General features: G+C 68.5%; 58 protein-coding genes, 1 tRNA gene and 1 other RNA gene (2 of these 60 only partly in view). 19 read left to right on the forward strand and 41 right to left on the reverse strand.

Annotated elements, in window-relative coordinates; all coding sequences use genetic code 11:
- The 5 genes from DW306_RS16355 to DW306_RS16375 all read right to left on the reverse strand — a co-directional run.
- Positions 1–36, reverse strand: partial view of an acetolactate synthase large subunit gene (locus tag DW306_RS16355; protein ID WP_136056645.1) — the beginning only. 1,767 nt of this gene lie to the left of the window's left edge; the window shows 36 of its 1,803 coding nt (coding positions 1–36); its start codon is at positions 34–36; its stop codon lies off the left edge, out of view.
- Between the two features lie 48 nt (positions 37–84).
- Positions 85–1,803, reverse strand: coding sequence for a dihydroxy-acid dehydratase (ilvD, locus tag DW306_RS16360; protein WP_136056646.1), 1,719 nt, complete (start codon positions 1,801–1,803; stop codon positions 85–87).
- Positions 1,804–1,812: 9 nt separating this feature from the next.
- Positions 1,813–2,610, reverse strand: coding sequence for a trehalose-phosphatase (gene otsB / locus DW306_RS16365; protein ID WP_205814197.1), 798 nt, complete (start codon positions 2,608–2,610; stop codon positions 1,813–1,815).
- Positions 2,611–2,665: 55 nt separating this feature from the next.
- Positions 2,666–4,096, reverse strand: coding sequence for a trehalose-6-phosphate synthase (locus tag DW306_RS16370; RefSeq protein ID WP_136056648.1), 1,431 nt, complete (start codon positions 4,094–4,096; stop codon positions 2,666–2,668).
- Between the two features lie 71 nt (positions 4,097–4,167).
- Positions 4,168–5,433, reverse strand: coding sequence for an MFS transporter (locus DW306_RS16375; RefSeq protein ID WP_136056649.1), 1,266 nt, complete (start codon positions 5,431–5,433; stop codon positions 4,168–4,170).
- A 216-nt stretch (positions 5,434–5,649) separates the two neighbouring features.
- On the opposite strand from DW306_RS16375, the gene DW306_RS16380 reads away from it, so the two are divergent.
- Entirely contained in the window at positions 5,650–6,855 is a 1,206-nt protein-coding gene (locus tag DW306_RS16380; RefSeq protein ID WP_240747230.1) for a PLP-dependent aminotransferase family protein, read from the forward strand.
- Positions 6,856–6,864: 9 nt separating this feature from the next.
- Positions 6,865–7,164 (forward strand): hypothetical protein, encoded by a 300-nt coding sequence (locus DW306_RS16385; RefSeq protein ID WP_136056650.1) that lies wholly within the window; start codon positions 6,865–6,867, stop codon positions 7,162–7,164.
- Positions 7,165–7,185: 21 nt separating this feature from the next.
- Here DW306_RS16385 and DW306_RS16390 read toward each other — a convergent pair whose 3' ends face one another.
- The 3 genes from DW306_RS16390 to DW306_RS16400 are packed head-to-tail and all read right to left on the reverse strand — an operon-like array spanning position 7,186 to position 9,845.
- Positions 7,186–8,385, reverse strand: a complete 1,200-nt coding sequence (locus tag DW306_RS16390; protein ID WP_136056651.1) for an acetyl-CoA C-acetyltransferase — start codon at positions 8,383–8,385, stop codon at positions 7,186–7,188.
- Positions 8,378–9,058 (reverse strand): CoA transferase subunit B, encoded by a 681-nt coding sequence (locus DW306_RS16395; RefSeq protein WP_205814198.1) that lies wholly within the window; start codon positions 9,056–9,058, stop codon positions 8,378–8,380. Before DW306_RS16395 ends, DW306_RS16390 begins: the two co-directional genes overlap by 8 nt.
- A gap of 1 nt (position 9,059) precedes the next feature.
- Positions 9,060–9,845 (reverse strand): CoA transferase subunit A, encoded by a 786-nt coding sequence (locus DW306_RS16400; RefSeq protein ID WP_136056652.1) that lies wholly within the window; start codon positions 9,843–9,845, stop codon positions 9,060–9,062.
- 106 nt (positions 9,846–9,951) lie between these two features.
- Here DW306_RS16400 and DW306_RS16405 point away from each other — a divergent pair, with 106 nt between their 5' ends.
- Genes DW306_RS16405 through DW306_RS16420 form a run of 4 tightly spaced genes read left to right on the forward strand, consistent with a single transcriptional unit; the run spans position 9,952 to position 12,956 of the window.
- Positions 9,952–10,740, forward strand: coding sequence for an IclR family transcriptional regulator (locus DW306_RS16405; protein WP_136056653.1), 789 nt, complete (start codon positions 9,952–9,954; stop codon positions 10,738–10,740).
- 38 nt (positions 10,741–10,778) lie between these two features.
- The gene (locus tag DW306_RS16410) at positions 10,779–11,216 is read left to right on the forward strand and encodes a MarR family transcriptional regulator (RefSeq protein ID WP_136056654.1); all 438 of its coding nucleotides are present in this window, start codon (positions 10,779–10,781) and stop codon (positions 11,214–11,216) included.
- A complete protein-coding gene (locus DW306_RS16415) occupies positions 11,213–12,442 on the forward strand; it encodes an MFS transporter (protein WP_136056655.1) in 1,230 nt (409 codons plus the stop codon). The genes DW306_RS16410 and DW306_RS16415 overlap by 4 nt, the downstream gene beginning before the upstream one ends.
- Positions 12,443–12,473: 31 nt before the next feature.
- Positions 12,474–12,956 carry a YbaK/EbsC family protein gene (locus DW306_RS16420; protein ID WP_136056656.1) on the forward strand — a complete coding sequence of 161 codons (483 nt, stop codon included), beginning with the start codon at positions 12,474–12,476 and terminating at the stop codon, positions 12,954–12,956.
- Between the two features lies 1 nt (position 12,957).
- Here the strand turns inward: DW306_RS16420 and DW306_RS16425 are convergent, their stop codons facing one another.
- The 3 genes from DW306_RS16425 to DW306_RS16435 all read right to left on the reverse strand — a co-directional run bounded on the left by DW306_RS16425 (position 12,958) and on the right by DW306_RS16435 (position 13,929).
- The gene (locus tag DW306_RS16425; protein WP_136056657.1) at positions 12,958–13,353 is read right to left on the reverse strand and encodes a protease inhibitor I42 family protein; all 396 of its coding nucleotides are present in this window, start codon (positions 13,351–13,353) and stop codon (positions 12,958–12,960) included.
- Between the two features lie 57 nt (positions 13,354–13,410).
- Positions 13,411–13,779, reverse strand: coding sequence for a hypothetical protein (locus DW306_RS16430; RefSeq protein WP_136056658.1), 369 nt, complete (start codon positions 13,777–13,779; stop codon positions 13,411–13,413).
- Positions 13,780–13,856: 77 nt separating this feature from the next.
- Positions 13,857–13,929 (reverse strand) — tRNA-Lys (locus DW306_RS16435).
- 154 nt (positions 13,930–14,083) lie between these two features.
- Here DW306_RS16435 and hisN point away from each other — a divergent pair.
- Together hisN and DW306_RS16445 are read left to right on the forward strand one after the other, a co-directional pair.
- The gene (gene hisN / locus DW306_RS16440; RefSeq protein WP_240747231.1) at positions 14,084–14,881 is read left to right on the forward strand and encodes a histidinol-phosphatase; all 798 of its coding nucleotides are present in this window, start codon (positions 14,084–14,086) and stop codon (positions 14,879–14,881) included.
- A gap of 31 nt (positions 14,882–14,912) precedes the next feature.
- The gene (locus DW306_RS16445) at positions 14,913–15,482 is read left to right on the forward strand and encodes a hypothetical protein (protein WP_136056660.1); all 570 of its coding nucleotides are present in this window, start codon (positions 14,913–14,915) and stop codon (positions 15,480–15,482) included.
- Between the two features lie 18 nt (positions 15,483–15,500).
- Here DW306_RS16445 and DW306_RS16450 read toward each other — a convergent pair whose 3' ends face one another.
- The 3 genes from DW306_RS16450 to DW306_RS16460 are packed head-to-tail and all read right to left on the reverse strand — an operon-like array spanning position 15,501 to position 19,349.
- Entirely contained in the window at positions 15,501–16,304 is an 804-nt protein-coding gene (locus DW306_RS16450; protein ID WP_136056661.1) for a ferritin-like domain-containing protein, read from the reverse strand.
- 1 nt (position 16,305) lies between these two features.
- Positions 16,306–18,570 carry an SDR family oxidoreductase gene (locus DW306_RS16455; protein ID WP_136056662.1) on the reverse strand — a complete coding sequence of 755 codons (2,265 nt, stop codon included), beginning with the start codon at positions 18,568–18,570 and terminating at the stop codon, positions 16,306–16,308.
- Positions 18,567–19,349, reverse strand: coding sequence for a hypothetical protein (locus tag DW306_RS16460; protein ID WP_240747232.1), 783 nt, complete (start codon positions 19,347–19,349; stop codon positions 18,567–18,569). Before DW306_RS16460 ends, DW306_RS16455 begins: the two co-directional genes overlap by 4 nt.
- 105 nt (positions 19,350–19,454) lie before the next feature.
- On the opposite strand from DW306_RS16460, the gene DW306_RS16465 reads away from it, so the two are divergent.
- The 3 genes from DW306_RS16465 to DW306_RS16475 are packed head-to-tail and all read left to right on the forward strand — an operon-like array spanning position 19,455 to position 22,635.
- The gene (locus DW306_RS16465; RefSeq protein ID WP_136056664.1) at positions 19,455–20,276 is read left to right on the forward strand and encodes an SDR family NAD(P)-dependent oxidoreductase; all 822 of its coding nucleotides are present in this window, start codon (positions 19,455–19,457) and stop codon (positions 20,274–20,276) included.
- Entirely contained in the window at positions 20,276–20,965 is a 690-nt protein-coding gene (locus tag DW306_RS16470; RefSeq protein ID WP_136056665.1) for a lysophospholipid acyltransferase family protein, read from the forward strand. Before DW306_RS16465 ends, DW306_RS16470 begins: the two co-directional genes overlap by 1 nt.
- On the forward strand, positions 20,962–22,635 hold the full coding sequence (locus DW306_RS16475) for an FAD-binding oxidoreductase (protein ID WP_136056666.1): 1,674 nt from the start codon (positions 20,962–20,964) through the stop codon (positions 22,633–22,635). The genes DW306_RS16470 and DW306_RS16475 overlap by 4 nt, the downstream gene beginning before the upstream one ends.
- A gap of 12 nt (positions 22,636–22,647) precedes the next feature.
- On the opposite strand, the gene DW306_RS16480 is transcribed toward DW306_RS16475, so the two are convergent.
- Positions 22,648–23,193 (reverse strand): TetR/AcrR family transcriptional regulator, encoded by a 546-nt coding sequence (locus DW306_RS16480; protein ID WP_136056667.1) that lies wholly within the window; start codon positions 23,191–23,193, stop codon positions 22,648–22,650.
- A gap of 77 nt (positions 23,194–23,270) precedes the next feature.
- Between DW306_RS16480 and DW306_RS16485 the strand changes: the two genes are divergently transcribed.
- Together DW306_RS16485 and DW306_RS16490 are read left to right on the forward strand one after the other, a co-directional pair.
- The gene (locus DW306_RS16485; RefSeq protein WP_240747233.1) at positions 23,271–24,257 is read left to right on the forward strand and encodes a diacylglycerol kinase family protein; all 987 of its coding nucleotides are present in this window, start codon (positions 23,271–23,273) and stop codon (positions 24,255–24,257) included.
- 40 nt (positions 24,258–24,297) lie between these two features.
- Positions 24,298–24,807, forward strand: a complete 510-nt coding sequence (locus DW306_RS16490; protein WP_136056668.1) for a GNAT family N-acetyltransferase — start codon at positions 24,298–24,300, stop codon at positions 24,805–24,807.
- Positions 24,808–24,878: 71 nt separating this feature from the next.
- Here the strand turns inward: DW306_RS16490 and ssrA are convergent.
- Positions 24,879–25,248, reverse strand: a transfer-messenger RNA (tmRNA) gene (ssrA, locus tag DW306_RS16495).
- Between the two features lie 140 nt (positions 25,249–25,388).
- Between ssrA and DW306_RS16500 the strand changes: the two genes are divergently transcribed.
- Positions 25,389–26,051 (forward strand): SIMPL domain-containing protein, encoded by a 663-nt coding sequence (locus DW306_RS16500; protein ID WP_136056669.1) that lies wholly within the window; start codon positions 25,389–25,391, stop codon positions 26,049–26,051.
- A gap of 6 nt (positions 26,052–26,057) precedes the next feature.
- Here the strand turns inward: DW306_RS16500 and hflX are convergent, their stop codons facing one another.
- A complete protein-coding gene (gene hflX / locus DW306_RS16505) occupies positions 26,058–27,569 on the reverse strand; it encodes a GTPase HflX (RefSeq protein WP_136056670.1) in 1,512 nt (503 codons plus the stop codon).
- A 67-nt stretch (positions 27,570–27,636) separates the two neighbouring features.
- Between hflX and DW306_RS16510 the strand changes: the two genes are divergently transcribed.
- Positions 27,637–28,278, forward strand: a complete 642-nt coding sequence (locus tag DW306_RS16510) for a methyltransferase (RefSeq protein WP_136056671.1) — start codon at positions 27,637–27,639, stop codon at positions 28,276–28,278.
- Positions 28,279–28,296: 18 nt separating this feature from the next.
- On the opposite strand, the gene dapF is transcribed toward DW306_RS16510, so the two are convergent.
- From dapF to DW306_RS16600, 18 genes are all read right to left on the reverse strand, one after another.
- Complete coding sequence (dapF, locus tag DW306_RS16515; RefSeq protein ID WP_136056672.1) at positions 28,297–29,169, reverse strand: diaminopimelate epimerase; 873 nt, start codon at positions 29,167–29,169, stop codon at positions 28,297–28,299.
- A 44-nt stretch (positions 29,170–29,213) separates the two neighbouring features.
- Entirely contained in the window at positions 29,214–29,741 is a 528-nt protein-coding gene (locus DW306_RS16520) for a dihydrofolate reductase family protein (protein ID WP_136056673.1), read from the reverse strand.
- 38 nt (positions 29,742–29,779) lie between these two features.
- The gene (miaA, locus tag DW306_RS16525) at positions 29,780–30,694 is read right to left on the reverse strand and encodes a tRNA (adenosine(37)-N6)-dimethylallyltransferase MiaA (RefSeq protein WP_136056674.1); all 915 of its coding nucleotides are present in this window, start codon (positions 30,692–30,694) and stop codon (positions 29,780–29,782) included.
- The gene (gene miaB / locus DW306_RS16530) at positions 30,691–32,238 is read right to left on the reverse strand and encodes a tRNA (N6-isopentenyl adenosine(37)-C2)-methylthiotransferase MiaB (RefSeq protein WP_136056675.1); all 1,548 of its coding nucleotides are present in this window, start codon (positions 32,236–32,238) and stop codon (positions 30,691–30,693) included. Before miaB ends, miaA begins: the two co-directional genes overlap by 4 nt.
- Before the next feature lie 47 nt (positions 32,239–32,285).
- The gene (locus tag DW306_RS21665) at positions 32,286–33,185 is read right to left on the reverse strand and encodes a regulatory protein RecX (protein WP_240747234.1); all 900 of its coding nucleotides are present in this window, start codon (positions 33,183–33,185) and stop codon (positions 32,286–32,288) included.
- Positions 33,185–34,243, reverse strand: coding sequence for a recombinase RecA (gene recA, locus DW306_RS16540; protein WP_136056676.1), 1,059 nt, complete (start codon positions 34,241–34,243; stop codon positions 33,185–33,187). Before recA ends, DW306_RS21665 begins: the two co-directional genes overlap by 1 nt.
- Before the next feature lie 267 nt (positions 34,244–34,510).
- Positions 34,511–34,735: a DUF3046 domain-containing protein gene (locus DW306_RS16545; RefSeq protein WP_136056677.1), complete on the reverse strand. Its 225-nt coding sequence runs from the start codon at positions 34,733–34,735 to the stop codon at positions 34,511–34,513.
- Positions 34,736–34,757: 22 nt separating this feature from the next.
- Positions 34,758–35,066: a helix-turn-helix transcriptional regulator gene (locus DW306_RS16550; protein WP_060925763.1), complete on the reverse strand. Its 309-nt coding sequence runs from the start codon at positions 35,064–35,066 to the stop codon at positions 34,758–34,760.
- A 141-nt stretch (positions 35,067–35,207) separates the two neighbouring features.
- Positions 35,208–35,696: a CinA family protein gene (locus DW306_RS16555; RefSeq protein WP_136056678.1), complete on the reverse strand. Its 489-nt coding sequence runs from the start codon at positions 35,694–35,696 to the stop codon at positions 35,208–35,210.
- Positions 35,693–36,268 carry a CDP-diacylglycerol--glycerol-3-phosphate 3-phosphatidyltransferase gene (pgsA, locus tag DW306_RS16560; protein ID WP_136056679.1) on the reverse strand — a complete coding sequence of 192 codons (576 nt, stop codon included), beginning with the start codon at positions 36,266–36,268 and terminating at the stop codon, positions 35,693–35,695. Before pgsA ends, DW306_RS16555 begins: the two co-directional genes overlap by 4 nt.
- Positions 36,268–38,979: a DNA translocase FtsK gene (locus DW306_RS16565; protein WP_136056680.1), complete on the reverse strand. Its 2,712-nt coding sequence runs from the start codon at positions 38,977–38,979 to the stop codon at positions 36,268–36,270. The genes pgsA and DW306_RS16565 overlap by 1 nt, the downstream gene beginning before the upstream one ends.
- A 73-nt stretch (positions 38,980–39,052) precedes the next feature.
- On the reverse strand, positions 39,053–39,547 hold the full coding sequence (locus DW306_RS16570) for a GNAT family N-acetyltransferase (RefSeq protein WP_136056681.1): 495 nt from the start codon (positions 39,545–39,547) through the stop codon (positions 39,053–39,055).
- Between the two features lie 76 nt (positions 39,548–39,623).
- Complete coding sequence (locus DW306_RS16575; RefSeq protein WP_136056682.1) at positions 39,624–41,300, reverse strand: ribonuclease J; 1,677 nt, start codon at positions 41,298–41,300, stop codon at positions 39,624–39,626.
- A gap of 53 nt (positions 41,301–41,353) precedes the next feature.
- On the reverse strand, positions 41,354–42,331 hold the full coding sequence (dapA, locus tag DW306_RS16580) for a 4-hydroxy-tetrahydrodipicolinate synthase (RefSeq protein ID WP_136056683.1): 978 nt from the start codon (positions 42,329–42,331) through the stop codon (positions 41,354–41,356).
- A gap of 28 nt (positions 42,332–42,359) precedes the next feature.
- Positions 42,360–42,782 (reverse strand): EF-Tu/IF-2/RF-3 family GTPase, encoded by a 423-nt coding sequence (locus tag DW306_RS16585; protein WP_136056684.1) that lies wholly within the window; start codon positions 42,780–42,782, stop codon positions 42,360–42,362.
- A 15-nt stretch (positions 42,783–42,797) separates the two neighbouring features.
- A complete protein-coding gene (locus tag DW306_RS16590; RefSeq protein WP_136056685.1) occupies positions 42,798–43,559 on the reverse strand; it encodes an SDR family oxidoreductase in 762 nt (253 codons plus the stop codon).
- On the reverse strand, positions 43,559–44,035 hold the full coding sequence (locus DW306_RS16595) for a dihydrofolate reductase (RefSeq protein WP_136056686.1): 477 nt from the start codon (positions 44,033–44,035) through the stop codon (positions 43,559–43,561). Before DW306_RS16595 ends, DW306_RS16590 begins: the two co-directional genes overlap by 1 nt.
- The gene (locus tag DW306_RS16600; protein ID WP_136056687.1) at positions 44,032–44,841 is read right to left on the reverse strand and encodes a thymidylate synthase; all 810 of its coding nucleotides are present in this window, start codon (positions 44,839–44,841) and stop codon (positions 44,032–44,034) included. The genes DW306_RS16595 and DW306_RS16600 overlap by 4 nt, the downstream gene beginning before the upstream one ends.
- 118 nt (positions 44,842–44,959) lie before the next feature.
- Between DW306_RS16600 and DW306_RS16605 the strand changes: the two genes are divergently transcribed.
- From DW306_RS16605 to DW306_RS16615, 3 genes are all read left to right on the forward strand, one after another.
- Positions 44,960–45,373: a thioredoxin family protein gene (locus tag DW306_RS16605; RefSeq protein WP_136056688.1), complete on the forward strand. Its 414-nt coding sequence runs from the start codon at positions 44,960–44,962 to the stop codon at positions 45,371–45,373.
- Between the two features lie 21 nt (positions 45,374–45,394).
- Positions 45,395–45,961 carry a DUF4395 family protein gene (locus DW306_RS16610; protein ID WP_136056689.1) on the forward strand — a complete coding sequence of 189 codons (567 nt, stop codon included), beginning with the start codon at positions 45,395–45,397 and terminating at the stop codon, positions 45,959–45,961.
- 84 nt (positions 45,962–46,045) lie between these two features.
- Complete coding sequence (locus DW306_RS16615) at positions 46,046–46,471, forward strand: OsmC family peroxiredoxin (RefSeq protein ID WP_136056690.1); 426 nt, start codon at positions 46,046–46,048, stop codon at positions 46,469–46,471.
- Here DW306_RS16615 and DW306_RS16620 read toward each other — a convergent pair whose 3' ends face one another.
- From DW306_RS16620 to DW306_RS16640, 5 genes are all read right to left on the reverse strand, one after another.
- A complete protein-coding gene (locus tag DW306_RS16620; RefSeq protein WP_240747235.1) occupies positions 46,472–46,924 on the reverse strand; it encodes a hypothetical protein in 453 nt (150 codons plus the stop codon).
- Positions 46,921–47,661 (reverse strand): 4-hydroxy-tetrahydrodipicolinate reductase, encoded by a 741-nt coding sequence (dapB, locus tag DW306_RS16625; protein WP_136056691.1) that lies wholly within the window; start codon positions 47,659–47,661, stop codon positions 46,921–46,923. Before dapB ends, DW306_RS16620 begins: the two co-directional genes overlap by 4 nt.
- Before the next feature lie 50 nt (positions 47,662–47,711).
- On the reverse strand, positions 47,712–48,314 hold the full coding sequence (locus tag DW306_RS16630) for a histidine phosphatase family protein (protein WP_136056692.1): 603 nt from the start codon (positions 48,312–48,314) through the stop codon (positions 47,712–47,714).
- A 69-nt stretch (positions 48,315–48,383) separates the two neighbouring features.
- Positions 48,384–49,421 (reverse strand): aldo/keto reductase, encoded by a 1,038-nt coding sequence (locus tag DW306_RS16635; RefSeq protein ID WP_136056693.1) that lies wholly within the window; start codon positions 49,419–49,421, stop codon positions 48,384–48,386.
- 216 nt (positions 49,422–49,637) lie between these two features.
- Positions 49,638–51,914: a polyribonucleotide nucleotidyltransferase gene (locus DW306_RS16640; protein ID WP_136056694.1), complete on the reverse strand. Its 2,277-nt coding sequence runs from the start codon at positions 51,912–51,914 to the stop codon at positions 49,638–49,640.
- Between the two features lie 365 nt (positions 51,915–52,279).
- On the opposite strand from DW306_RS16640, the gene DW306_RS16645 reads away from it, so the two are divergent.
- Positions 52,280–53,590, forward strand: coding sequence for a UDP-glucose/GDP-mannose dehydrogenase family protein (locus DW306_RS16645; protein WP_136056695.1), 1,311 nt, complete (start codon positions 52,280–52,282; stop codon positions 53,588–53,590).
- 49 nt (positions 53,591–53,639) lie between these two features.
- Here DW306_RS16645 and DW306_RS16650 read toward each other — a convergent pair whose 3' ends face one another.
- Positions 53,640–54,816, reverse strand: the 3' portion of a protein-coding gene (locus tag DW306_RS16650; RefSeq protein ID WP_240747236.1) for a GDSL-type esterase/lipase family protein. The gene runs 728 nt beyond the window's last position; 1,177 of the gene's 1,905 nt are visible here — the last part of the coding sequence; its start codon lies beyond the right edge, outside the window; its stop codon occupies positions 53,640–53,642.

The following is a 54,816-nucleotide window of genomic DNA, read 5'->3' on the forward strand; positions in this document are numbered from 1 at the left end:
TGGCCGGGGAACGGCCGGGGCGGAATCAGCAGTCATGTCTTTCCTTGATGATCTGAGAGTTCGTCGGCGGCGGGCCGACGGGGATCACCCGGTCGTCGCGCCTTCTGCAGCGGAACGCACGAGTCGCGAGTACTTGGCAAGAACACCACGGGTGTAACGCGGGGGAAGCGGCTCCCAGCCAGAGCGGCGGGAGGCGAGCTCAGCGTCGTCGACGAGTAGGTCGAGAGAGCGAGCTGCGATATCGACCCGTATCAGATCACCATCGCGCACGAAGGCGATAGGACCTGCGTCCACCGCTTCGGGTGCTATGTGGCCGATGCACAGGCCGGTTGTGCCGCCTGAGAATCGTCCGTCAGTCAAGAGTAGTACATCTTTTCCGAGGCCAGCGCCCTTGATGGCCGCGGTGATGGCCAGCATCTCGCGCATGCCCGGTCCGCCCTTGGGACCCTCATAGCGGATCACGATGACGGTGCCCGGTTCGATCTCGCCCTCGGCGACGGCATCCATCGCGGCGCGCTCGCGCTCGAACACGCGTGCCGGTCCCTCGAACACGGCGGCGTCGAAGCCGGCCGTCTTGACGACCGCGCCCTCGGGAGCCAGGGATCCGTGCAGGATCGTGAGACCACCGGTGGCGTGGATCGGGTTGTCGAAGGTGTGGATGACGGTGCCGTCGATCGGCTGAGGGTCGAGCTCGGCGAGGTTCTCGGCGAGCGTCTTGCCCGTCACCGTGAGGGCGTCGCCGTGCAGCAGACCCTCGTCGAGCATCGCCTTCATGATCACCGGGATGCCGCCGTGTCGGTCGACGTCGTTCATGACGTACTTGCCGAACGGCTTCATGTCGGCGACGTGCGGCACCTTGTCGCCGATGCGGTTGAAGTCGTGCAGGTTCAGGTCGACGTCCGCCTCGCGGGCGATCGCGAGGAGGTGCAGCACCACGTTCGTCGAGCCGCCGAGCGCCATCGCGAGCGCGATCGCGTTCTCGAACGCTTCCTTGGTGAGGATGTCGCGGGTCGTGATGCCCTGGCGGAGCAGGTTCACGACGGCCTCGCCCGAACGGTGCGCGTAGTAGTCGCGGCGGCGGTCCGCCGCGGGCGGGGCCGCAGACCCGGGAAGGCTGAGTCCGAGGGCCTCGGCGACGGATGCCATGGTGTTGGCCGTGTACATGCCGCCGCAGGCGCCCTCGCCCGGTGCGATCGCGCACTCGATGCGCTTCAGGTCTTCCTCGCTCATGAGACCGGCACGGCAGGCACCGACCGCCTCGAACGAGTCGATGATCGTGACGTCCTTCTCGGTGCCGTCCGACAGCTTCACCCAGCCGGGTGCGATCGACCCGGCGTAGAGGAACACGCTGGAGAGGTCGAGGCGCGCGCTGGCCATGAGCATGCCGGGGATCGACTTGTCGCAGCCGGCGAGCAGGACCGATCCGTCGAGGCGCTCGGCCATCATCACGGTCTCCACCGAGTCGGCGATGACCTCGCGCGACACGAGCGAGAAGTGCATGCCCTCGTGGCCCATCGAGATGCCGTCGGAGACGGAGATCGTGCCGAACTGCAGCGGGTACCCGCCGCCGGAGTGCACGCCCTCCTTCGCCCCCTGCGCGAGCCGGTCGAGGCTCAGGTTGCAGGGGGTGATCTCGTTCCAGCTCGAGGCGATGCCGATCTGCGGCTTCTCCCAGTCCGCGTCGCCCATGCCGACGGCACGGAGCATGCCGCGGGAGGTCGTCGCCTCGATGCCGTCGGTGACGACGCGGCTGCGGGGCTTGATGTCGATGGACGCGCTGGGAGAAGGATCGTGCGAGGACATGACGGAAGTCTATTCCCGCAGCGACGAGCGCTCGTCCGCGAGCGCCTCCAGAAGCTCGCCGATCTGTTGTGGGTTCTCCACACGCAGGATCGCCGCGCTCTCCCCCGGGCCGACGCGGACGCCGAGATCGCCGGGCTGCAGCACGCGCATCGCGTCCTCGTCGGTCACGTCGTCGCCGGCGAACAGGATGCCGGTGGCGTCGAAGCGCTCGCGGAGCGCCGCGATGGCGGCATCCTTCCCCTCGCTGCGGGACGAGAACTCCAGCACGCGGTGCCCTGCGCGGCGGCGCCAGTGCGGGAACCGCTCGGCGACCAGCGCGTCGACCTCCGCGAAGACGCGCTCCTCGGTCTCCCGGTCGGCGCGCCGCGTGTGCACGCCCATCCCGAACGTCTTCGGCTCGAACTCGGCGCCCTCGTAGCGCTCGATGATCGGACGTGCCGCGGCCCAGAGCTCTTCCCGCTCGCCGTCCTCGGCGGCCGCATCGGCCGACGCGGCGTCGGCGTCGCCGGGGAACCAGTACTGGGCGCCGTGGGAACCGGCGAGCGCGATGACCGAGTCGTCGGTGTGCTCGGTGATCTCACGGAGATCGTGCATGCTGCGCCCGGAGACGTACGCGACCACCGTGTCGGGGAGCGCGGCGAGGCGGGCGACCTGCGCGGCGACGGTCGGCAGTGCTCGCGCCGCCATGGGGTCGGGGATGAGCGGCGACGCCGTGCCGTCGAAGTCGAGGGCGACGACGAGTCGGGGCGTCGCGGCGAGCGCCGACAGATCGGCGTCGGGGGCTCCGGGGGTCCAGGCGCGGGTCACGTGTTCTCCAGTCGAGGTCGAGGTCATGGCAGTGGCAGTGGCAGTGGCAGGCGCGTCAGCGTGCATTGCGCGCCGCGGCGAGGGCCGACAGGAACGAGTCGGACCAGGCGTTCACATCGTGGTCGAGCACGCGGCGGCGGAGCGACCGCATGCGCCGGGACTGCTCGCGCGGCGGCATCTCGACGGCGCGCATGATCGCCTCCTTGAGGCCTTCGATGTCGTGCGGGTTCACCTGGATCGCACTGCCGAGCTCATCGGCGGCGCCCGCGAACTCGCTCAGCACCAGCACACCCCGGTTGTCGATGCGGGTGGCGACGTACTCCTTGGCGACGAGGTTCATCCCGTCGCGCAGCGCGGTCACGAGCATCACGTCGGCCGCGAGGTACAGGGCGACCATCTCCTCACGAGGGAAGCCCTGATGCAGATAGCGGATGGCCGTGTGGCCCATCGTGTCGGTGTCGCCGTTGATGCGGCTGACCGCGAGCTCGATCTCGTCGCGCAGGTTCGCGTAGGCGTCGACGCGCTCGCGACTGGGGCTCGCCACCTGCACGAGGGTCACGTCCTCGACCGACAGGTCACCGGATGCGAGAAGCTCTCCGTAGGCCTTCACACGATGCCCGATCCCCTTGGTGTAATCGAGACGGTCGACGCCGAGGAGAATGCGTTTGGGATTGCCGAGGCTCGCCCGGATCTCGGCCGCCCGCGCCTGGATGTCGGGTCTCGCGGCGAGCTCGAGGTACGGCACGGTGTCGATCGAGATCGGGAAGGCCTTGACCAGGGCCTTATGGGAGTCGCCCTTCCCGTCGATCTCGCCGTTGCCCGACGGCACCGTGACCGTCGACGACTTGATGTCGTACTTCAGCCGGCGCCGGATCGCGTTGAGGAAGTTGGTGGCATCCGTCGCCCGCTGGAAGCCGATGACGTCCGCCCCGAGGAGACCGCGCAGCACCTGCCCGCGCCACGGCAGCTGCATGTACAGCCCGTGCGTCGGAAACGGGATGTGGTGGAAGTAGCCGATGGTCACGTCGGGGCGCAGGGCCCTGACCATCTGCGGCACGAGCTGCAGCTGGTAGTCGTGCACCCACACCGTGCCGCCCTCCGCCACGGCGGCAGCGGCGGCATCCGCGAATCGACGGTTCACAGCGACGTAGGCGTCCCACCATTCACGGTGATACTGGGGCGGCGCGATGACATCGTGGTACAGCGGCCAGATGGTGTCGTTGGAGAAGCCCTCGTAGTACTCGGCGACCTCCTGCTCGCTCAGCGCGATGGGGATCAGACGGATGCCGTCGGACGTGAAGGGCTTGTGATCGAGATCGGCCTGGCCCGGCCAGCCCACCCAGGCGCCGTTCACCGCCTTCATCACGGGCTCGAGAGCGGCGACGAGTCCGCCGGGAGACGTGCGCCACAGTTCCTCGCCGTCGGGTCCAACGACACGGTCGACGGGCAGCCGATTGGCGACCACGACGAATTCTGCGGCGGCCATGATGACTCCTCACGCCAGGGGTTGGATACTCCCCAGGCTACCGAGGTTGCCGCGCGCCGTTCGCCAGAGCGTCAGGCGACGGCGCGCGCAGCGCGCGGCGCGGTGCGGCTGAGGAACCAGTTCGCGAGTCCGGCGGCGAAGACGACGGTGGTCGCGATGATCGGGACGAGGAGCGCCGGGGCGGTGCCCATGCTCTCGGCGATCTCCCCGGTCGTCGCGGCTCCCAGCGACTGCCCCACCACCACACCCGAGCCGAGCATCGTCATCACGGTCGCCGAGCGTCCGAGCGGACTGCGGGCGGCGCCGAAGCTGTACTGGGTGACGAGCGTCGGCCCGATGCCGATTCCCATGATTCCGAGCGCGATCATCATCGTCAGCGGTGTGTCCACGAACAGGAGCAGCAGGCTCCCGACGAGCAGGATGCCGGAGAACGCCAGCCACCGGGCGCGCAGCGTGAATGCCGGAGGCAGCCACGCGACGCCCAGTGCGAGGATCGCCGAGCCGACGCCCATCACGCCGTAGAGGAGCCCGGCCTGCTCGGGCGCGCCCCGGTCCGCCATGAACGACGTGAGCGCCGTGAGCATCCCTCCGAAGAAGATCCCGACGCCGAGGATGCCCATCACGACGATGAGCAGCTGCGGCCGGAACAGCTCGGACACGGCGGATGGCGCCTTGCCGTCGGCCCCGCGCTCCTGCGACACGTGACGCCCGCTCGGATGCAGTGCGAAGGCGCCCACGAACAGCACGGTGAGGGCCGCGGCTCCCGCGAGGGGTGCCCACGGCGCGATCGCCGATGCGAGGACGCCCACCAGGAACGGACCGAACACGAACACCGTCTCATCGGCGGCCGATTCGTAGGCCATTGTGCCCGAGAGAGTGCGAGCGCGGCGTTCATGCGGCATCCGCTCGCGGATGATCGTGACCAGACGCGACCGCGACAGCGGTGCGACCTGCGGTGCGGTCGCTCCGATCCCGGCCGCGGCGAGCAGCACGAAGCCGTCGGCCGCCGAACCGTATACGACGAGTGTGAACACGACGAGCATCGTCCCGTTGGCGAGAGCGATCACGAGCAGCACGCCGCGCTGACCGAACCGGTCGGCGGCCGCCCCCAGGAGCGGACCGAAGCAGGCTGTCCCGAGACCGACGGCTGCCGAGGTGAGTCCGCCGAGGGAGAGCGAGCCGCGGGCCGATACGACCACGGTGAGCACGCCGACCACCATCATCGCGAACGGCAGTCGCGCGACGAACGCGATGAGGAAGTAGGGAAGGCCGGCCAGGCGGAACAGGCTCGGTGCAGCCGACGGGTGCGGCTGGGTCTGGGGTGTGGCGTGTGTCATGGCTCTCGCACGTCGATGACGCGATGTCGGGTGCCGCCGCTGTCCGCGGGAATGCCCGCGGCCCGGTAGTTACACGGTTGTGCGGCCGCGGACTGAGCCGCGACTCCCCCATGGTATCGGGTCGCACGGGACGGCGGCAGGGAGAGTGCGGCATGCACCGCGGCACTAGTCTGGTCGACACTCCCCGTCCTCGCGCTCTCGCCCCAGGAGGAACAGTTGACCTCTGCCCCGCAGACCTCCACGCCCCGACGTGCCCTCCCTGACCGATCACTGCGCGCAGGCTCGGCGAAGACCTCCCCGGTCCGCGACCTGCTCGCGCTGACCGAGCGCCCCGAGGTCATCTCGTTCGCCGGCGGCCTGCCCGCGCCCGAGCTGTTCGACCTCGACGGCATCCGCGCCTCCTTCGATGCGGTCCTCGAGTCGCCCGTTGTCCTGCAGTACTCGACGTCCGAGGGGAGCGCCGCTCTGCGCGAGGAGGTCGCACGACGCTACACGGCCGACGGCCTCGAGACGGCGGCATCCGACCTGATCATCACCACCGGGTCGCAGCAGGCACTCGGGCTGCTGGCCACCTCGCTGATCGATCCCGGCGACACGATCCTGGTGGAGGAGCCCTGCTACCTCGCAGCGCTGCAGACCTTCGCGCTGGCCGGCGCCCGGGTCGTGGGAATCCCCTACGACGACGACGGTCTCGACCTCGACGCGCTGGACAAGGCCGCGGAGGAGCACGCCCCGAAGTTCTTCTACACGGTCCCGACCTTCCAGAACCCCACGGGCCGCACGCACGACCTCGAGGCGCGGCGGCACATCGCCGAGATCGCGCAGCGGCGCGGGTTCCGGATCATCGAGGACGAGCCGTATCGTCAGCTGCGCTACTCCGGCGACCCGCTCCCCTCCCTCGCCGCGTTCGCCCCGGATCATGTCCTGAGCCTCGGCAGCTTCTCGAAGGTGATCGCTCCCGGCCTCCGCATCGGGTGGATCCGCACCACCCACGATGTCCGGCCCACGGTGACGATCGCCAAACAGGCCGCAGACCTGCACACCTCCACGATCGACCAGGCCGCGGCCGCGCACTACCTCGTCTCGGGGCGAGGAGAGCCGGCGCTCGACCGCATCCGCTCGGCGTATGCGGAGCGGCGCGACGCCATGCTGGACGCGCTGCCGAGCGTGCTCCCCGCCGGAAGCACGTGGAACCGTCCCGACGGCGGCATGTTCGTATGGGTGCGCCTGCCGGAAGGCATGGACGCAGCCGCATCCCTCGGCGGTGCCCTCGCCCAGGACGTCGCCTACGTGCCCGGTGCCTCATTCTTCTCCGGAACAGCGGACGAGCGGACGCTGCGGCTCTCGTTCACCACCTATGCCCCTGCCAGCATCCGGGAGGGGTTGTCAAGGCTCGGGACGGCCTGGGGCGCAGGCGGGTAGCGTAGGGGCATGCGCTACCTCTTCAGCACCGGACTCGTCGCCGCGATCTCCGCGGGAATCTCGCTGTTGCGCGGCACCCGGCAGGAACCCATCACGTGGCGTTCTGCGCTTTCGTGGGTGAGCTGGGGCATCACGATGGCCCTGGCCGTCGGCGCGACCGTCGACATGCGCCGCGCCCGTCGCGGCGCACGCGTGGATGCCGACTCGCCGCAGTCGATCAAGAAGTCCAAGAAGGCGCAGCGCCTGCAGTTCCGCTCGCAGAAGGCTCTCGCCGACGCGCAGGACCACGCCGGCGACCGGCGTCGCTGACTCTGCCCCGCGAGCCCGACCTCATCGTGTGAGGATGAGCGCCTCGCCCTGACCGCCGCCGCCGCAGAGGCCGACCGCGGCCGTGCCCCCGCCACGACGTGCGAGTTCATGGGCGACATGCACCACGAGCCTGTTGCCGGATGCGCCGATCGGGTGGCCGATGGCGATCCCGCCGCCGTGGATGTTCACGATCCCGCTGTCGAGGCCGAGTTCCCCCTGCGACCGGGCCACGACCGCGCCGAAGGCCTCGTTGATCTCGACGAGATCGAGATCGGCGGGAGTGATGCCGTGCTTCGCGCACGCCTTCTCGATCGCACGCGCCGGCTGCGCCTGCAGGGAGTTGTCGGGACCGGCCGTCTGGCCGCTGGCGCCGACGGTCACGAGCACCGGCCACCCCTTCTCCTCGGCGATCGCGCGGGACGTCACGATCACCGCGGACGCGCCGTCGGAGATCTGCGACGAGTTCCCCGCCGTGATGGAGCCGCCCTCGGCGAAGGCCGCACGCAGCCCTCCGAGCGTCTCGACCGTGGTGTCCGGGCGGATGCCTTCGTCCTTGGTCACGAGCACGGGCTCACCCCGTCGCTGGGGCACCGACACGGTCACGATCTCGGCATCGAACACCCCGGCCTCCTGCGCGGACGCCGCGCGCTGGTGCGACAGCGCGGCGACGGCATCCTGGGCTTCACGCGTCAGCTCGTAGCGCGCGTTGTGCCGCTCGGTCGATGCGCCCATGCTCTCGCGGTCGTACGCGTCGGTGAGCCCGTCGTAGGCCATGTGGTCGAGCACCTCGACGCTGCCGTACGCCCAGCCGTCGCGGGACCCCATCAGCAGGTGCGGCGCCCGGGTCATCGACTCCATGCCCGCGGCGACCACGACCCCGGCGTCTCCGGTGCGGATCATGCGCGCGGCGTCGATGACGGCGGTCAGGCCGGAGAGGCAGACCTTGTTCACCGAGTGCGCGGGCACGTCCCAGCCGATGCCGGCGCCGATGGCGGCCTGGCGGGCGGCGTTCTGTCCCGAACCGGCGGCGAGGACCTGGCCGACGATGACCGCGTCGACATCCGCAGGATCGACGGCGCCCTGTTCCAGCGCTCCGCGGATCGCGAGCGAGCCGAGCTGCGGAGCCGTGAATGCGGCGAGCTGGCCCTTCAGGCGTCCCTGCGGGGTGCGGGCGGCGGCGACGATGACGATGTCGTCCGCGCTCGTGCTCTTCTCAACCATTTTCCGTGGTCCTTTCGTCGGTGAGAGCGCCCGAGAGGACGCCCGAGATGGCAAGGGGCGGTTCGGTGGCCGCGACCACCTCGTCGACCGTGACCCCGGGGGCGAGTTCCACGAGCACCAGTCCGTCGTCGGTCACATCGATGACGGCGAGGTCGGTGATGATGCGGTCGACCACCCCGCGCCCGGTGAGCGGGAGCGAGCAGTCGTTCACGATCTTCGCGGATCCGTCGCGGGCGACGTGCTCCATCAGCACGATGACCCGGCCGGCGCCGTGCACCAGATCCATCGCGCCGCCCGGCCCTTTGACCATCTTGCCGGGGATCATCCAGTTGGCGAGGTCGCCGGATGCCGAGACCTGCATCGCGCCGAGGATCGCGGCATCGATCTTGCCGCCGCGGATCATGCCGAAGCTCGCCGCAGAATCGAAGAACGCGGATCCCGGAAGGACCGTCACGGTCTCTTTGCCGGCATTGATGAGATCGGGGTCGACCGCATCCTCCTGCGGGTACGGCCCGACGCCGAGGATGCCGTTCTCCGACTGCAGCACCACGGTGACGTCGGCCGGCACGTGGTTCGGAACGAGGGTGGGCAGGCCGATGCCGAGGTTGACGTAGGCGCCGTCCTGCAGCTCGGCGGCAGCACGGGCGGCCATCTGGTCTCGGGTGAGCGGCATGTCAGGCTCCTTCCGCGGCGACGGGCGCAGACACCGTGCGTCGCTCGATGCGCTTGGGGATGTCGGTGCCGACCTCGATGATCCGGTGGACGAAGACGCCGGGCAGATGGATGCTGTCGGGGTCGAGCTCGCCCGGTTCCACGAGGCGCTCGACCTGGGCGATGCAGACGCGGCCGGCCATCGCGGCCAGCGGGTTGAAGTTGCGCGCCGCCTTGTTGAACACGAGGTTGCCGTGCCGGTCGCCTGCTGCGGCGTGCACGAGCGCGAAATCGGTCGTGATGGCCTCTTCGAGGACAAATTCCTTCGGCTCGCCGTTCACGTCGAACGTGCGCACGTCCTTGACGGGAGAGGCGACCGCGATCGACCCGTCGGCGTTGTACCGCCGCGGCAGTCCTCCCTCGGCGACCTGGGTGCCGACGCCCGTCTGGGTGAAGAAGGCGGCGATGCCGGAGCCGCCGGCACGGAGCTTCTCCGCGAGCGTCCCCTGCGGGGTGAGCTCGAGCTCGAGCTCACCGGAGAGGAACTGCCGCTCGAACTCCTTGTTCTCGCCGACGTACGACGAGGTCATCTTGCGGATGCGCTGGGCGGCGAGGAGTACGCCGAGGCCCCAGTCGTCGACGCCGCAGTTGTTGCTCACGACGCTGAGATCCTTCGTCCCCTGCGCGAGCAACGCCTCGATGAGGGCGATCGGATTGCCGGAGAGCCCGAATCCTCCGACCGCGAGCGATGAACCGTCGGTGATGTCGGCGACGGCCGAAGCCGCCGATTCCCACTGCTTGTCGATCACGCCTACTCCTTCGAATCCGTGCCTTGCCCCCAGCATCCGCCTTCTGTACCGGCGAGCGGAACCCTCTTCTTGCGATGTGGGCGATCGTGCGCGTAGCGTCCACATTATGGAATCAGCCTCGCGCAGCGTGCCGGGCGCCCAGGCCATCGCCCGAGCCGCCCGACTCCTCCGCCTCGTCACGGCATCCGGCGCCGACGGTGCGGCGCTGCAGGACCTCGCTCGTGCGGCCGACCTCTCGCGCTCCACGACGCACCGCCTGCTCAGCGCGCTGAAGGCCGAGGGCCTGGTCGACCGCGACGCCGAGAGCACGCGATGGATGCCAGGACCCGAGCTCTTCCTGATGGGCTCCGCGGCGGCAGCCCGCTACGACGTCACGTCTCTCGCCCGCGACATCGTGCGCTCGCTCGCCGTCAAGACCGAGGAGAGCGCCTTCTTCTCGGTGCGCCGAGCGGACGAGACCGTCTGTCTCCTGCGCGAGGAGGGCTCGTTCCCGATCCGTTCGTTCGTCCTCAGCGAGGGCGTGCGCTTCCCGCTCGGCGTCGCCAGCGCCGGCCTCGCCATCCTCGCATTCCTGCCTGACCACGATGTGGATGCCTATCTGGAGCGTCATCCCGAGCTCGAGAGCAGCTGGGGCCGCGCTCATGGCGATTCCCCGCTGCGCACCCGTCTCGCCGAGACGAAGGAACGCGGCTACGCCGTGAACCCCGGCCTGATCGTCGAGGGCAGCTGGGGCATGGGCGCGGCGGTGTTCGATCGATCCGGCCGACCGGAGTGGGCTCTGAGCCTGACCGGCGTGGAGTTCCGCTTCGGCCACGATCGGATCGCCGACCTCGGGCGCACGCTTCTGGCGCATGCGCATCAGCTGTCCGCTCGGATCGCGAGCGCTCGGCGATAGCCTCCCGCATTCATACCAACAGGTATATACTTGTTGGTATGAATCGTTCGGATGTGATCCCCGCGCTCGTGCTGTCGGGCTATGCGCTCGGTCGCATCGCTGCGCAGGATGCCGGCAACGACGCGCCCGCCGCCCAATGGCGGGTGCTCAGTCTGCTCGAGCAGGCGGGCTCGCAGCGCGTAGGCGCTCTCGCAACCTCCGCACGCACAACGCAGCCCGGCATGACGCGTCTGCTCGGCGGACTGGAGCGCGACGGACTCGTGCTCCGCTCCCCCGACCCCGACGATTCACGAGCCATCGTCGTCGACATCACGTCACAGGGCTCGGAGACGCTCGCCGCATGGCGCACCGAGTTCCGCGAGACCCTCGCTCCGCGCTTCGCCGGACTGAGCGATGACGACTGGTCCACCCTCACCCGTGCGGCGGAGATCCTCGCTGCGCACACCGCCCCCGACTCGACAGGAGAAGCACGTTGAACACCCCCGCCACCACCTCGGTGTGGAAGCAGCCCGCGCAGGTCTGGGCGGTCGCCTTCGCCTGCGTCGTCGCCTTCATGGGCATCGGGCTGGTCGATCCGATCCTCCCCGCGATCGCCGAGTCGCTCGAAGCCTCGCCGGTCGAGACCGAGCTGCTGTTCACGAGCTACCTCCTGGTGACCGGCCTCGCGATGCTGGTGACGAGCTGGATCTCCAGCCGCATCGGCGCGAAGGCCACCCTGCTGATCGGTCTGGCCCTGATCGTCGCCTTCTCGCTGCTGTGCGCCCTGAGCGGCAGCGTCGACGCCGTCATCGGCTTCCGTGCGGGCTGGGGGCTCGGCAACGCGCTCTTCATCTCCACGGCTCTGGCGACGATCGTCGGTGCGGCGTCCGGTGGCAGCAGCGCGGCGATCATCCTCTATGAGGCGGCCCTCGGTCTCGGCATCGCGATCGGTCCGCTCCTCGGCGGCATCCTCGGCGAGCAGAGCTGGCGCGGACCGTTCTTCGGCGTCGTCGTGCTGATGGCCATCGCGTTCCTCGCGGTGCTGGTGCTGCTCCGCGGCCCCGGCGAGAAGCGTCAGCCCGTGCGGTTCTCGGCGCCTTTCACCGCGCTGCGTCGTCCCGCACTCGCGATCCTCGCGGTCGCCGCCCTGTTCTACAACATCGGCTTCTTCGTGCTGCTCGCGTTCTCCCCGTTCCCGCTCGGCTTCGGCGCGCTCGGCATCGGGTTCACGTTCTTCGGGTGGGGCGTCGCCCTCGCCGTCACCAGCGTCTGGGTCGCCCCCGTCCTCATGCGTCGGATGCCTCGGACACGCATCATCCTCATCGTGCTGCCGCTGCTCGCCGTTGACCTCGTCGTGGCCGGTCTCGTCGTCGGCAGCGCGGCCGCCCTGGTCGCCTGCATCGTCATCGGCGGTCTGCTGCTCGGCGTCATGAACACCGTGCTGACGGAGGCCGTGATGGAGGCGACCGACCTCCCGCGCTCCGTGGCGTCATCGGCGTACTCGGCGGTGCGGTTCCTGGGCGGCGCGATGGCTCCTCCGATCGCCGCATTGCTGTGGCACGCGTTCAATGCGACGATTCCCTACGTCTTCGCTGCCGTGTCGGTGCTGCTCGCGGCGCTCACGATCTTCCTCGGACGTCGCGTAGTCGCCCACATCGATGACGAGCCGGCGGATGCCGAAGCGGAAGACGCTCAGGCGATCCTGATCGGCGACGCCGCCTGAGGGCACGATGCGGCTTCGATACGGTGGAGTGATGAGCGACGTGCCCTCCCTGCCCGAACGCAGCCGCATCGTGCACTCTCATCTGGCGGACGCCGGTGTCGACGCCGAGATCCGGGTGCTTCCCGACTCGGCACGCACGGCCGCCGAGGCCGCTGCCGCGATCGACTGCGACGTCGCGGCGATCGCGAACAGTCTCGTGTTCCTCGCCGACGGCGATCCGGTGCTCGTCATGACCAGCGGCGGGCACCGCGCCGACCTCGGCGTGCTGGCTGCCGGAATCGGCGCCGAGGAGGTGGCGATGGCGCCGGCATCCGTCGTCCGTGCGGCCACGGGCCAGGCGATCGGCGGCGTCGCACCCGTCGGTCACCCGGCTCCGCTGCGCACCTTCGTCGACGCGGATCTGCGGCAGTTCGACGTGGTCTGGGCTGCGGCGGGTCACCCGCACACGGTGATGCCCCTGACGTTCGACGAGCTGCTCCGCCTCACCGGAGGCCAGGTCATCGCGGTGGCGTGATTCACTTCACCGTGACTTCGATCTTCGCCGTCTTCTGTTCGTCGGCCTCTTCGGGCACGGATCCGCGGAAGCGGTACTCGAACTCGATCACCGTCGTGCCCTCGCCGACCGGTGCGAACCGGTACGTGACCTCGCTGGGCGCGCCGGTCATGCCGTCGTCGCCGAGGTAGCGCGACCGCTCCTCACCGGGGCCGAGCACCGCGGCATCCGGCTCCTGCGTGAGCACCCACTCCTGGCCGACGGTGGCGTTGACCTCGCCGAAGTCGACGACGAGGGCTTCCCCGGGCGCGAGTGTGACGGATTCCGCGGTGTAGTCGACGGTCTTCTCCGCCGCAGCGCAGGAGGAGAGTCCCGCCGCCACGGCGATCGCGCCGACGAGCAGCAGTGCCGTTCGCATCGATCTGCGCATCGCTGATCCCCCTCCGAGATGAGGCTCACGGTATCGCATCTCGTGTCAGAGGTAAGGCGCGAAGGAGGCCGGGACGGTGACGTTCGCCGGGATGCCCGCGAAGAGCGGCGCCACCTGCTCCGGCGTGTACCCGGCGATGCCGCATCCGACCGGCGTCAGCAGGAAGCGGAGTTCCGGGTGGGCGGCCGCGTATGCGATGAAGTCGCCCGCCTCCCGTGCCAGTGTCTCGAGACCGCTCATGGTGTCGATCGCATACGTCTGGCCGTGATGGCCGCGCCCCTCGCCCCACACCGCCCCGAAGCGCTCGTGAGCGATCCGCGCCGCGCCGCCTCCGTGCAGACCGCCGGCGTTCGATCCGAAGACGAAGACGTCGTCCGGTCGCAGTTCCGAGACGAGCTCAGGGGTCGTTTCCATACCCGAACCCTACGTCCGACCCTGAGAAGCAGAAAAGCCCCGTGAACACTGGCGAGAGTGTCCACGAGGCTGATCCGTGCACCCCCTGGGACTTGAACCCAGAACCCACTGATTAAGAGTCAGTTGCTCTGCCGATTGAGCTAGAGGTGCGTGGCCCGGGATGACCCCGACCGAGGAATTACATTACCAGCCGATCGGTCCCAGACGAAATCGAACCGACCCCGGGCGTGGCCCTCCCTCGATGGGCGTGAAACCTGGCGGAACGTCCCTCTGGCCGCCTGGGCCGAGCGACTATTCTTGGACTGTGACCGACTCCCCCCGCGCCGATCTCCTGACTCGCGATCTCGAGCTCGCCTTGCGTCTCGCAGACGCCGCCGACGCGCAGTCGCTCCCGCGTTTCGACTCGGCCGACCTCGAGATCTCGACGAAGGCCGACAACTCGCACGTGACAGATGCCGATCTCGCCACGGAACGCGCGATCCGCAGCATCCTCGAAGTCGAACGTCCGGAGGACGGCATCTTCGGCGAGGAGTACGGCGCGCAGGGCAGCACCGAGCGTCAGTGGATCATCGACCCGATCGACGGCACCGCCAACTTCCTGCGCGGAGTGCCGCTCTGGGGCACCATGATCGCCCTCGCCATCGACGGCGTCCCCCAGGTCGGAGTGGTCAGCATGCCGGCGTTCGGACGACGCTGGTGGGCCTCCGCCGGCGAGGGAGCGTGGACAGCGACAGATGACGGCCCGCGACGGCTCCAGGCGTCTGCTGTGGCCTCCCTCGACGACGCGAGCGTCAGCTTCCAGAGCATCGCGCAATGGACGGATGCCGGAAAGCGCGATGCCCTCCTCGCTCTCGCCGATCGTGTCTGGCGCGACCGCGCATACGGGGATGTGTATGCCTACATGCTCCTGGCCGAAGGCCGCATCGACATGGTCGCCGAGTTCGACGTCAAGGAGTACGACATCGCGGCAGCCGTCCCGATCGTGCGCGAGGCGGGCGGACGCATGACGTCGTTCGACGGCGACGAGACGATCTCGGCGCGCTCGACACTCGCCACCAACGGCATCCTCCACGACGCCTTCCTCTCGCTCCTGCACGACTGAATCACGACTGATCCCGACCCCGAGGCACACCATGTCCCGCCGTATCATCTTCGCCGCAGCCGGTGGACTCCTGGGCCTCGCGGTGCTGGCCGGATGCGGGGCGCCCGCCGAGCAGCCCGAGCCCTCTCCCTCCGCATCGGCGGCGCCCACGCCGGAGAACAGCATCGAGCCCGTGGCCACTCCCGAGCCGACCGAGCCTGCCGAGGCGATCTCCTGCGAGACGATGATCTCCGCCGGCACGGTCGACGCACTCTCGAGTGCCGGGTGGACGTCGGAGCCGAAGGAGTTCGTGATCGGCGACGTCGAGCTCACCGCAGGCCTCCTGTGCTTCTGGGCCGACTATTCGGTCGGCTCCGACCACGGACAGCTGTACGGCTGGTCTCCGATCACGGTCGACGAGGAGGCACGTGCGCAGGATTCGCTGGTCGCCGGCGGCTGGCGACGGGAGGATTCCCCCGAGGGCATCTACTTCACCGAGGATCCGCAGTACTCGATGGGCACCGACGACGCCGGCTACGGCATGACCTACCTCTTCGGCGACGGATGGGTCAAGCTCGCCGACACCAAGCAGGGGCTCGTCCTGATCGAGTGGGCGGGCTGACGCCCGACTCCCCGCAGGTCAGGCGGCGGTCGCCTCGACGCCGTACTTCTTCATCGACGACTCGACGATCGTGAGGCCTTCGAGCCCCGGCATCTTGGAGATGTGGTCGTCGAGCTTGCGGATCTCCCGCAGCCCCTCCTCGCCGGCGAAGATGTGCCCCATGACGTGGGTGACCTCGGCGGGCTCCATGACGCTCGACCCCACCGGTCCCCAGGCGTTCTTGAGTGCGAACCGGGCGAGCTTCTGCGCCTTCTTGCTCGCTCCGAGGCGCTCGCGCGCCTGCGTCGCGTAGAACGCCACGTGGCGGGCCTCCTGCTTGGCGATGCGCTTGAGCAGCTCGGCGAGCACCGGGTGCTTCTCGAGCTCGGCGAGGCGGTTGTACGCGGCGACGGCCGACCATTCGTTCGCGGCACCCCAGATCATGTGCACGGCGATGAAGTCCTTGCCGACGATGTTGCCGAGCAGGGACTGCTTGATCGGGTCCAGACGATCCTTCCAGCCCAGCTTCAGGCGTGTCGCCTTGAGCTGGTCGAAGTCGACGGTGATGCCGTGCGCGCCGAGCACAGCCGCCAGTGCCTCGCCGTGCCAGAACTCCTCGCGGTTCCACATCGTCATGAACGCGCTGACGTCGGCTTCCTTGTGCGAGGGCGTGACGAGAAGATCACGCAGGTAGCAGACTGTGTGGTACTCGATGTCGCACATGTAGCGGAGGCTCCGCAGCGTCGACTCCGGCAGCGGGTTGGTCGTGAACTCGTCGAAGTCCAGGTCCTGCCAGTTCACGCTGACCGAGGTCGCGGTGTACTTGTCGATATCGAATGCCATGTCACGCACCTTCCGTCAGGGAGTCTCGCTTCGGACCACGCTTCCAGTGAAGCACCTTCCAGCGCTTCTCCCGAGCATGGCGGGACAACGGGATGTCCGGATTCACCGCATGGGGGTTCCCCAGCAGCTGCAGCCACACCAGATCGGCGTGGCTGTCGCCGTAGCCGAACGAGTGCTCCAGGTCGACGCCGTTCTGCTCGGCATAACGTCGCAGCCACGCGGCACGCGCCTCGTCGACGAGGGGCGGGCCCGCGAGGAAGCCGGTGAGCACGCCGTCGCGTTCCTGCATCCGCCCCGAGACGACCTCGTCGAAGAACGGCACGAAGGGCTCCACCATCAGGTCGATCGTTCCGGTCACCAGGACCGTGCGGTGTCCGGCGGCGCGGTGCTCCTGCACGCGCTGGAGCGCCTCGGGAAGCGCGCGACGCATCATGGCGCGGCCGAATCGGCCCTGCACCTCGCGCTGGATCTCGGTGACCCGGAAGCCCTCGTAGCGTCGCATGAACGTGCGGATGAACGCGCCGCGGTCGCGCCGCTCGGCGAGCCAGTACCGGCGCAGGGAGAACACGAAGTCGACGAGATCGTGTGCGAGCCGCTTCCGCGGCACGGTCGCGCTCCACAGCTGCAGGTACTGCTTGACGAGGTTCGACTCCAAGACGGTGCCCTCGAGATCGAAGATCGCGACGACGCCGTCGCGCACCGGCAGTGTGCGCTCGGCCTTCGCACCCGCGGGGCGCCTCTTGCCGAACGCCCTCGTCAACGTCGTGACGGCGGGGAAATGGATCTCCTGGAAGTAGTTCTCCCAGTCGATCTCGGTGACGTCGAAGCCCTCGTCGCGCTGCACGTCATCAGGGAGCGAGGCGAGCAGCGCCCGCGTATTGCTGTCGTCGAAGACGATCTCGGTCTGCACGTACGCGCGGTACAGCTCGGTGAATCCTCGCAGCTGCGTGAGCGCGAACTTGCCCTTGGAGATCTTCTCCAGCCACCGCGTTGTCCGGTCGCCTGCCGGCAGCCGTTCGATGACCTTCTCCATCTGCACCGCCTGACGCTCCCGGCGGACGAGGGCCTTCTCGACCTTCTCTCCGCCGGGGAAGCGCCAGCGCGGCACGGTGATGTCGCCGTTCTCGTCGGGCAGAGGATTGCGCGTGAAGTACGAGTTCACGTTCTCGTACATCCGGTGGAACGGCAGCGGGTTGGTGGCGCCGGAGACCACCTGGAAGTACTGCGGCTTCTTCGGCTCGGCCGGCCTCGCCGCGACAGCGAGCGCGGCGTTGACGACGAAGTCGACCGGGATGATGTCGAGGATCGAGTCGGGAAGACCCGGGAAGTCGGGAAGCTGGCCGCGTCCGTACGCGATGATGAGCGGGTCGGCGACCTTGAACCCGTCGATCCAACCGGGGAACGGATGCCGCAGGGCGCTCTCGATGATCGAGGGGCGCACGACGGAAAGACGATGACCCGCCTGGGACCACAGCTCCTCGGCGGCGCGCTCGGCGAACGCCTTGGTGAGGGTGTAGACGTCGGTCCAGCCGAGACTCTCGGCCCGCGTGCGGCCGTAGTCGACGAGACGCTCGCGCACCCACTCGGTGCGCGCGGTCTCGGCGAACTGCGCGACGGCCTGCGGCCCGGTCTTGCCATGGCGTCCCCGCGCGCGCTCCAGCTGCTTGCGCAGCGCCTCGGGCTGACGCGATTCGAGTTCCACGCGCACCCGCGCGGACTTCGCCGCCTCGTACTCCGCTCGCCAGTCCACGTCGTGCGTGAGCGAGGCCTCGGGAGCGATGCCCTTGCGGATGCCGCCGACGTACGCCGTGGAGATGTGCACGACGTGAGGGTCGCTCTTGCTGGCGAGCAGGGCTCCGTACACGCCGTACGCACCGCCGACGTTCGTGTCGAAAGCCTCGTCGATGGGCGGATCGAACGACACCGTCGAGGCGCTGTGCAGCACGACGTCGATATCGTCGGGAAGCTCGCCGACGTCGGTCAGCGAGCCCTCGTGCGCCGTCACCCGTCGGGCGAACTCCGCGCGAGCGGCCTCTTCGCCGAGCGACTCGATCCACTTCGAGAACACGGGCTTGCGCAGCATGTTCGCCAGCCGCGTCTCGCCCGTCTGACTGCCCTTGCTGCGCACGAGCACGGTGATCCGGGTGCCCGGATGACTCGAGAGCAGCCGCTCGAGGATCGCCTGACCGACGAAACCGGTGCCTCCCGTGAGGAAGACGTGCTCATCGGTGAGCGACGGAGCGGACGTGGTGGTGGCAGAGGTCACAGGCGAGCAGCCTTTCGAAAGAGTCCCAGTCCGCCTTGGCCAGGGAGGGAGTCGACGCGGTCATCGAGCTCCGTGAGGAGAGCCGCGCGATCTGCGAACAGGTGGGAGAAGTAGAAGTCGGTGTCTGCACGCGACTGGGCCTTGGCGCCGATGGGCCACGCCATACGGCTGAGTCGGCGGCGGGTGAGCTTCCTGGACTGGGCGGATCTCTCGAGCCGGAATCGCGCCTGCGCCTCGAAGAAGACCAGCTGCCGCTCCTTGACCTCGAGGAAGCGGGTGACGGTCTGGGCCAGCTGCGGATTCGGGTCGAGCTCGAGGAGACGACGGTACGCGGCCTGGGTGATCCATTCATCGACGGTCCCCTGCGCCATGTGCACCGCGATCATGGGCACGCCGACGATGTTCGCGAAGATCGACTCCCGGATCGTGCGCTCGACGGGCGTGACGAAAGGCGATCGATCGGGCTCGGCACCCTCGGGCTGATGAGCGAGCAGGATCTGCTCGATCGCGTCGGCGATCCAGTACTTCTCATACGCCCAGGTGGTGAGGAACGCCGTGATGCGCGCATCCTTGTGCGTCGCGGTGACGAGCACGCTGCGCAGATGCGTCATGGTCGCACGCTCGATGATCTGCATATAACGAAGGATCCGCAACGTGTCGTCCGTCACCGGGTTGCTCCGATACGACTCGAGATCGAGCGCATCGCGATGGCTGCCCGCCGCCGTGCGCGCGAACTCCCGCACGTCGAATCCCGGGGCAGGGATCCGCGCGTCATCCATCGAGGTCACTTCCGATTCCCGCATCCGCCGCCCTCCCTGAGCTAGATCGACTAGACGGAGTCTAACGTCCCTACGCTACGGGTCCCGTAGCGTAGGGTGAACGTCATGGCTACGGCTCTCATCACGGGCGGAACCTCGGGCATCGGTGCCGCGTTCGCGGAACAACTCGCTGCCCGTGGCTACGACCTCGTGCTCGTGGCGAGAGACCCGGGGCGACTCGCCTCCGCTGCCGCCGCACTGAGCAGCACGCGAGGGGTCGCCGTCGAGACGATCAGCGCCGATCTGGCCGAACGAGCGGATGCCGAGCGCGTCGTCGCGCGCATCGAAGACCCGGAGCGGCCCATCGACCTGCTCGTCAACAACGCGGGCTCCGGCGTGCGCGCGGAGCTGACCTCGAGCGACACCGCCGCCCACGATCGCGGGATCGCCGTGATGTGCACCGCCGTGCTCCTTCTCGGCGGCGCCGCCGGACGCACGATGCGCGACCGCGGCACCGGAGCGATCCTCAACGTCTCGAGCCTGCAGAGCCTCTTCACCACAGGCTCCTACGCGGCGATGAAGGCGTGGGTGACGTCCTACTCCCAGAGCCTGTCCGTCGAGCTGCGAGGAACCGGCGTGACGGTCACCGCCGTCCTTCCGGGATGGGTCACGACCCCCTGGCACACGGGATCCGGCGCGCGCGCCAGCGCGATACCCGGCTGGCTGTGGATCGGCCCCGATGTCGTCGCCCGCACCGCCCTCGCCGACCTGGACCGAGGCCGGGTGATCTCGATACCGACCGGGCGCTATCGTGCGATCGGATGGTTCGCGCGGCACCTGCCGCGCTCTGTCATCCGATGGATCTCCGGGAAGATCTCCTCTCGGCGCAGCAGACCCGCGCAGAGCACCGATCCCCTGACCACTCTCACGACGACCGAGGACTCCTGATGACGGACCGCTTCACCTCGAAGCCCCTCGCGGTGCTTCGATTCCTCGCGCAGCGCGCGCTGCTCAAGCCCCTCGTCTGGAACCTCGTGAAGGTCACCGTGCACGGGGCCGAACGAGTCGACGGCCTGTCGGCCCCGTTCATCGCGGTCGCGAACCATTCGAGCCACCTCGATGCGCCGCTGATCATGGGCTGGCTTCCGCGCCGGCTGTCCCGCTACCTCGCCGCGGGTGCGGCCGCGGACTACTTCTTCGACGTGAGGTGGCGTAAGGCCCTCACGATCCTCTTCTTCGGCGCGTTCGCCATCGAGCGCAACGGCGAACGCAAGCGCGGAGGACTCTCTCGGTCACTCCTCACGCGAGGAGTGCCGATCCTGATCTTCCCGGAGGGCGGTCGTTCGAAGTCGGGAGAGATCGGGCGCTTCAAACCCGGCGCCGCCGCGCTCTCGCTGGCGACCCAGGTGCCGTGCCTGCCGATCGCCTTGGTCGGCGCGTCGACGGCGATGCCCCGCGGACGCAACTGGCCCAAACCCGGCCGCCTGCCGGTCGCGATCGTGATCGGCGCGCCGATGCTGCCGGATGCGCAAGAATCAGCAGAAGACTTCTCCCGTCGGATCGCAGACGAAGTCCGACGATTGCACTCATCCGTGCTCCCCGCACCGGCGGAGCACGCGCAGAAGGGACATGTATGAGCAACACCGTCGCGCACATGAAGTGGTGGGGCTGGGGCAAGGACGGGGTGGGCTTCCACCACGAGGACAAGCCCGGCTTCGCTCCCTTCGTCGAGTACGCCGTGGGGCTCGACCTCGGCCGCGCCACGCGCGCGAGCGAGCCGTCGTTCGCCGATCTGAACGTCCCCGAGAGCAACGCCTCACCCGATTTCGTGCAGCAGCTGGTCGCGATCGTCGGCGAGGAGCACGCCACCACCGATGACATGGCGCGCGTGGTGCACACCTATGGCAAGAGCCTGCGCGACCTCGTGCGCATCCGCGGCAACGCCATCCTGCGCAGTCCCGACGTTGTCGTCTACCCCGCCGACGAGGCAGAGGTCCAGGCGATCGTGGATGCCGCGGTCGCCGCAGACGCCGTCATCATCCCGTTCGGCGGCGGCAGCAACATCGCCGGCAGCCTCGAGCCCGTCCCCGCGGAGACGCGCACGATCGTCTCGCTCGACCTCGGCCGCCTGCGCGAGGTCATCGACATCGACAGGGAATCGGGTCTCGCGCGGATCCAGGCCGGCGCCCAGGGACCCGACCTCGAAGCGCAGCTGAACGCGAAGGGATGGACCATCGGGCACTTCCCCGACAGCTTCACCCACTCGACGGTCGGCGGCTGGGTCGCCACGCGCTCCTCCGGCATGCAGTCCGACAAGTACGGCGACATCGCCGACATCGCCCGTGGGCTGCGCGTCGTGCGGCCGGGTGATGTGCTGGTCCTGCGCCCACTGCCGAGCACCTCCAGCGGACCCAGCGTGCGCGAGATGATCCTCGGCAGCGAGGGGCGCCTCGGCGTCATCACCGAGGTCACGGTGCAGGTGCATCGCGTGCCCGAGAAGCGCAACATCTACGCGTACTTCTTCCCGAACTGGGACGCCGGCATCGCCGCCATGCGCGCGATCGCCGAATCCGACGCGACTCCCTCGATCACCCGCATCTCGGATGCCCGCGAGACGGGGTTCACGCTGGCGACCAGCAAACAGCGCCAGGGCTTCTCGAAGTTCACGGCCGAGACCGCGCTCCCCCGCCTGATGAAGGCGAAGGGATGGAACCTCGATGACATCTGCCTGTCCTTCATCGGGTACGAGGGCGGCACCGCGCACGCGAAGCGTCAGAAGAAACTCGTCGACGCGATCGTGAAGAAGCACGGCGGGATGGGCGTGGGCGAGGGCCCCGGCATCCTCTACGACCAGAAGAAGTTCGATACCCCGTACCTGCGCGACTTCCTGCTCGACATGGGCGCCGCGGGTGACGTGTCCGAGACGGCGGCGCCGTGGTCGAAGCTGACGGCCGTGCATGACGCGGTGTACGCGGCGGCCCAGAAGGCCTACGACGAGATCGGCCGCAAGGGCTGGATCATGTCGCACATGTCGCACTCGTACCACTCGGGCGCCTGCCTGTACTTCACGTTCGCCTTCGTCTTCGGCGACGACCCCATCGGCGAGTACGACACGGTGAAGAAGGCGATCCAGCAGGCGTTCGTCGACAACGACGCCACGATCTCGCACCACCACGGGGTCGGGCGCGAGCATTCGGCCTGGCTCGAGGAAGACATCTCCGCCGAGGGCGTGAAGGTCATGACGGCGCTGTTCGACGGCGCCGACAAGGGCGCGAACTTCAACCCGAACAAGATCCTCGCAGACTGATCGCGACGGCGCTCAGCGAGCGTCGAACGCCGGCCAGACGAGGGTGAGCACCGACTCGACCCAGGCGTCGTCGGTCGGACGCCCACGGATCATCTCGGCGACCACTCCGCCGAGAAGCAGGCTGATGATCAACTCGACGTCGAGGTCGCGCCGGATCTCCCCGCGTTGCGCCCGTGCGCGGATCTCGTCCCGCAGCGGGGCGGTCGTCGTGCGGATCATCCCGCGCAGCAGGGTCGTGAACTCCGGGTCGGAATCCATCACCACTGCCGCCAGGGTTCCGCGTCCGACGACGTTCTCGATGGTGTCGCGGGCATGGCTGAGCACCCAGCGGATCATGTCCTCGGTCGGGAGGTCGTCAGGGATCACAGCGACGGACGAGACGGATGCCACGGCCGAGGTCAGCATCTCCTCGCGGTTCTGAAAACGCCGGTAGATGGTCGTCTTCGCGACGCCCGACGCCGCCGCGACCGATTCCACGCTGACGGCGAGAGGGCCGCGCTTTCGGAGGATCTCGAGGGCGGCACGGAAGATCCTCTCCTCGATGCCGACCTCACTCATCCCCCCATCGTATCGAAGCGATATGTCGGCCTTCGGGTCGGAGCGGGAACCACGGCCGAGATGCCTAGGATGAGCCTGTGCCCCTTCCTGCCGACAGACCACGCGCCGCGGTCGTCGTCAACCCTGCGAAGGTCGACATGGAGCGGTTCCGGAGGGTCGTCGCGTCCGAAGAGGAGCGCTCCGGCTGGGATCCGACGACATGGTTCGAGACGGCAGCAGAGGATGACGGGCGGGCTGCCGTCGACGCGGCTCTCGCCGCAGAGCCGGATGTCGTGCTCGTCGCCGGCGGCGACGGCACGCTGCGAGAGGCGGCCGACCGGCTGCGGGGAACGAACATCCCCTTGGCGCTCATCCCGGTGGGCACAGCGAACAACTTCGCCCGGGAGCTGCGGCTTCCGATGAGCGACCTCGCAGGCGCGGTCTCGATCGCCTTCCTCGGTGTCGATCGCCCGATCGACGTGGGACTCGCGGAGGTCGAGCGGGAGGACGGGAGCGTGTCGCAGCACTCGTTCCTCGTGATGGCGGGCATCGGCGTCGACGCCCAGATGGCCGCGAACGTCAGCAAGCCGATGAAGAAGCGCATCGGCTGGCTCGCGTACGTCGACCCGATCGCGCGGAGCGTCATCGGGAACAAGCAGTTCGACCTGACGTATCGCCTCGACGACGCGCCGGAGCGGAAGACCCGTGCGCATACGGTGATCGTCGGGAACTCGGGTTACCTGCCCGCCGGTCTGCTCCTGCTCCCCGACGCCGTCATCGACGACGGGTTCCTCGATGCCGTCATCCTCCGTCCCGGTCGAGGCCCCGGCTGGTGGGTGATCGGGGTCCGCATCACGTTCAACCGGATGCTGCGCCACACCCGGTTCGGCCGACGTATCTCGGAGGTCTCACCCCCGCTCCGCTCGATCCGCTGGGCACAGGCATCGACGCTCAGCATCCGCCTCAGCGAACCTCAGGTCATGCAGTTCGACGGCGACGCCATCGGCGCCGTGTCGGCGGCGACGATCACGGTCGACCATCACACGCTGATCATGCGCCTGCCCGCGCAGCCGGCGCGCCTCTGAGCGCGTCACAAAAGTCGGTGGCCCGTGTCACGCTGGGCGCATGGAGCCCCTTGCCCTTCGCCTCTGGCAGAACGATGACCTGCCGCTTCTCCACCGGGCGAACTCCCCCGAGATGACGGCACACCTCAACGGCCCCGAGACCATCGAGCAGGTCGAAGACCGACACGCCCGCTACCTCGGATACCTCGAGACGGGCGAGGCCCGGATGTTCGCGATCCTGCTCGGCGGGGTCGCCGTCGGGTCGATCGGGTACTGGAAAGTGACCTGGCGCGAGCAGGAGGCGTGGGAGACCGGATGGTTCGTGCTGCCCGAGGCGCAGGGACACGGCGTCGCCGCCCGCGCTCTCGCACTGCTGATCGACGACCTCCGCGAGGAGGAGGCCGAGAGCGGCAGACACGTGCTGGTGGCGTTCCCCGGGGTCGACAACCCGGCGTCGAACGCCGTCTGTCGCCGAGCAGGCTTCGAGTACGTCGGTTCGACGACCGATGTCTTCCGCGAGCAGCCGCTCGTGATGAACGAATGCGCGCTCGACCTCGGCTCTCCCCGCTGAGCGCACACGCAGAAGCCCCCTGTGTCCTCATTCTCATGAGTTCACAGGGGGCTTCTCCCGCGACAACGGCTTGGTGGAGCTGGGGGGAATCGAACCCCCGTCCAACGCTGCTAATCCACGCCTTCTCCGGGCGCAGTCTGTGAAGACGTTCTGCTCGGCTCCGACCTTTGTCACAGACACCTAAGTCGACGAGCCCAGCCTGGGAAGAGTCCCGCGTGACGTCCAGACGCCGTCACACAGCAAGATTCCTAGATGACGCCAGGGTCCGTGTCGGAATCACACACGGTCTGACGGACTATCGGGCTCGCTTATGCAGCGAGGGCGAAGTCGTTGCGCTTGGTTTCGGCAACTATTTTTTTGCAGAGAGCGTTTACGAGATAACTCTGCATCCTCGGCCCGCTTCTCGTGGATACACAGGCGCTGTCGAAACCGATCAGCCCCGTGGTCCTTCTCTCGAAGGAGCCGCTGTCGCACTGTGGAATTGTCAGCCGGGTGACGAACACCCGAGCATCTCAGACTACAACGTCGCGGGAGTCTGCGCCATTCCGCAGGGCCCGAGGGGGCTGGCGTAGAGTCGCCCCATGAGCGATGTCACGGTCACCGTCCGCGGCGAGCACGAGGCGCGGGTCGCGCCGGAGCGCGCCACCATCAGCGTCAGCGTACGAGCAGAGGGGCCCGAACGCGCCTCCGTCGTCGACCACGTCATGACGCTCGCAGAGCCGGTGCGCGCCAGCATCACGCAGCGGGCGGATGCCGGGAGCGTCGTCGACTGGACGAGCAAGCGCCTCTCCGTCCGCGCGGAGCGCCCATGGAACAACGACGGCAAACGCCTGGCGCCCGTGTACTACGCGAGCATCGATTTCACCGCGACCTTCGTCGAGGCGTCCGAGCTCTCCATCTGGGTGTCGGACATCTCGCCCTGGGACGGCGTCGAGGTCGGCTGGGTGAACTGGCACCTGACGCCCGAGACCAGCGCGCGCATCGAGCGCGAGGTCGCCGCGCAGGCCGTCGGCGTCGCGGTCACCCGGGCGGAGACCTACGCCCATGCCCTCGGCCTCGGCGAGGTCACCCCGCGCGAGATCGCCGACGTCGGCCTGATCTCGAGCGGTCAGCCGTCTCCGGCCGCCCCCATGATGAAGGCGCGCGGAGCCGCCTTCGCCGCAGACTCCGGCGCCGCGATGCAGTACGAACCCGAGGACATCGTGATCTCCGCGACCGTCGAGGCGCGGTTCCTGGCTCGCTGAGCGGACTCAGACGGCGCGAGCGAACGGCGCCAGGTCGGCGGCGAGACGCTCAGAGACTCGGGCGTGCACGGCAGTGCCGTCCTCCCGGTGCTCGACCGACAGCAGCATCCCCGTCTCGTGGATCGCCGCGATCAGGTCTCCGCGGTCGTACGGGACCACCGCGTGCACCTCGACCGCCGGCTTCGGCAGCGCCTCCTCGATGGCGGCGCGCAGCTCGGCGATGCCCTCGCCCGACCGTGACGAGACGAAATGGGCGTGCGGCTGCAGACCGCGGAGCACCATCCGCTCGTCCTCGCTGATCAGGTCGGCCTTGTTGAAGACCACGATCTCGGGCAGATCGCGAACGCCGACGTCGCCCATCACGTCGCGCACCGTCTGCAGCTGACCCGCCGGGTCGGGGTGCGATCCTTCGACGACGTGCAGCACGACGTCGGCCTGACCGACCTCCTCCAGCGTCGAGCGGAATGCCTCGACCAGCTGATGCGGCAGGTTGCGGACGAAACCCACGGTGTCGGTGATCGTGTAGACACGACCGTCTTCGGTCTCCGAACGGCGCACAGTCGCGTCGAGGGTCGCGAACAGCGCGTTCTCGACGAGCACGCCCGCGCTCGTGAGCGCGTTCAGCAGACTGGACTTGCCGGCATTCGTGTACCCCGCGATCGCCACGGAAGGGATCGTGTTGCGCTTGCGCTCGGCGCGCTTTGCCTCCCGAGCCGGACCGAAATCGCGGATCTGTCGGCGCAGCAGCGCCATCTTGGTGCGGATGCGACGACGATCGAGTTCGATCTTGGTCTCACCGGGACCACGGGAACCCATTCCGGCGCCTCCGGCACCGACCTGTCCACCGGCCTGACGGCTCATCGAGTCACCCCAGCCGCGGAGGCGGGGAAGCAGGTATTCGAGCTGTGCGAGCTCGACCTGAGCCTTGCCCTCGCGGCTCTTGGCGTGCTGGCTGAAGATGTCGAGGATCACGGTCGTGCGGTCGATGACCTTCACCTTGACCACGTCTTCCAGTGCTCGACGCTGGCTCGGTGCGAGCTCGGTGTCGGCGATCACGGTGTCGGCGCCGACCGCCGCGACGATGTCCTTGAGCTCCTGCGCCTTGCCTCGACCGAGGTAGGTGGCGGCATCCGGGTGCGGACGGCGCTGGAGCACGCCGTCGAGCACGACGGCGCCCGCTGTCTCAGCCAGAGCGGCGAGTTCGCGCAGCGAATTCTCCGCGTCCTCCTGTGCACCCTGGGGGTAGACGCCCACGAGCACGACGTTCTCCAGTCGAAGCTGTCGGTACTCGACCTCGGTGACGTCTTCGAGTTCTGTCGAGAGGCCGCCGACGCGACGCAGCGCGTGGCGATCCTCGAGGTCCCACTGATTGCCGTCCGTCGTCGAGTGTGCGGCGGTCGAGTCGTCCTGCAGCGCCTGTGCGGCGCCGAAGACGCGAACCTCGGAGCGCTTCTCTGCGTTCGCGAGCACGCGGTCGAGCGCCTCGTCATCGGTGGAGTGTGTGGTGGTCTCCGTCATCCGTTCCTGATCTCTGCTTTCGTTGCGAGCCTTAACCTTAGCCCGGGGTGTCCGGTACGCTCACCGTATGGGGTCTGAACACTACTTCACTGCGGCCCCGGCAAGCCCCGAGAATCTGCGATCGATCCGTGTGTCACTCGCAGGCCGTGAGCTGGATGTCACCACCGCGGGTGGCGTCTTCAGCCCGGATCGGCTGGATGCCGGCACCGCAGTGCTCCTCGCCAACATGCCCCCGGTCCCTCCGGGTGGCAATCTCCTGGACCTCGGGAGCGGCTGGGGTCCGATCACCCTGTCGATGGCCCTGGCCGCGCCGCACGCGACCGTGTGGGCCGTCGATGTGAACGAGCGAGCCCTCGATCTCGTGCGCCGCAATGCTGCAGCCCTCGGTCTCTCCAATGTCAACGCTTCGCTGCCCGATGATGTTCCCGAAGACGTCACGTTCCGCACGATCCGCTCCAATCCGCCGATCCGCGTCGGGAAGAACGAGCTGCACGGCCTGTTGGAGCGCTGGATCCCGCGACTCGACGATCGCAGCGACGCGTGGCTCGTGGTGCAGCGGAACCTGGGGGCGGACTCTCTGCAGCGCTGGATCGGAGCGACGTTCCACCCGGGCTACAGCGTGTTCCGCACGGCGACCGGCAAGGGCTACCGCATCCTCAAGGTGCGCAAGCACGGAACTCCGGTGACGGAGCCGATCACCCTCAGCTGAGCCGCGCCTGCCCGCCGCTCAGATCAGGTCGACCTCGCCCTGGAACACGAGCTGCGCGGGACCGGCCAGCCCGACGTGCTCGCCGTCCTCCGCCGGGAACATGCGCACGCTGAGCGTGCCGCCGGGCACCTCGACCTGCCAGTTGTTCGGCGCCTGCTCGCCCGCCCAGTACCGTACCGCGAGGGCGGTCGCCGCGATCCCGGTACCGCAGCTGAGGGTCTCGCCGACGCCCCGCTCGTGGACGCGCATGGTCACGTGACCGATGCCGTCGCGCACCAGCGGCTCACCGGGCACGACGAACTCGATGTTCGCACCCGCGGGCAGCACGGGGTCGAGATCCGGGGCTCGGTGCAGTTCGACCGACGCGAGCTCCGCTTCGGAGGCGAGAGCGACGACCACATGCGGATTGCCGATGTCGATACCGAGGCCGGGCCGCGTCACGGGCAGGCCGTCGACGCGCACGAGCGGGTCGTCTCCGGAGAGCTTCCAGAGTCCCAGATCGACCTGGTAGCCCGTTGCACTCCGCGTCACGTCGCGGACACCGGCCCGGGTTCCGATCGGCAGGGTCGAACCCTGCTCGATGCTCGCGAGTCCGGCGCGCACGAGGAAATGCGCGAAGACCCGGATGCCGTTTCCGCACATCTCGGCGATCGAGCCGTCGGCGTTGCGATAGTCCATGAACCATTCGGCGTCGGGCTCTTCCGCGAGGGCGGCCGCACCTTCGGGGATCGCGGAGGATCGCACCACCCGCAGGATGCCGTCGGCCCCGATCCCGAAGTGCCGGTCGCAGAGCACGGCGACCTGCTCGACCGTCAGATCGAGCTCCCCGTTGGGGTCGGCGATGATGATGAAGTCGTTGCCGGTGCCGTGTCCCTTGGTGAATGCGACCATGATCCCAGTCTAGGGATTACGAAAGGCACCCCGGAACGCACGCCTCAGCCGCGCAGCACCCGGTAGCGCCCGCACAGGAAGTTGCGGTTGCGAGCGACGTCGAGCAGCTCGAGGTCGAGTACGCGTGGCAGGAGCGGAGCGCCGGAGCCGAGCGTCACCGGCGCGAACTGCACCCACACCTCGTCGAGCAGACCGGCGTCGGCGAACTGCCCGGCGAGGTCTCCCCCGCCGATCACCCAGAGATCCTTGCCGTCGGCGGCCGCGACCATCTCGGCATGCACCCCGGCGACGTCGCCCTGCGTGAGGCGGATGTCGGCCCCTTCGGCGATCTCGAGTTCGCGGTGCGTGAAGACCCAGGCCGGCTGCGTGTACCCCCAGCGGCCCTCTTCGTGCTGCATCACCCATTCGTACGTCGAGGCACCCATCGCGAGTGCGCCGATCGTCTTCTCGAACCCCTGATAGGCCATGGGGCCGTCAGGGTCGATGTCCTGCTTCAGCAACCAGTCGAGGGAGTGCTCGGCGGTCGCGATGAACCCGTCGAGACTGGACGCTGTGAAGAAGTGTGTCGTCATGCCCGAGAGCATGCCAGCGGCCACCGACATCCGGTGGGTCAGGCCTCGAGGACGGCATCGACGCCCACAGGCGCGTCATACCACTCCAGCTCGCGGTAGCGCTTGAACCAGGAGACCTGACGCCGGGCGTACCGGCGCGTGAGCGCCTGCGTCTCGGCGATCGCCTCACCCTCGGACAGACGACCGTCGAGCTGTCCGAGCGCCTGCGCGTAGCCGATCGCGCGGCTCGCGGTGGCACCGCTTTCAAGACCCCTGTCGCGGAGGTCGGCGACCTCACTGACGAGGCCTGCCTCCCACATCCGATCGACGCGGGCATCGAGCCTCTCGACCAGGTCCGCGCGGTCGACGCGCAGACCGATCATGCGGGTGCGCGGATGCCAGAGAACCGGGTGCTCGGGAAGCACGGCGCCATGGGTCTCGTTACCCTGCTCCAGCACCTCCAGGGCGCGGATCACACGGCGACCGTTGCGGGGATCGACCCGGGCCGCGGTCTCCGGATCAAGAGTCCGGAGACGCGCGAGGAGGGCGTCGAGGCCGTCGGACTCCAGCTCGCGCTCGAGGCGCTCGCGGATCGCCGGATCACGGGGCGGGAAGTGGAACTCGTACACGACGCTCGACACGTAGAGACCGGAGCCGCCGACCAGGATCGCGTCGCCACCGCGCTCGTGGATGGCCGCGATGGACGCGCGCGCCAGCGGCTGATACCAGGCGACCGCGGCCTCCTGATCGACCTCGCGCACATCGAAGAGATGATGCGGGATACCCCTGCGTTCGGCGACGGGGAGCTTCGCGGTGCCGATGTCCATGCCGCGGTACAGCTGCATGGCATCGGCATTGACGATCTCCGCAGGATTGCCCTGCGCGCGCAGTGCTTCAGCGAGGTCGAGAGCGAGGTCGCTCTTACCGGTGCCGGTCGCGCCGACGATGGCCCAGAGTCGTGGCCCGGCGGTCACACGCCGACGCGCAGGGTCGGCAGTCCGAGCGAGACGGCACGCGGCCCGCCGTCTGACGCCGGTGCCGGCACCGCGCACGACTCGGACTGGGCCCGATCCCAGGCGTCACCGCCGCGTGTCCGGCGGATGCGCAGCGGTGCGCCGGTGGGGTCGTCGGCGAGCAGATGGAAGGGAGCCGCGTGGGTGACGGTCACGGTGACGACGTCTCCCGGCCGCGGAAGGTCGGAACCGGGTGTCACCTCGAAGTGGACGAGGCGGTTGTCTTCGCCGCGACCGGTGAGACGGTGCGTCTCCGCGTCCTTCTTGCCCTCGCCCGTCGAGACGAGCACCTCGATCTCACGCCCGATCTGCTTCTGGTTCTCTTCGAGCGAGATGCGTTCCTGGAGCGCGATGAGCCGGTTGTATCGCGCTTGCACGATCTCCTTGGGCACCTGGTCTTCCATCGTGGCGGCAGGCGTGCCCTCACGGATCGAGTACTGGAAGGTGAAGGCGCCGGAGAAGCGCGCCTGCTCGACGACGCGCATCGTGTCTTCGAAGTCTTCCTCGGTCTCGCCGGGGAATCCGACGATGATGTCGGTCGTGATCGCGGCGTGGGGAATGCGCTCACGCACCCGATCGAGAATGCCGAGGAACCGCTCACTGCGGTACGAGCGTCGCATCGCCTTGAGGATGCGGTCGCTGCCCGACTGGAGGGGCATGTGCAGCTGCGGCATCACGCTGGGGGTCTCCGCCATCGCGTCGATGACGTCGTCGGTGAAGGCGGCGGGGTGCGGGCTGGTGAAACGGATGCGCTCGAGGCCGTCGATCTCGCCGGCGGCCCGCAGGAGCTTGCCGAACGCCTGGCGGTCGCCGAACTCGACGCCGTAGGAGTTCACGTTCTGGCCGAGCAGGGTGACCTCGATCGCGCCGTCGTCGACGAGCAGGCGGATCTCGTTGAGGATGTCGCCGGGGCGGCGATCCTTCTCCTTGCCACGCAGGCTCGGCACGATGCAGAACGTGCAGGTGTTGTTGCAGCCGACCGAGATCGACACCCAGCCGCTGTGTGCCGAGTCCCGCTTGGTCGGCAGCGTCGAGGGGAAGACCTCGAGCGACTCGAGGATCTCGAGCTCCGCATCGCCGTTGTGACGCGCGCGCTCGAGGAGTCCGGGGAGGGAGCCCATGTTGTGCGTGCCGAAGACGACATCGACCCAGGGTGCCTTGTCGAGCACGGCCTGCTTGTCCATCTGGGCGAGGCACCCGCCGACGGCGATCTGCATGCCGTCCTTGCGGCGCTTCACCGACGCGAGGTGACCGAGCGTGCCGTAGAGCTTTCCGGCCGCGTTGTCGCGGACGGCACAGGTGTTGATGATCACGACGTCGGCTTCGGCGCCTTCGCTCGCTCGCACATAACCGGCGCTCTCCAGGGAGCCGGAAAGCCGCTCGGAATCGTGCACGTTCATCTGGCACCCGAAGGTGCGCACTTCGTATGATCGCTGTCGGCCGTCGACGTCGATGGCCGCCGACGACGCGCTGATGATCGTCGGCTCGCTCCGGGGGATAGTCATGATCCTCCCATTGTACGAGCGGATCACGGGCGCCGGAGCGAGTCGGCTCAGTCGGAATCCACGAAGCGCACACCCGAAGATGACCCGCCCGAGGAGACCTCACGCAGAGCCGTCTTCGCCGCGTTCATCGCCACGGAGCCGTTGTATCCGCGTCGGGCGAGCTGTCCGATCAACCGTCGCAGTGCGGTGTCGTTGTCGAGCCTGCTCATCGAGCGTGCCTTCGTCCGCGCGAAGTCCAGAGCCCGCTCGGCGTCATCGTCGGGCAGTTCGTCGAGAGCCGCGTCGATCACGTCGCGCGAAAGACCGCGCTGAGACAGGGCGCGCGACAGTGCTACGCGACCCTGTCCCTTGCGTTCCACCCCCGACGTGACGAGCAGTCCGGCGAGGACCGCGTCATCGAGGTAGTGCCGGCGGCTGAAGTCATCGATCACGTCGTCGATCTGGCCCGCATCGAGACCGTGCCCTCGCAGCACCAGCCGCGCCTCGGAGATCGAGAGCGACTTGGCGCGAAGCTTGCGGAGCAGAGACTGCTCCGCTGTCGCGCGGATCTCGTCCGGTGACCGCATCGGCTCGGATGGGTCGTCGTCCAGTGTGGCCTGAGGGTCGCGCAGGGCACGAAGCCTCGGCGCGGACTTCTCTGCGGGCCCCTTCTCGTCCGGTGACTCCCCCGCCGCTGCCGCCCTCGCCGCCGCGCCTCGGGCCGGGTGGCGATCGCTCGGCGTTCCGACCTCTCGGTCGTCGCCGATGGGCGTCGGCTCAGACGAACCGTCCCACGTCGAACGCCACAGCCCGGCGTCGCCGGTACGTCGCGGCACGATCTTCTCGGCGTCGATGGCCTCGGCGGCAGAGGGCCTCACCGAGGTCGTCTCCGGGTCGGTCGCCTTCTTGCCGAAGAGAGGGATGATGGGGGCGATCCGCTCGGAATCGCCCCCACGTGTGTCACTCATCAGGCCGGACGACGCTCGGCGAGCTCGTCAGCAGCCACAGGAGCCTCGGGAATCGCGACGTGTCCGCCGATACCCAGCTTCTGCTTGATCTGCGTCTCGATCGCGAGAGCGACGTCGACGTTGTTGAGCAGGAAGGTGCGCGCGTTCTCCTTGCCCTGACCCAGCTGGTCTCCGTCGTAGGTGTACCAGGAGCCGGACTTCTTCACGATCCCGTGCTCGACGCCGAAGTCGATCAGGCTGCCTTCGCGCGAGATCCCGACGCCGTAGAGGATGTCGAACTCCGCCTGCTTGAAGGGCGGAGCCATCTTGTTCTTGACGACCTTGACCCTGGTGCGGTTTCCGACTGCGTCGGTGCCGTCTTTCAGCGTCTCGATTCGACGGATGTCGAGTCGCACCGACGCGTAGAACTTCAGGGCCTTACCGCCGGCCGTGGTCTCCGGAGACCCGAAGAAGACACCGATCTTCTCACGCAGCTGGTTGATGAAGATCATCGTCGTGTTGGTCTGGTTCAGACCACCGGTGAGCTTTCGCAGCGCCTGCGACATCAGTCGCGCCTGCAGACCCACGTGGGAGTCGCCCATCTCGCCTTCGATCTCGGCACGCGGCACGAGAGCGGCCACGGAGTCGATGACGATGAGGTCGATCGCCCCGGAGCGCACGAGCATGTCGGCGATCTCGAGGGCCTGCTCACCCGTGTCGGGCTGCGAGACGAGGAGCGCGTCGATGTCGACGCCGAGCTTGGCCGCGTAGTCGGGGTCGAGCGCGTGCTCGGCATCGATGAACGCGGCGATGCCGCCGGCACGCTGCGCATTCGCGATCGCGTGCAGGGTGAGCGTCGTCTTACCGGAGGATTCCGGTCCGTAGATCTCCACGATGCGACCACGCGGAAGGCCTCCGACGCCGAGAGCGACGTCGAGCGCGATGGAGCCGGTCGGGATGACGGCGACGGGTGCGCGATCATCGCTGCCCAGTCGCATGACCGATCCCTTGCCGAACTGGCGGTCGATCTGGGCGAGTGCTGTCTCGAGGGACTTCTCGCGGTCGGCGGGTGATGGCATGGTCTGCTCCTTCTGCTCGCGTGGTGCCGCCTGTAGGCTGCCGCGGCACTCCCGACTGGGAGCAACTCTCCGACAAGGCGTATGGCTCTGGGCCTGTTCTTCACCGTAGAAGGAGCCACCGACATTGCATCGGCTTTTCCATGAACTGTGCGAAACGAAACTCAGTGACCACTTGTGCAGAAGAATACGCCCGCTTCGAACGAATCTTCGACAACACGCCGTGATCGGCGTGTCGGAGTCCGCACGACTCGAACGCGACGAGGACCGTCAGAGCCGACGGGGCTCCTGACGTCCGACGCCATGTCGCCGGTTCTCGGGAACATCCATCTCTGCGCACAGGGCGAGCCAGATCTCCCGGGGCGGCACGCCGTCTGCGAGCGCTTCGACGGACGTCCGATTGCCGAGCACGCCGAGAACGAGATCGTTCACCAACGAGGATGCACGCGCCTGGAACTCCGTCTCGACGGCGCGGAAGAACTCACTGCGACGCATCGTGTCTCAGACCGGCCGAAGCTCAGTGGAGGGAGAGCTCGGGCTCGATCGATGCGACGAGGTCGTCGGGAACGACATCCGGGAAAACCTGGATGCCCTCGAGCACGGAGATTCGATCTCCGACCTCGCGCATGATCGTCGAGATGGGCACATCGAGCGCGTCGGCGACCGAAGCGAGGATCTCGCTCGACGCCTCTTTCTGGCCCCGCTCGACCTCGCTGAGGTATCCGAGCGCGACAGAAGCCTTGCTTGCGACCTGCCGGAGGGTGCGCCCCTTCTGCAGGCGGAAGTCCCTCAGCACATCGCCGATTTCCTGTCGTACAAGAATCATCGGAACCTCCTCCCCGTTCGATTCATCGAGTTCCCTCTCGATGAGACAGCCAGTCTAGTCCTCCTGGCGTGCACAGAATCTACCCCTGCACTCTGTGGTTTCAATGTGAGCACATCAGTCATAACCGCAAGGGACACGCGACTATTCCTCGACCATCTCGAGAAGGAATGCGAGCACCGCCGACACGGACTGGGCACGGATCGCCGCCCGGTCGCCGACGAGATGGAGCTCCCGTGTCCGAGCGGCTCCGGGAGTCACGACTCCGACGTGGACGGTGCCGACCGGCTGCCCGTCCGGCGATTCGGGCCCTGCGATGCCGGTGGTCGAGATCCCGACGTCGGCCGCGCGTCCCTCGACGGAGACGACGCGTCGCACACCGTCGGCCATCTGGCGGGCGACGACGGGATGCACCGGGCCGTGCTGAGCCAGGAGTTCCGCGTCCACTCCGAGCACCGTCTGCTTGACGGGCGTGGCGTAGGCGACCACTCCCCCGAGCAGCACCGCGGACGCGCCCGGCACCGACACCAGCTCTGCACACACGGCACCCCCGGTGAGGGACTCCGCGACGCCCAGCGTCCAACCTCGACGACCGAGTGCCGACAGCACCTGCGGCGCCAGCGCCCCGCTCACGACTTCTGCCGTGCCCCTCGCGCCTGCGCCACGATGTAGTCGATGCCGCTCGCCACGGTGAGCACGAGGACGACGATCATCAGCAGGAAGGTGATCAGGGTCCACGGCCCGAGGCCGATGAAGAAGTGGAGCGGCAGCAGCGCCCAGCCGAGAGCGACGCCCTGGAACGCGGTCTTCACCTTCCCCATCCAGGCCGCCGCGACGACATGCTCACTGGCGACCATGAGTCGGTGCACGGTGATGCCCCACTCGCGGATGAGGATGATGACGACGATCCACCAGTCGACCTCGCCGAGGATCGCCAGCCCGATGAAGCCTGCGCCCGTGAGGAGCTTGTCGGCGATCGGATCCCACAGCTTGCCGAAATCGGTGACGATCTCGTATTTGCGTGCCAGATAACCGTCGACCCAGTCCGTGGAGATCCCCACGATGAAGAGGACTCCGGCGATCCAGCGCAGCGTCGGATCCGGGATCCCGTCGGTGCCGCCGAGCAGGAGCAGGATGAAGAAGACGACGGCGAGCGGGATGCGCGCGACCGTGATGGCGTTGGGCAGCTGACGCGGGATCGCCATCAGTCGCGACCCGTCAGGCCCCAGGCGTCTTCATCGCCCTCGGCCTCCACGACGGGCAGTCCGCTGAACTGCGCCTCGGTCGGATCGTCGTATGCCGGGCTCGCCGATGCCGTCGACGCCCCCGGTGGCGCGGTGGGTGCGGCCGGCGCGTCTTCTCCGCGCAGCTTGGCCATCACCTGGGGAAGCTGTTCGGCGGTCGCGAGGACATCTCGCGCCTTGGACCCCTCGGACGGGCCGACGATCTCCCGCGATTCCAGCAGGTCCATCAGTCGACCGGCCTTCGCGAAGCCGACCCGCAGCTTGCGCTGCAGCATCGAGGTCGATCCGAACTGCGACGAGACGATGAGCTCGGCGGCGGCCAGGAGCAGCTCGAGGTCGTCGCCGATGTCTTCGTCGACCTCTTTCTTCTTCGTCGGCTCGAGAGCCTCCTGCACATCGGGGCGGTAGTCCGGCCGGGCCTGACGAGTGACGTGCTTGACGACCGCGTCGATCTCCTTCTCGTCGACCCACGCGCCCTGCAGGCGGAACGGCTTCGACGAACCCATCGGCGAGAACAGCGCGTCGCCCTGACCGATCAGCTTGTCGGCGCCCGGACTGTCGAGGATCACGCGGCTGTCGGTGACGCTGGTGACCGCGAAGGCCAGGCGCGACGGCACGTTGGCCTTGATCAGACCGGTGACCACGTCGACGCTGGGTCGTTGCGTCGCGAGGACGAGGTGGATGCCGGACGCTCGCGCGAGCTGGGTGATGCGCACGATCGAGTCCTCGACGTCGCGGGGCGCGACCATCATCAGGTCGGCGAGCTCGTCGACGACGACCAGAAGGTAGGGGTATGGCTTGAGCACGCGTTCGCTGCCCACCGGCAGCTCGACCTCTCCGGCGCGCACCGCGCGGTTGAAGTCGTCGATGTGGCGGTAGCCGAACGACGCGAGGTCGTCGTACCGCATGTCCATCTCCTTCACGACCCACTGCAGCGCCTCGGCCGCCTTCTTGGGGTTCGTGATGATCGGGGTGATGAGGTGCGGAACACCGGCGTAGCTGGTGAGTTCCACGCGCTTCGGGTCGATCAGCACCATACGGACGTCGGCGGGGCGCGCACGCATCAGCAGGCTCGTGATCATGGAGTTCACGAAGCTGGACTTGCCGGAGCCCGTGGAACCGGCGACGAGGAGGTGCGGCATCTTCGCGAGGTTGGCGATCACGATGTTGCCGCCGACGTCCTTTCCGACGCCGATGGTCATCGGGTGCGTGCTCTTCTGCGCGGCCGGGGAGCGCAGCACGTCGCCGAGCGCCACCATCTCCTTGTCGGCGTTCGGGATCTCGATGCCGATGGCGCTCTTGCCCGGGATGGGCGAGAGGATGCGCACGTCGTTGGAGGCGACGGCGTAGGCGAAGTTGTTGCTGAGCTGGAGGATCTTCTCGACCTTGACGCCGTGACCGACCTCGACCTCGTACTGCGTGACCGTCGGGCCTCGCGAGAACCCGGTGACCTTCGCATCGACCTTGAACTGGGTCAGCACGCTCGTGATCTGCTCGATCACCTTGTCGGTGGCCTCGGAGCGCAGAACAGGCGGCGGACCCTCGACCAGCAGGCCCGGAGACGGCAGGATGTAGGGAGCTGCGGGCGCTTGGGGACCGCGCTCTCCCGGTCCGTCGGTCCCGAACCCGTCAAGACCCGGGAGCTCGGGCATCTCGCCCGTGTCGGACTCGTCGTCGAGCAGCGCCGTCGCCTGCTGTTCCGCGAGGGCGTCGGTGACGGAGCGCACGTCGGTCAGCACCTCGGTGGCCGCGTCGTACGGGTTCTCGACCACGACCGCCTGGTCGTACGCCGGCGTCGGCTCCGCGGTGCTCAGAAGCGCCGTGATGTCGTCCGAGCCGAGGGTTCCCTCGTCGGGGTCCTCTTCTCGCCCGGTCTTGTTGCGTCGCCACCAGGGCAGCACATCGGGGTCGTCGACCTTGTCGGCATCGTCGATCGCCGCGGCATCCTTCGCGGGCTTCTCCGGACGCTCCGCGTCGAACATCCACGCGTAGAGGTCGCCGAGACGCGCGCCGATGCGGTTGGGCGGAGTCTTGGTGAGGATCAGGATGCTGAGCGCGGCGAGCAGCGCCAGCACGAGGTACGCCGGGATGTCGGTGAGATACGTCAGCGGCTGGCCGACGAGCCACCCGAGCAGACCCCCGGACTCGCTGAGCGCGGGCATCCCCTGATTGGGATGCGGACGCGGGCCGGCGACATGGAAGATGCCCGCGAGCGCCAGGACGAACATCCCGAAGCCGATTCCGATGCGCCCGTTGTCATGCACGGACGACGGGTGACGGAACAGCCAGCCCGCGAGCAGCAGGAGCAGCACCGGCATGAAGAATGCGACGCGGCCGACGAAGAGACCGACCGAATACGCACTGATGTTCGCGGCGATCTCGCTGCCGATGAAGAACCACTCGTTGACGGCGCCCGCGATGGCGAGGAGCACGAGCAGGAACGGGAAACCGTCGCGACGATCGTCCTTCTCGAGACTCTCCGGACCGAACGCCCGGAACAGACCACCCACACCATGAGCCAATCCGACCCAGGCGCGAACGGCGACCGGCGGCTTGTCCTGCTCGTCGATGTACTTCTTGGGCGCGGGCTGGGCCTTGGGAGCCGTCTGCCGCTTGGCGCGCGAGGGTGCGCTCGTGGACGCACGCTCGGTCTTCGTGGAACTCCTGGCCATGGTCTCACGTTACGACGGGCCGCTGACATATCCCCGTAATGACGCGGCTTTCCCAGGATCCGGCGAGCGGCGCTCACCCGGTGCGGCGCACCATCGTGTCGCGCATCAGACCCTCGGCGGTGACGTTGAACCCCTCCGATCGGTAGAGGTTGCGGGCGAAGTTGTCGCGCTCCACGCTGAGGCTGATCCGGGCATATCCCTGCGCGCTCGCCAACTCCACGATTCCCCGCAGCAGCGAGCGGCCGACACCCCGCGCACGCCAGAGCGGATGAACGCCGATGATGAGCTCCGGCACGCCGGCGCCCACATATCCGAACCCCGGCTCGTTCTGCGGCAGCATCCGGTACCAGGCGGCACCGACCGGAACGCCGTCGTCGCCGACGGCGATCAGACCCTCATCCGCCGCGCGCTTCCACCCGGCGAGGTAGCGCCGGTGGTCCGCCGACGTCAGCACCTCGTGGCGCGGACGCACTCCCCCGGCGCGCCAGTTCGCCGCCTCGACGAGCATGTCGCCGAGGAAGACCGCGTCAGGTTGCGTCGCCCGCCGGATGGAGAAGCCCGTCAACATGACGTGAGCCTAGAGCGCGGCTGTTACGACGATGTGTCGGTCAGCCGTGAGTGCGTTCGCCCGTGATGGCGGCGTCTCACGCCTCGATCACGAGCGGCACGATCATCGGGCGCCGACGAAGCCTCTGGTTCACCCAGCGGCCGATCGTGCGGCGCACGACCTGCGACAGCGCGTGAGTGTCGCGCACGCCGTTGCCGGACGCCTCCTTGAGGGCCGCGACGATCTTCGGGGTGACGTCGTCGAACACCGAATCGTCTTCGGCGACGCCTCGTGCGTGGATCTCGGGTCCGGAGATGATGCGGCCCGTGGCGGCATCCACGACGACGATGACCGAGATGAATCCCTCTTCGCCGAGGATGCGGCGATCCTTGAGGTCGGCGTCCGTGATCTCGCCGACCGTGGAGCCGTCGACGTACACGAAGCCGAGATCCAGCTGGCCGGTGACGCGTGCCACGCCGTCCTTCAGGTCGATCACGGTGCCGTTCGAGGCGATGATCGTGTTCGCCTCGGGAACGCCGGTGTCCTGAGCGAGCTTCGCGTTGGCGATGAGATGGCGGTACTCGCCGTGCACCGGGAGCACGTTCTTCGGCTTCAGGATGTTGTAGCAGTACAGCAGCTCACCGGCCGCGGCGTGCCCCGAGACGTGCACCTTCGCGTTCGCCTTGTGCACGACGTTCGCACCGAGCTTGGTGAGACCGTCGATCACGCGGTAGACGGCGTTCTCGTTGCCGGGAATGAGGCTGGACGCGAGGATGACCGTGTCGCCCTCGCTGATCTCGATCGCGTGGTCCAGGTTGGCCATCCGGCTGAGGACCGCCATCGGCTCGCCCTGTGACCCGGTCGACATGTAGACGACCTGCTCGTCGGGCAGGTCGCGCGCCTTCTTGAAATCGATCAGCACTCCCGCGGGGACCTTGAGGTAGCCGAGCTGCTCGGCGATCGTCATGTTGCGGACCATGCTGCGGCCGAGGAACGCGACGCGGCGTCCGTTGGCGTAGGCGGCGTCGATGACCTGCTGCACACGGTGCACGTGACTCGAGAAGCTCGCCACGATGACGCGGCGGGGAGCCTTCGCGATCACCTGATCGAGAACCGGTCCGATCGAACGCTCCGTGGGCGTGAAACCGGGGACGTCGGCGTTCGTGGAGTCGACCAGGAACAGGTCGACACCCTCCTCGCCGAGACGGGAGAAGGCCCGCAGGTCGGTGATCCGGCCGTCGAGCGGCAGCTGGTCCATCTTGAAGTCACCCGTTGCGAGGACCATGCCCGCGGGGGTGCGGATCGCCACGGCGAGAGCATCCGGGATCGAGTGGTTGACCGCGACGAACTCGAGGTCGAACGGTCCGACGCGCTCCTCCTGACCCTCGGTCACGGTGAGCGTGAACGCCTTGATGCGGTGCTCCTTGAGCTTCGCCTCGACCAGCGCGAGCGTGAGACCGGAGCCGATCAGCGGGATGTCGCTCTTCAGACGCAGAAGGTACGGGACGGCGCCGATGTGATCCTCGTGACCGTGCGTGAGCACGACCCCGACGATGTCGTCGAGCCGATCCCGGATCGGCTCGAAGTCGGGCAGGATCAGGTCGACGCCCGGCTGGTGCTCCTCGGGAAACAGCACGCCGCAGTCGACGATCAGGATCTTGCCGTCGTACTCGAACATGGTCATGTTCCGACCGATCTCGCCGAGACCGCCGATCGGGATGACCCGCAGCGTTCCTTCGTCGAGTGCGGACGGTTCGGACAGGGGGATGGACATGCTGTCTCCTCAGTCGGACACTCTGCGCGTCCGTTCGTTCATGGCGACGCGACTCAGCGCGTCGTGCCGTGCACCTTCGGCAGGGCACCACCCGCAGCCGCGTTGCGGTCGGGTCGGAAGTTCGAGAAATCGGCGCCGGGCACGTTCTTCACGAGGTCGAGCTCGTCCTCGATGAGCGCGGCCTCCCACTCCTCCGGGCCGACCAGGGGAAGACGCACCCGCGGGCTGGAGATGCGGCCGAGACCGTGCAGGATGTACTTCGCTGCGACGGTGCCGGGCACGTGGGTCATGACGGCGCGCACGAGAGGTTCGAGCCTCTTGTGCTCTTGGGTCGCCGTCGCCAGGTCGCCCGCGTTCACGGCGTCGATGATGGCGCGGTACGGTGCCGCGGCGACGTTCGCCGTGACGCCGATGAGGCCGGTGGCGCCGATCGCGAGATGCGGCAGCGCATTGGCGTCGTCGCCGGAGAAGTACATGAGGTCGGTCTGGTTGAGCACGCGGCTCACCTCGGAGAAGTCGCCTTTGGCGTCTTTCACCGCGAGGATGTTCGGGTGCTTCGCGAGCCGGAGGATCGTCTCGTACTTGATCGGCACGCCGGTGCGGCCGGGGATGTCGTAGAGGATCACCGGCAGGTCGGTCGCGTCGGCCACCATGCGGAAGTGCGTGAGGATGCCGGCCTGGGTCGGCTTGTTGTAGTACGGCGTGACGATCATGATGCCGTCGGCGCCGGCCTTCTCGCTGGCCTTGTACAGCTCGATGGCGTGCGCGGTCTCGTTCGATCCGCCACCCGTGATGACCTTCGCACGGCCGGCGGAGACCGACTTGCCGACCTCGACGAGCTTGAGCTTCTCGGGGTCCGTCAGGGTCGAGGTCTCGCCGGTCGTTCCCGTCACGACGATGCCGTCCGCGCCTGCGGTGATCACGTCATCGATGTGCTTCTCGACGGCGGGCCAGTCGACTTCGCCGTCGGCCGTCATCGGAGTGACGAGCGCGACGAGAACCTGTCCGAATGGGTTGCCCGAGTGCGTCATGCCTCCAGCGTATCGGTTCGGATGCTGCTCACGCAGACGAGCGGACGCGGATGACGTCTCCGCGGGTCACATCGATCCTGTCGCGCAGCAGCACGCCGATCATGGTGCCCACCGACGCCTCATCGGCGCGTTTGCGGAACATCTCGATGCCGGTGATCGCGCTCTCCGCGACGGATGTGCCGTCGCGGAGCACGACGACGGCATCGCCGACCCGGATCGTCCCCGTCGTCACCGTGCCGGTCGCCACCTGTCCGCGCCCGGTGATCGTGAAGACGTCCTCGACGGCCACCTCGGCCGCAGCGCCGCCGGCGCTGAGGAAGGAAGGCGTATCCCGCGTGCTGACGGACCCGTTCGTCAGGGCGGAGATGCGCGCCGCCTCCGACTCGTTGTACTGGCGCAGGATCTCATTGGCGTCCTGCGGATCGCGCTTCTCTCTGCGGAACCATCCCATGGTGCGGTGCCGCGATCAGACGCGGCCGCGCCGGGCGACACCCGACGTGAGCGAGGTCGGCAGGACACGGGTCAAGGCCACGAGTGCCTTGTAGCGCAGCGAAGGAACCGAGACGGACTTCCCCCGTGCCGCATCGCGCAGACCCTCGCGCACGACATCGCGGGCGTTCAACCACATGAATCCCGGGACGCCCTCCTGGCCCACCGCAAGACCCATGCGCTCGTGGAACGTCGTGTGGGTGAACCCGGGGCAGACCGCCGTCACGGTGACACCGTCGCGGGCATACTCGGCGTTGGCCCAGCGGCTGAAGCCGATCAGCCACGACTTGCACGCGGAGTACGTGGAGCGGGAGATGAATCCCGCCACCGAGGCGACGTTGATGATGCGTCCGCCACGCCCCCGCATGGTCTGCAGCGCCGCGTGCATCAACCGCATCGACGCTTCGACGTGCACCCGCAGGTGGCGCACCTCGTCGTCGATGTCGTTGTCGGCGAACTGCAGCGGCAGCCCGAACCCAGCGTTGTTGATGAGGAGGTCGACCGGGTCTGCCGCATCCCGCAGCCGGTCGGCGACCTTCCCGACGCCGTCTTGGTCGGCGAGATCCGCGACGAGCACCTCGACGGCGACACCGTGCGCGCTCCGCAGGTCGGCTGCCAGGGAGTCGAGGGCATCCTCGGACCGTGCCACGAGGATCAGGTCGGCGCGACGGCGGGCGAGCTGCCGGGCGAACTCCGCGCCGAGTCCTGCGCTGGCTCCGGTGATCAGTGCGGTGGGCATCAGCGCTCGTATCCGAGGAAGCGGTATCGGACACCGGTGCGCGACGTCTGCCACTCGCCCTCGTCGACGAGACGCCACCCGGCCTTCGAGGGCGCGTAGGCGTCTCCGTCGACCGCGAGGTCGAGCTCGGTCACCTCGAGACGGTCGGCGTCGGCGATGACGAGCCGGAGGATCTCCGCCCCGCCGATGATCCACACCCTGTCCTTGCCCCGGACCGACTCCGCGACGTTCGCCGCCCGGTGCGCCCCGTCCGCGGTCCAGTCCTGCTGGCGCGTGATCACGATGTTCTCGCGACCCTCGAGGGGACGGAACCGCTCCGGAAGCGAATCCCAGGTCTTGCGACCCATCACCACGGGAGCGCCGAGGGTGACCTGCTTGAAGTGGGCCAGGTCCTCAGGGACGTGCCAGGGCATCCCGCCCTCGGCGCCGATCACTCCCCCGTGCGCCTCCGCCCAGATCAGACCCACCCAGGTCATACGGCGACCGCCGCGCGGATGGGAGCGTGGTGCTGGTAGTCCTCCACCACGAAGTCCTCGTACTGGTAGCCGAGGATCGACTCCGGCACGCGGGCGAAGCGGAGCGTCGGGTAGGCGAACGGCTCGCGTGTCAGCTGCTCCTTCACCTGCTCGAGGTGGTTGTCGTAGATGTGGCAGTCCCCGCCCGTCCACACGAAATCGCCCGGCTCGAGCCCGACCTGCTGGGCGATCATCATCGTCAGCAGGGCGTACGAGGCGATGTTGAACGGCACGCCGAGGAACATGTCGGCGCTGCGCTGGTAGAGCTGGCACGACAGCTTGCCGTCGGCGACGTAGAACTGGAAGAGAGCGTGGCACGGCGCGAGCGCCATGTCGGGGATGTCGGCCGGGTTCCACGCCGACACGATCAGCCGGCGGGAGTCCGGCGACTGACGGATCTGGTCGATGACCTGGGAGAGCTGGTCGATGCTCTCGCCGTCCGGCGTCGGCCACGAGCGCCACTGCACGCCGTACACCGGGCCGAGGTCGCCCGACGCGTCGGCCCACTCGTCCCAGATCGTCACGCCGTTGTCCTGCAGCCAGCGCACGTTCGACTCTCCTCGCAGGAACCAGAGGAGCTCGTAGGCGATCGACTTGAAATGGACCCGCTTGGTGGTGATCAGCGGGAACCCCTGCGACAGGTCGAAACGGATCTGCCTGCCGAAGACGCTCGTCGTGCCGGTGCCCGTGCGATCCGACTTGTGCGTGCCGGTCTCCAGCACGTCGCGGAGCAGGTCTTCGTACGGGGTCGGGACGCCAGCGCTCATGACAGCCACGATACCCGCCCCTCCGCGGGCACGGGCGGATGCCGTCCCGCTCGCGCGCCGATCGTCACGGTCGGAAACATCGGCCCTCCGACCCCTCCGACAGACGTACTCTCAAGCCATGTCGCCATTCCTCGCGGGAGCCATCGCGGCAGCACTGCTCGTGCTCGCCACGATCATCGGCGTGGTCCTGCGTCGCCGCGACGGACGCCGCCGCGATGCGGGTGCGCTCCGCTTCGACCCGGCGGATGCCGCATCGGCCGAGCTCGGATCGCGTGCCACTCTGGTGCAGTTCAGCACGGAGATGTGCGCGCGATGCCCGCAGGTGCGACGGATGCTCGACGCCTACGCGTCGGACCACGACGGGCTGCGTCACGTCGAGGTCGACCTGACTCATCGGCCGGACCTCTCCGTTCGTTACAAGGTGCTGCAGACGCCCACCACGTTCCTGATCGACGGCTCCGGCGCCGTCCGTGCCCGATTCCACGGGGTGCCCCATCGGCACGCCCTCACCGAAGCCGTCGCCTCCGTCTGAGGCCCGAAGAGCGGAGCACCCATGACCACTCCTGCAGGCATCGACCCTCGCGGTCCCCGCTTCGCCGCCACGATCACGGCGGTGCTGCTGCTCGTCGCGACGTTTCTGGCACTCATCGGCATCTCCACCGCGCAGGCCCCCGGTTGGTTCGCGTATCAGCCCCTCGCCGACGCGACATTCGCCCCGGGCACGTGGGCGATCGCTTCCGCATCCCTCGCGCAGCGCGTGCTCGACCCCGGTTTCCTCCTCACCGTCGCGATCGCCCTTCTGTTCCTCTGGAGCGTCGCGTCGCCGACGACCGCCCCCTGGGGCGTGCTGTTCCGCCGACTCGTGAGGCCCCGTCTGGCGCCGCCGGTGGAACTCGAAGACCCGCGTCCGCCGCGGTTCTCGCAGGGTGTCGGGCTCTTCGTGGTCGGCGTCGGCCTGGTCCTGCACCTGATCGGCGTGCCGTGGGCTCTTCCGATCGCCACCGCCGCCGCCTTCCTCGCGGCATTCCTGAACGCAGCCTTCGCCTTCTGCCTCGGTTGCCAGCTCTACCTGCTGCTGCAGCGCGCTGGGCTCATCGGTCGAGCGGCATCCACGGTCTGACCGCTGTTCCGTCGGGTCCGCCCGGTCGATAGGCTGGCCGCTACGCGAGCGCGCACCGAGCGCTCTGCGAGAACCGGAGGAATCATGCCCGTCACCAGCGAAGCCGCCAGCACGTGGACCGGATCCCTCATGGAAGGGTCGGGCACGGTCGCCTTCTCGTCGTCGAACCTCGGCACCTTCCCGATCAACTGGAAGGCCCGCAGCGAAGGCAGCGACACGACCACCACGCCGGAAGAGCTCATCGCGGCCGCGCACTCGTCATGCTTCAGCATGGCTCTCTCGCACGCCCTCGCCGAGAACGGCACCCCGCCGGAGAAGGTGGACACCACCGCCTCCGTGACCTTCAAGCCGGGCGTCGGCATCACCGGAAGCCACCTCAACGTGAACGCGGTCGTCCCCGGGCTCACGGCCGAAAAGTTCCAGGAGATCGCCGCCGAGGCGAAGACCGGGTGCCCGGTCTCTCAGGCGCTCGCGGGAATCGAGATCACGCTCGAGGCCACGCTCGCCTGATCACGCGCGCGAACGGGCGGAGCGGGCGAGGCGGATCGCCTCGCGGATGCTGCCCCGGGCGTCCTTGCGGCGTCCGGCGGCATCCTGCACGACACCCAGGCGGTAGCGGGAACGCCAGTCCGTGGCCGCCGCCTCGGCTTCGGCCGTATACCGCGCGATCAGCGGATCGGCGTCGGCTCGCGCGATCCGGCCGCTCGGCGTCAGCTCCGTCTCGACCGGCGGCATGCCGCCCTCGGCCTCGAGCTGTCGTCCGAGCCGGTCGGCCGAGAATCCGAACTGCATCTCCCGGACGAGTGCCCAGGCTCCGATCGGCGTGAGAACGAGGAGCGTGATCCCCATCCCGATCGAGATGGGGGTGCCGACCGAGATGAACATCACCGCGAGCCAGATCGCGACGGCCAGATAGACGAGCAGCGCGGCGGCCATCAGCCCGACGCCGATCCGCGACATCATGCGCGGATGCCGATGTCGATCATGTTCTCGAGACCCACGAACACGCCCGTGGCGTCACGCGCGAACGGCACCGCAAGACGGATGCCGGGCGCGTAGGCGAGAGCGGAATCGACCGTGTCGTGCGTGAAGGTGAGGGATTCGCCGGGGCCCGCGAGGATGACCTCCTGCTTGGCGACCACACCGGGACGGCGCAGCGAGTGGATCGGCACGCTGCCGACCTGCTGACCGCGGGCGCGCTGATCGGCGTGCGGGGCGCTCACCGGCCCCTGCTCGGCGCGCGCCGCCGCGATGAGTTCGGCGGTGCGCACAGCCGTGCCGCTCGGCGAGTCGATCTTCGTCTCGCGGTGCGCCTCGATGATCTCCGCCGACCCGAAGAACGGCGCGGCCGCGGCGGCCAGTGCCGAGCCCAGAACCGAGCCCAGCGAGAAGTTCGGGATGAACACCGCACCCGTGCCGGCAGCCTCGACGAGCGGACGCACGAGCGCGATGCGCTCCGCCGACCAGCCCGACGTCGCCACCAGGATGTTGATCCCCCGCTCGACGGCGGCACGCACCACGTCGATGCTGATCTGCGGCGTCGACGCATCGACGACGAGGTCGGCTCCGTCGAGTTCGGAGAGATCGCTCGACGACGTCAGCACGCGGCTCACCTCGAAGCCCTCGAGCTCGTCGATCACCGCGTGGATGATCGTGCCGAGCTTCCCGGTTCCGCCGACGAGTGCTACCTGCGAGGTCATGCATCCAGTCTATGGAGCGGGCGACCGCTTCCGTCCGGGGCGCGCGGGCCTCAGACCGGCATCGGGTCGGGGATGCCCGTGCGCAGCTCGAACGGCAGGTGCCCCGTGTCGTTGTGATTGAGCAGCGTCCAGGGGCGCCCCTGCTTCTGCGCGATGATCGTCAGCCCACAGTGCGCCTGGTTCAGGGTCATCCAGCGCCACTCCGGCGCGCCGAGCACCTCGCGGACGAACCACGAGATGACGAAGTTGTGCGTGATGAGGACCTCGTGGACCTCGCCGTTCTTGCGCATCAGGAACTCGTTCACCGCGTCGTCCATCTGTGCACGACCGGCGTCGATCTCGGCGTCCGAGATCGACCCGAAGAACGGCTCGTACGCGGCGGGCGTCTCCTCGGTCATGCCCGTGGGGACGCAGTCGAAGAGCAGCGCCGTCGGCTCGGGGTCGACGGACGGGAGCCGTCCCGCGATCGCGCGGGCCGTCTCGTTCGCGCGCAGCAGCGGCGAATGCCAGACGGCATCGAGCGGAAGCCCGGACAGCCGATCGGCGATCAGCTCGGCCTGGCGTTGTCCGCGGGGCGAGAGGGGTCCGTCGGCGAGGCCGTGCTCGGCATCCTGATGTTCACCGTGTCTGACCAGATATATGTAGTGCGTCACAACTCGCTCGCTTCATCGCCAGCATCCGCCGGGCCTCTCATCCACCCTATGTCACAGGTGGGACGATGCTCAGTTGCCCGCACGCGTGAGCTCTGCGACCTGGGTGCGCGAGAGCGTGACGCCCGCGCCCTGCATGAGCTCGTCGACGTGATCGGTCGCGAACGTGTTCACGATCGGCGCCGCGATCGTGCGCTGCGCAAGGAGCCACGCGATGGAGACGGCAGCCACGGGCACTGCGAGGTCGCCGGCGACCTGATCGAGCGCGCGGAGGATCTTGATGCCCCGGCGGTTGAGATGTCCGCGCAGCTGCTCGCCGCGGACGCCCTGCGAGGTCAGCGCCTTGCTGCGGTGACGACCCGACAGGAAGCCGTGCTCGAGCGCGTGCGAGGGGGTCACAGCGAGGTTCTGAGCCCCGGCGACGAGGCGCAGATCGCCCTCGAACGGCTGCCGACGGAGCAGGTTGTACGGCGCGTCGATCACCTCGATGCGCGGGTAGCCTGCCGAAGCCAGGATGCGCGCCTCGACCAGACGCTCCGGGGCGAAGCCGAAGGCCCCGACGGCGCCGATCTTGCCCGCGTCCTTGAGCCATTCGACCGTCGCGAGGGTGTCTTCGACGTTCGTCGTGCTGTCGAGCGTCGCATCGAGGTACAGCACGTCGATGCGCTCCACGCCGAGACGCGTCAAGGATCCTTCGACGGCCCGCACGAGGTTCACGGAGCCGAGCCCCGGGTTGTCGGCATGAGCGCCGATGCGCACGCTCAGGATCGCGCGTTCGCGCTGACCGCGGGACCGGAGCCACTGCCCGATGATGTGCTCGCTGCGTCCGCCGGAGAATCCGTCGGCGGTGTGGATCGCATTGCCGCCGAACTCCACGTAGCGATCGAGGATGGCATGACTCGTCTCGAGGTCGACGTTCCAGCCGAACTCGGCGGCGCCCAGCATCAGCGGGAATGTTTCGAAGCCGGTCTCGCCGAGAGCCTGACGGACGTTCTCACCGACTCCGGGTCCGACGATCGGGATCGGAGCGGAAGGGTGCTCGGCGGCGGCGGGTGCGGCGCCCTGGGCTCGCTCGTCTGACGCTCCCGCGCCTACGCTGAACAACCGCATACTCTCACCCCCGCGTAGATCGGTGCGTGCCGACCTGCGTCACTGCTCGTGGTGCACCCCCCGGTGCGTACTTCGAGGGTAAGCGACATCGGCGAACGTCCCGACCAATCAGGGGAACGGCGCGAAAACTTCCCATAACAGTTTGGTCACGTCTCGACGACGGAACCCGGGCCCGTCCTGTGCGGACGGACCCGGGTTCCAGTTCGAGCGTGGTGCTTACTCGGCGGCTGCGGCCTCGACGGGCTCAGCTTCTGCGGCGGGCGCCTCGTCGATGACGGGCTCCAGCGACAGCTTGCCGCGGTCGTCGATCTTCGTGATCTTCACGAGGATCTTCTGACCGACCGAGAGGACGTCGTCGACGTTCTCGACGCGCTTGCCACCGGCGAGCTTGCGCACCTCGGTGACGTGCAGCAGGCCGTCCTTGCCGGGAAGCAGCGAGACGAAGGCGCCGAACGTGGCGATCTTCACGACGGTTCCGAGGAACTGCTCGCCGATCTCCGGGTTGGTCGGGTTGGCGATCGCGTTCACCTGCGCACGAGCGGCTTCGGCCGAGGGGCCGTCCGTCGCGCCGATGTAGACGGTGCCGTCCTCCTCGATGGAGATCTGCGCGCCGGTCTCATCCTGGATCGCGTTGATCGTCTTGCCCTTCGGGCCGATCAGCTCGCCGATCTTGTCGACCGGGATCTGCACGCTGATGACGCGGGGCGCGGTCGGCGCCATCTCGTCAGGAGCGTCGATCGCGGCGTTCAGGACGTTGAGGATCGTCAGACGAGCCTCGCGAGCCTGGGTCAGCGCACCGGCGAGCACCGACGACGGGATACCGTCGAGCTTCGTGTCGAGCTGGATCGCGGTCACGAACTCGCTGGTACCGGCGACCTTGAAGTCCATGTCGCCGAGAGCGTCTTCCGCACCGAGGATGTCGGTCAGAGCCGCGTAGCGGGTCTCGCCGTTGACCTCGTCGGAGACGAGACCCATGGCGATACCGGCGACGGGAGCGCGCAGCGGCACACCCGCGTTCAGCAGGGACAGGGTGGAGGCGCAGACGGAACCCATCGACGTCGAGCCGTTGGAGCTGAGCGCCTCGGACACCTGACGGATCGCGTACGGAAACTCCTCGCGGCTCGGCAGCACCGGCACGAGGGCGCGCTCGGCGAGGAAGCCGTGCCCGATCTCGCGACGCTTCGGCGAACCGACACGGCCGGTCTCACCGGTCGAGTAGGGCGGGAAGTTGTAGTGGTGCATGTAGCGCTTGCTGGTCGTGGGCGACAGCGAGTCGATCTGCTGCTCCATCTTCAGCATGTTCAGCGTGGTGATACCCATGATCTGGGTCTCGCCGCGCTGGAAGATCGCCGAACCGTGAACGCGCGGGATGACCTGCACCTCGGCGTCGAGCGGACGGATGTCCGCCAGGCCGCGACCGTCGATGCGAGCACCCTCGGTGAGGATGCGGCCGCGGACGATCTTCTTCGTGACCGACTTGTAGGCGGCGGAGAACTCGAGCGGAGCCGCGGCCGGGAGCGAACCCGCCTCGGTGGCTTCGATGAGCTCGGCCTTGACGCGGTCCTTGATCGCGTCGTCGGCGGTCTGACGCTCGGTCTTGTCGGCGATCTGGTAGACGCCGACGAGCTCGTCGTAGGAACGGCCGGCGACGAAGTCGTAGACCTCCTGGCTGTACGCCGGGAAGACCGGGTAGACGCCCGGCTCCTTCGACGCGGTCGCGGCGAGCTCGGCCTGAGCCTTCACCAGCTGCGCGATGAACGGCTTCGAGGCCTCGAGGCCCTGGGCGACGATCTCCTCGTTCGGCTTGGTGGCGCCGGCCTTGATCAGGTTCCAGCTGCCCTCGGTGGCCTCGGCCTCGACCATCATGATGGCGACGTCTTCCGTGCCATCGTTCTTGGTGACGACGCGACCGGCGACGATCAGGTCGAAGACGGCCTCCGACACCTGCTCGGCGGTCGGGAACGCGACCCACTGGTCGGCGTTCTCGCCGTGACCCGGGATGAACGCGAGACGCACACCGGCGACGGGGCCCGAGAACGGCAGACCGGAGATCTGCGTGGATGCGGACGCCGCGTTGATCGCGAGGGCGTCGTAGAACTCGCCCGGAGCGATGGACAGCACGGTGATGACGATCTGGACCTCGTTGCGCAGGCCGTCGACGAACGACGGACGCAGCGGGCGGTCGATCAGACGGCAGACGAGGATCGCCTCGGTGGAGGGGCGGCCCTCACGACGGAAGAACGAGCCGGGGATCTTGCCGGCGGCGTAGGAGCGCTCCTCGACGTCGACCGTCAGCGGGAAGAAGTCGAAGCCCTCGCGCGGGTGCTTGCCAGCGCTGGTGGCCGAGAGGAGCATGGTCTCGCCGTCGAGGTACGCGGCGACTGCGCCCTGAGCCTGCTGCGCGAGGCGGCCGGTCTCGAAGCGGATGGTGCGGGTGCCGAAGCGGCCGTTGTCGAGAACGGCCTCGGTGGCGGTGATTTCAGGACCTTCCAAGAGGTCTCTCCTTCTTTGTTTAGACTCGCGAATCCGTATGACGCGCGAGCGCATTCAAGAGGAGCGGAAACAGCAGGGTTCGGGCGCGCGGGCACTCCCGCGAACATCGCCTGCGCTGGCCACCAGTAGAAAGCCACCCGACATCTCCCGCCGAGGAACCCACCACAGGGGACCAGCTTCTCCGCCGCTCGCTCCATGAGTCGATATGAAATTGTGCAGTTGACACACGTCAACCCCACCCAGCCTACCAGCGGGATCCCCGGAATCCCGCGAGCCGATGCTCATGACGGATCGGACATGTCCCGGCCACGAGGCGTTCACCGCCCGGACGCCGGGGCGAGAGCGGCATCCGCTGTGCTGACATCATGCGCATGTCAGTGATCGGATGCGGGTACCTCGGTGCCGTGCACGCCGCGGCCATGGCCTCGATCGGACACGACGTCGTCGGCATCGACGTCGACGAAGACAAGGTCGCCGCTCTCGCCTCCGGGACGGCGCCCTTCTTCGAGCCGCGGCTCTCCGAGCTGCTCGCGGACGGCCTCGCCTCCGGACGCCTGCGCTTCCGCAGCAGCATGGCGGATGCCGCGGGGGCGGATGTGCACTTTCTCGCCGTCGGAACCCCGCAGGTCGCCGGCGGGCACGCCGCCGACCTCCGCTACGTCGACGCCGCGGTGGACGCCCTGCTCCCCCACCTCCGCCCGGGCGACGTGCTCGCCGGGAAGTCGACCGTGCCGGTCGGCACCGCCGCCCGGCTCGCCGAACGGATCGCCGACAGCGGCGCGACGCTGGTCTGGAATCCGGAGTTCCTCCGGGAAGGATGGGCCGTCCACGACACCCTCACTCCCGACAGGCTCGTCGTCGGAGCGGCACCCGGCGCCGACGGCGAGCGCGCGGTCGAGGTGCTGCGCTCGGCATACAGCTCCGCGCTCGAGGCCGGAACGCCCTTCCTGGTCACCGATCTCGCCACGTCCGAGCTGGTCAAGGGCGCGGCCAACGCCTTTCTCGCCACCAAGATCTCGTTCATCAATGCGATGGCGGAGATCGCCGAGGCCGCGGGCGCCGATGTCACCCTTCTCGCAGACGCCCTCGGCCACGACGGACGCATCGGACGCCGCTACCTCGGCTCCGGCATCGGCTTCGGCGGCGGATGCCTGCCGAAGGACATCCGCGCCTTCGCCGCCCGCGCCGAGGAGCTCGGGCGCGGAGAGTCCGTCGGCTTCCTGCGCGAGGTCGACGCGATCAACCTGCGGCGTCGCGACCGGGCCGTGCAGCTCGTCGTCGACGCGCTCGGCGGGCTCGTCTTCGGCCGACGGATCGCGGTGCTGGGAGCGGCGTTCAAGCCCTTCAGCGACGACATCCGCGATTCGCCTGCACTCGACGTCGCCGTGCGGCTGCGCGGACTCGGCGCCGACGTCGTCGTGACCGACCCGGCCGCCATCGACAACGCGCGGGCCGCGCACCCGCAGCTCGGTTACGCGAGAGAACGCGACGACGCCCTGCGGGAAGCGGATGCGGTCGTGATCGTCACCGAGTGGGACGAGTACCGCCGTGACCTGTCGCCCACGCACGCGGGTGGTCTGGTGCGCGGTCGCATCATCGTCGACGGCCGGAACTGCCTCGACGCGGAGGCCTGGCGGGCCGCGGGGTGGCAGTACCACGGCATGGGGCGGCGCTGACGGCGGCTCGTCTCGCTTCGCCCGCTCGACGACCGGAAGCGACGACCGCTCAGCGACCCGAGAAGACACCGCGCACCGCGGAGGAGCGTCCGAGATAAACGTAGTCGTCGTGCTTCGCCGAGCGGCCGTCGCCCGCGGCGCGCCCGTGCAGTCGACGCCACACCCACGGCAGGGCATGCCGGCGCCACCACACCCCCGCGCCGATCGTCTCGTTCTCGTGCAGAGCGGCATCCAGCACACCGAGGGCATCGGCATCCGGAACGCCGAGGACCTCGGCCGCGCGGTACGCGAGGAACCGGTGGCCGCGGCTGCTGAGGTGCACGAGGTCCTCGCCCCAGTTGGGGCGCTCCGGCAGGGTCGGATGCAGGTCCGTGTCGATCAGGATCGCGCCGGTGCGCGCGGCGATCCCGGCGAGGGCGGTGGCGAACGCGGCGAATCGCCGGGAGTAGATGGATGCGGCGCGGCGCCCGGGCAGGAACGGGGTCACCAGCACCACGTCGGCGCCGATGTCGCGGAGCTGTCGCACGGCGTCCTCGAGACGTGCGGCGAGCGCAGGCACATCGACGCGGTGCTTCACCAGGTCGTTCGCGCCGATCAGGATCGAGACCAGGTCGGGCCGCAGCTCGAGCGCCCGATCGAGCTGCGTGCCGCACACGTCGCTCACGCGCTTCGAGCGGATCGCGAGGTTCGCGTAGTGGAGTCCGCCGCGGGCGGCGAGGAGCAGCGCGAGTCTGTCGGCCCAGCCGCGCAGGGCGCCGTCGGGTGCGGGATCGCAGAGCCCCTCGGTGAGGGAATCCCCGAGGGCGACATAGCGGCGCCACCGTCGCGGCGTGACCGGCGCTGCGGCCTCCGGGCGCACGACACGGCGAGCGCGCGCACCGGCATCCACCTGGTGCAGCGTCCGCGCATCCTCGAAGTGTCCGAGGAGCTGGTCGCACACGCTCGCCCAGCTGCGGCCCTGCACGGCTTCCCGCCCTGCCTCTCCGAACGCCCGACGCTTGCGGGCATCCCCGGCGAGATCGGCCACGCGCATCCGCAGGTCGTCGAGGTCTCCGGGACGGTAGAGCCAGCCGTCGATGCCCATGCGGACGAGGTCGAGCGGACCACCGCGGCCGGTGGCGATCACGGGTACACCGCTCGCGTGCGCCTCCTGCAGGGTCTGACCGAACGTCTCGCTCTCCCCCGGGTGCACGAACACGTCGAAGGAGGCCATCGCCGCGGCGAGC

The sequence above is a fragment of the Microbacterium sp. K24 genome (assembly GCF_004794465.1).
Lineage (GTDB): Bacteria > Actinomycetota > Actinomycetes > Actinomycetales > Microbacteriaceae > Microbacterium.

What these genes read in the sequence shown, in the direction of transcription:
- DW306_RS16545 (WP_136056677.1), bottom strand. Translation starts at nt 34,735, where the DNA reads ATGCGTCGCAGTGAGTTCTTCCGCGCCGTCGAGACGGAGTTCCAGGCG.
- DW306_RS16410 (WP_136056654.1), top strand. Translation starts at nt 10,779, where the DNA reads ATGAATCGTTCGGATGTGATCCCCGCGCTCGTGCTGTCGGGCTATGCG.
- DW306_RS16520 (WP_136056673.1), bottom strand. Translation starts at nt 29,741, where the DNA reads ATGACGACACACTTCTTCACAGCGTCCAGTCTCGACGGGTTCATCGCG.
- DW306_RS16620 (WP_240747235.1), bottom strand. Translation starts at nt 46,924, where the DNA reads ATGATGTCGCGGATCGGCGTCGGGCTGATGGCCGCCGCGCTGCTCGTC.
- recA (WP_136056676.1), bottom strand. Translation starts at nt 34,243, where the DNA reads ATGCCATCACCCGCCGACCGCGAGAAGTCCCTCGAGACAGCACTCGCC.
- dapB (WP_136056691.1), bottom strand. Translation starts at nt 47,661, where the DNA reads ATGACCTCGCAGGTAGCACTCGTCGGCGGAACCGGGAAGCTCGGCACG.
- DW306_RS16610 (WP_136056689.1), top strand. Translation starts at nt 45,395, where the DNA reads ATGACCACTCCTGCAGGCATCGACCCTCGCGGTCCCCGCTTCGCCGCC.
- DW306_RS16615 (WP_136056690.1), top strand. Translation starts at nt 46,046, where the DNA reads ATGCCCGTCACCAGCGAAGCCGCCAGCACGTGGACCGGATCCCTCATG.
- DW306_RS16590 (WP_136056685.1), bottom strand. Translation starts at nt 43,559, where the DNA reads ATGCCCACCGCACTGATCACCGGAGCCAGCGCAGGACTCGGCGCGGAG.
- DW306_RS16605 (WP_136056688.1), top strand. Translation starts at nt 44,960, where the DNA reads ATGTCGCCATTCCTCGCGGGAGCCATCGCGGCAGCACTGCTCGTGCTC.
- DW306_RS16390 (WP_136056651.1), bottom strand. Translation starts at nt 8,385, where the DNA reads ATGGTTGAGAAGAGCACGAGCGCGGACGACATCGTCATCGTCGCCGCC.
- miaB (WP_136056675.1), bottom strand. Translation starts at nt 32,238, where the DNA reads ATGACTATCCCCCGGAGCGAGCCGACGATCATCAGCGCGTCGTCGGCG.
- DW306_RS16575 (WP_136056682.1), bottom strand. Translation starts at nt 41,300, where the DNA reads ATGTCCATCCCCCTGTCCGAACCGTCCGCACTCGACGAAGGAACGCTG.
- DW306_RS16600 (WP_136056687.1), bottom strand. Translation starts at nt 44,841, where the DNA reads ATGAGCGCTGGCGTCCCGACCCCGTACGAAGACCTGCTCCGCGACGTG.
- DW306_RS16635 (WP_136056693.1), bottom strand. Translation starts at nt 49,421, where the DNA reads ATGCGGTTGTTCAGCGTAGGCGCGGGAGCGTCAGACGAGCGAGCCCAG.
- DW306_RS16465 (WP_136056664.1), top strand. Translation starts at nt 19,455, where the DNA reads ATGGCTACGGCTCTCATCACGGGCGGAACCTCGGGCATCGGTGCCGCG.
- dapF (WP_136056672.1), bottom strand. Translation starts at nt 29,169, where the DNA reads ATGGTCGCATTCACCAAGGGACACGGCACCGGCAACGACTTCATCATC.
- DW306_RS16475 (WP_136056666.1), top strand. Translation starts at nt 20,962, where the DNA reads ATGAGCAACACCGTCGCGCACATGAAGTGGTGGGGCTGGGGCAAGGAC.
- DW306_RS16370 (WP_136056648.1), bottom strand. Translation starts at nt 4,096, where the DNA reads ATGGCCGCCGCAGAATTCGTCGTGGTCGCCAATCGGCTGCCCGTCGAC.
- pgsA (WP_136056679.1), bottom strand. Translation starts at nt 36,268, where the DNA reads ATGGCGATCCCGCGTCAGCTGCCCAACGCCATCACGGTCGCGCGCATC.
- DW306_RS16420 (WP_136056656.1), top strand. Translation starts at nt 12,474, where the DNA reads ATGAGCGACGTGCCCTCCCTGCCCGAACGCAGCCGCATCGTGCACTCT.
- DW306_RS16500 (WP_136056669.1), top strand. Translation starts at nt 25,389, where the DNA reads ATGAGCGATGTCACGGTCACCGTCCGCGGCGAGCACGAGGCGCGGGTC.
- DW306_RS16385 (WP_136056650.1), top strand. Translation starts at nt 6,865, where the DNA reads ATGCGCTACCTCTTCAGCACCGGACTCGTCGCCGCGATCTCCGCGGGA.
- DW306_RS16565 (WP_136056680.1), bottom strand. Translation starts at nt 38,979, where the DNA reads ATGGCCAGGAGTTCCACGAAGACCGAGCGTGCGTCCACGAGCGCACCC.
- DW306_RS16430 (WP_136056658.1), bottom strand. Translation starts at nt 13,779, where the DNA reads ATGGAAACGACCCCTGAGCTCGTCTCGGAACTGCGACCGGACGACGTC.
- DW306_RS16425 (WP_136056657.1), bottom strand. Translation starts at nt 13,353, where the DNA reads ATGCGAACGGCACTGCTGCTCGTCGGCGCGATCGCCGTGGCGGCGGGA.
- DW306_RS16550 (WP_060925763.1), bottom strand. Translation starts at nt 35,066, where the DNA reads ATGATTCTTGTACGACAGGAAATCGGCGATGTGCTGAGGGACTTCCGC.
- DW306_RS21665 (WP_240747234.1), bottom strand. Translation starts at nt 33,185, where the DNA reads ATGAGTGACACACGTGGGGGCGATTCCGAGCGGATCGCCCCCATCATC.
- DW306_RS16470 (WP_136056665.1), top strand. Translation starts at nt 20,276, where the DNA reads ATGACGGACCGCTTCACCTCGAAGCCCCTCGCGGTGCTTCGATTCCTC.
- ilvD (WP_136056646.1), bottom strand. Translation starts at nt 1,803, where the DNA reads ATGTCCTCGCACGATCCTTCTCCCAGCGCGTCCATCGACATCAAGCCC.
- DW306_RS16595 (WP_136056686.1), bottom strand. Translation starts at nt 44,035, where the DNA reads ATGACCTGGGTGGGTCTGATCTGGGCGGAGGCGCACGGGGGAGTGATC.
- DW306_RS16375 (WP_136056649.1), bottom strand. Translation starts at nt 5,433, where the DNA reads ATGACACACGCCACACCCCAGACCCAGCCGCACCCGTCGGCTGCACCG.
- DW306_RS16490 (WP_136056668.1), top strand. Translation starts at nt 24,298, where the DNA reads ATGGAGCCCCTTGCCCTTCGCCTCTGGCAGAACGATGACCTGCCGCTT.
- hflX (WP_136056670.1), bottom strand. Translation starts at nt 27,569, where the DNA reads ATGACGGAGACCACCACACACTCCACCGATGACGAGGCGCTCGACCGC.
- DW306_RS16510 (WP_136056671.1), top strand. Translation starts at nt 27,637, where the DNA reads ATGGGGTCTGAACACTACTTCACTGCGGCCCCGGCAAGCCCCGAGAAT.
- DW306_RS16405 (WP_136056653.1), top strand. Translation starts at nt 9,952, where the DNA reads ATGGAATCAGCCTCGCGCAGCGTGCCGGGCGCCCAGGCCATCGCCCGA.
- DW306_RS16570 (WP_136056681.1), bottom strand. Translation starts at nt 39,547, where the DNA reads ATGTTGACGGGCTTCTCCATCCGGCGGGCGACGCAACCTGACGCGGTC.
- DW306_RS16450 (WP_136056661.1), bottom strand. Translation starts at nt 16,304, where the DNA reads ATGGCATTCGATATCGACAAGTACACCGCGACCTCGGTCAGCGTGAAC.
- DW306_RS16460 (WP_240747232.1), bottom strand. Translation starts at nt 19,349, where the DNA reads ATGGATGACGCGCGGATCCCTGCCCCGGGATTCGACGTGCGGGAGTTC.
- DW306_RS16645 (WP_136056695.1), top strand. Translation starts at nt 52,280, where the DNA reads ATGCGCATGTCAGTGATCGGATGCGGGTACCTCGGTGCCGTGCACGCC.
- DW306_RS16395 (WP_205814198.1), bottom strand. Translation starts at nt 9,058, where the DNA reads ATGCCGCTCACCCGAGACCAGATGGCCGCCCGTGCTGCCGCCGAGCTG.
- DW306_RS16585 (WP_136056684.1), bottom strand. Translation starts at nt 42,782, where the DNA reads ATGGGATGGTTCCGCAGAGAGAAGCGCGATCCGCAGGACGCCAATGAG.
- DW306_RS16480 (WP_136056667.1), bottom strand. Translation starts at nt 23,193, where the DNA reads ATGAGTGAGGTCGGCATCGAGGAGAGGATCTTCCGTGCCGCCCTCGAG.
- dapA (WP_136056683.1), bottom strand. Translation starts at nt 42,331, where the DNA reads ATGACGCACTCGGGCAACCCATTCGGACAGGTTCTCGTCGCGCTCGTC.
- DW306_RS16445 (WP_136056660.1), top strand. Translation starts at nt 14,913, where the DNA reads ATGTCCCGCCGTATCATCTTCGCCGCAGCCGGTGGACTCCTGGGCCTC.